Below are 51,902 nucleotides of genomic sequence, written 5' to 3' on the forward strand. Positions count from 1 at the left end.
GGATACCTAAGCCCGGAAGACGAACAACGCATCGAAGAAGAGTTCAACCGGACGGTTGATCCCACCTGGAAACGCGGTGACCCGCCGATCACCTAAGAATAGCGGCGTCTTGGAGTTCACTCTTCGTTCTTGACTTCGGCATCGCCCCATGCGGTGGTCAGGTCATGGCAAAGTATCTGGTCGACACCTCCTGTTTCCAACGCGGCGTGCCGCCGGACTACGACGATCCGGCGGAGGCGGGGGAGGAGGCGCGGTGGCTGCGAGAGCTGGCCGATCGCGCTGGGATACATCACCGCCTTCGAGTGGGCGCCGCCCGTCCGCGACATGCTGCTGGCGTTCGGCGTGGGCGAGGTGATCGGGCTGTTCCTGATAAGGTTCGAGCGGCCTGTTCCTGACGGCGAGGAGGATGAGGCAGAAGTCTGGATCGTGGTGGGAGACATCCCCACGATCTTCTTGGCGGCCGAGCCTCGCACCCCCGCAGACGCCCTGCGTCTCTATTGCGTGATCGCGGAGGATTGGGCCGACAAGGTCCTCGCGGAAGAGGACTTATCGGAGGCCTTCCCCATCAGCGCCGCGCCCACGCGGGAGCACGCCGAGATGCTGAAGAGCCGGCTCGAGTTTATTCGCGAGAAATTCATCCCGCTCGCCGGCGCGCCGGACCGAATCGCGGCCGATTCCATTTGATCATGGCCGGGACGAGCCCGGCCATGACGTGAAGGCCTAGGGCTACACCAGATCGCCGCCGGCCATACTGGCCGTGGTGCCGTGCTCCTTGAAGGCCTTGATGACGTTGCGGCCGACCGTCCAGCGGTGCACCTCGTCCGGCCCGTCGACCAGGCGCTGAGAGCGGATCTGCGTGTACCAGCGGGCGAGCGGGGTGTCCTGGCTGTATCCCAGCGAGCCGTGCAGCTGGATGGCGGTGTCGACCACGTGGTGGACCATGTTGGCCAGATAGACCTTGGCCATGTGGTTCTCCTGCCGGAGATCCAGGCCCTTCTCGGCCTTGTAGGCGATGTGCATCAGCATCAGCCGGCCGATGTAGAGCTGGGTCGCGCACTCGGCGAGCATGAACTGCACGACCTGGCGGTCGGCCAGCGGCCGCCCGAACGTCTCGCGCTTGGTGACCCGCTCGGTCGCCATGTCCAGCGCCCGCTGGGCCATGGCGATGTTGTGCATGCCGTGGCGCAGCCGCCCATAGGCCAGGCGGTGCTGGCCCATGTTGAAGCCGTTGCCTTCGCCGCCCAAGAGGTTCTCGGCCGGGACCACCAGGTCTTTGATCTCGATCTCGGCGTGGCCGCCGCCCAGGATGTGGCTGAGCGGGCCTTCGATGGCCATGGTCGGGATGTTGCGCTTGATGTTGTAGCCCTCGTTGGGCAGCTCGACGATGAAGGTCGAGTAGCGCTGGTGGCGGGGCGCGTCCGGATCGGTCATCGCCATGACCAGCGCCATGTCGGCGTTGGTGGCGGCCGAGGAGAACCACTTCTCGCCGTTCAGCACGTAGTTCTCGTTGCCCTGCTTGACGGCGCGGGTCTGCATGCCGGTGGCGTCGGACCCGGCGGCCTTCTCGGTCATCGAGTAGCAGACCCGCTTGTCGCCGTTCAGCAGCGGCTTGAGGAACTTCTCCTTCTGATAGTCCGTCCCGTGCGTCAGGATGGTCATCATGGTGGCGTCGTCGGGACCCTGCGTGTTCATCGACAGCGCGCCCAGGTAGCTCTCGCCGAGCTCCATCTGCACGAGCGCGTTGGCGAGCGGCCCCAGCCCCATGCCGCCGTACTCCTTGGGGATGAACGGACACCACAGGCCCTGCGCCCGCGCCTTGGTGCGCAGCTCCTTCAGGACCTTGTCGAAGGACTCGCGATCCTTGACCTTCTTCTCGGCCGGGATGCACTCGTCGTGCACCCACTTGCGGACCCGCTCGCGGATCTCCTTCGCCTCGTCCGGAATCTCGAAATCGACAGCCATGGGCGGCCTCCCTGATGCTTGTCATTCTGGCTGGCGACACCCTGGGACGGCGACGCCCCGTCAGGCAAGTCCCGGGTCGACGGATGCTCGCCTCGGGCCTAGCGTCACGCCATGGAGAACGATGGTCTGCGAACCGGGGTCGCGGGGTTGGCGGCGGCGCTGTTGGTCACCGGGAGCGCCGTCGCGGCCGGCTATCACGCCCCGCGCGACGCCTTCGGCCGGCCCGAGCTCGAAGGGCAGTGGACCAACGCCTGGCTGACTCGCCTGGAGCGGCCGGACCGGTACCGCACGCTGCAGCTCAGCGACGCGGAGGCCGCCGCCTATGAGGCCAGCCCGCCGCCGGTGATCGTCGACGACGTGGGCGGCAACGACAGCGAGATGTGGGAGATGGGCGGCCGGCTCGCTCGCATCGGCGGACGCGCGCGGATCGGGCTGATCGTCGATCCGGCCGACGGCAAGCTGCCCTATACGCCAGTCGGACGCGCCATGGCCGACGCGGCGAACCGGGCGGCCAAGGACTTCGACGGGCCGGAGCCGCGGACCACGTCGGAACAATGCCTGCTCGCCAACAGCATCGGGCCGCCGATGCTGATCGGCCTCTATGCCAACAACATCCAGATCGTGCAGACCCGCGACCGTGTGGTGTTCGTGCTCGAGTGGAACCACGAGACGCGCATCGTCCGCCTGGGCGACCGCCGTCATGCGCCACCCGCGATCCGGCCGTGGATGGGCGATTCCGTCGGCTGGTGGGACGGCGAAGCGCTGATCGTCGAGACCACCAACTTCAACCCCCGGCAGCAGCCGAGGCGCAGCGGGACAGAGAACTACTATCTCTCCCCCGCCGCCAGAGTGGTCGAACGCTTCACGCGCACCTCGCCCAGCGAAATCCTCTACCAGTTCAGCGTCGATGATCCGGCAATCTACCGCCAGACCTGGCGGGGCGAGCTGCCGATGGTGGCGAGCTCGGCGAAGACGTTTGAATTCGCCTGCCACGAGGGGAATTATTCATTGCCGAACATCCTGGCCGGCGCGCGGGCGGCCGAGCGCGACGCGACGGCCAAGACATCGGGGGAGGGGGCGCATGGGCGTTAGGATGGCAGGGGTGGCGCTGGCAGCCTGCATAGCGTTCGGCGGAGCGGCCTTCGCGGCCGATTACCATGCGCCGCGGACCGCCTTCGGGCAGCCCGACCTGCAAGGCGTCTGGACCAACGCCTCGCTCACCACGCTCGAGCGGCCGCCGATGTTCAAGACGCTGACCGTCAGCGAGGCCCAGGCGGCGGCGTTCGAGAAGGCGCGCGCGGCGCGGCGGGCGGCGGCGGACCGGCCCACCGATCCGAACGCGCCGGCCCCGCCGGTGGCCAACGATCCCGGCGGCTACAACGCCGGCTGGACCGATCCCGGCACCGCCATGGGCCGCATCGCCGGCGAGGTCAGGACGTCGTGGCTGATCGATCCGGCCGACGGCAAACTGCCCTACAGCGTGGCCGGCCGCAGAGCGTTCGACACGACGCTCCGGCGCGCGCGCACCGACTTCGACGGGCCGGAGGCGAGGCCGCTCGGCGAGCGCTGCATCCTGGGGTTCGGCTCCTCGGCCGGTCCGCCGATGCTGAACGTGCTCTACAACAACAACTACCAGATCGTGCAGTCGCCGGACGCCGTCGCGATCGTGGTCGAGATGAACCACGACGTGCGCACCATCCGGCTGAACGCCAAGGCCCACCTGCCGCCGAACATCCGCCCCTGGATGGGAGACTCTATCGGCCGCTGGGAGGGCGAGACGCTGGTGGTGGAGACCACCAACTTCAATCCCGGCGAGAGCCTCAGGCCCTACTTCGGCGCGACGCTCTATCTCTCGAAGGAGGCCAAGGTGACGGAGCGGTTCACCCGCGTCTCGCAGAGCCAGATCCTCTACGAGTTCCAGGTGGAGGACCCGAGCGTCTTCACCCAGGTCTGGAAGGCGCAGATGCCGCTGAACGCGACCAAGGGGCCGGTCTACGAATACGCGTGCCACGAGGGCAACTATGCGCTGCCGGACATCCTGTCGGGCGCGCGGGCCGCGGAGAAGGCGGGCAAGACGCCGGACGCTGCGAACCTGAGCGAATAGCCGTCCGGCGCTAGGCGGCGACCGCCGAGCCGCCGCGGACCTGGTCGAAGTCGGAAAGCAGGGCGCCCAGCGCCGAGGAACACCGCTCGGGGCGATCCAGGCGCGCGTCGAACAGCAGCGACTGGAGCTCGTCGCGGGCGCGGCGCACGCGGCTCTTCACGGTGCCCACCGGGCAGCCCATGATCTGGGCGACTTCCTCATAGGCGAGGCCGCCGGCGCCGACGAGGATCAGGGCCTCGCGCTGGAAGTCCGGCAGCATGGAAAGCGCCCGGCGGACATCCTCCAGCTCGACATTGGCCGAGGGGTCGTCCGGCGCGACCAGGGTGCGCTCGATGATCTCCTGGTCGTACTCGGCGCGCCATTTGCGGCGACGCTGGCTGGAGTAGAAGCGGTTGCGCAGGATGGTGGAGAGCCAGGCGCGCAGGTTGGTGCCGGGCCGGAACTGGTCGCGGCAGCGCCAGGCCTGCAGCAGGGTCTCCTGGGCGAGGTCCTCCGCCTGCTCGACGTCGCCGGTGAGCGTGCGGCCGAAGGCGCGCATGAACGGCACCGCGGCCAGGAGCTCGGACTCGAAGGAATCGGCAGACGACTGCTCGGACATGCTCGCCCCTCCAACGGGGCGATAACGGGCCACGGCGCAGCTTGGTTCCCTGCCGTAGGGACACGTCGTAGGACGATGAACCTGGGTTATGAATGTTCTCGTTTTGTGCTTGACAGCCGCGCGCGAATTTGCGACACTTAGGGCATCGTTGAGAACTGCGCCTCGATCTCAGCCGGCGCGGGGTACCGACCAGAACCCCTGTCATTTGGCGGAGCCGCGCTCGCGAGTTGCGGAGCCGCGCCCCCTAGTTCCCAGGGCCGAGGAGACGCCGAATTGCCATATTCTCGATTCCAGCCTTTCTCCACGACCGATATTCCGGACGAGGTCTGGGAAGATGCGGCGGCACGGTGGCGCGCCGCTCAGGGCCAATATGACAATGTCGCTCCGGCTCTAGGGGCCACTTCCGAATCCTCTGACGGGCAGCCAGAAGGCAGCAATGCGACCCAAGCGCTCCGGCAAGCGGAGATGCCGCACGCCGATTGGCAGGCACTGCGTGCGCGCCAATTGGCCGCCAACGACCAAGACGATGATGGCGCCTTGTCGGCCGGTGAGCATGGCGCGGCGCTGAGCGGCGGCTCCGGGCACGACACCTTGTCCTCGACTGCGCCCGCGCCTCCTACATCGGGGCAATCGATAGATCCGAGCCGCGTGGACGTGTTCCAGCCTGGCGCCGACGGGAAGCTGCATCCGATCCCGGGCTGGCGGACGACAGGTCCTTTCGGCTTCGGCACCTGGGCCCACTATTTCGATTGGGGCGGCGTCGCGCGCGACCTGGCGGAAATCGGCAGCGACGCCCTATTGGCACCCGAGGCAGTGGGCGTCGTGGATGCGTTTGCCAAGGACACCGCATGGAACACCGGAAAAATGACCGCGAATGCCGTATCAAAGCAGCTACGCCGCAGAGGCGTTGTCCCACCAGCGAGCGAGGTTCACCACGCAGCCGAGCTCAATGGAATCAACCGAAGCCAGGAAAACTGGCGCAATCATCCGGCCTTCCTGAAGATACTCCCGAAGGTTGACCATCGACGAATACATGGAAGCTGGGGAGACCTTCCGAGGTTTGGACCGCTCCAACGCTGGTGGGTGGGCACACCCAACTGGATGAAGACTGTTCCCGCGTGGGTCGGAGCCCACACAGCGGAATGGCTCGCTCAACCGCAGGCTTCTGATTCAGAGGAGGGAATAGAGGGCCCGGGGGTGCCGCCTACCTTGTAGCGAGCTCGCAAATAGGTTCCTGTTCCGTTCCCAAGAGGAAACACGTGACCCAACCGAGATTCCGTTATCCGCTGCTCGCGTTCACGACCGACCTCGACATGTGGGCTTTCGACAACGAGGAGGAGCTCACGACCTGCGGACCTTTGACCCTACGCGATCGTATGCAAGAGGGGATGGAGGTGGTCGATCGTGACGGGCGCTCCTGGCGCGTTCGATCCGTGCGACGTGTCGGCCCGGCGCGCTTTTCTCTCCGAACCCTCCTGAGGAAGCTATCGAAGATCGAGCACGAGTGGGAAGAACGGCCAAGTCTGACGCTCGCGGAGGCGAAGGACAGAGTGTGTGTTTCCGTCGCCGCCCATGCGGACGACCTGCTCCACTTTCCTGACGATGCCGAGGAGTTGGCCGCTCGGCAGGCGGAAGTCCGGGCGGCGGACAGCATCGCCGCGATCCACAAGCTGTTCGGATTCGACCACTTCATGGGCTACTAGGCCCTTAGCCTGGGCCCGAGGACAGTCGCCTGCGCCTCGGCTCAGCGCCTCTGGGCGGCCGAGAGCTGCTCGACCAGATCGAGGGTGGTCTGGTGGAAGTGGGGGCGCAGTCGAACGCCGTCGGCGCCGAACTCAAGGACGTTGTCGCCGGGCTCGGCCGGGAGCCAGGCCACACCGCCGGCGCTGTCCGGATCGGAGCGCTTGGCGAAGGCCACCCAGTAGGCGATCGCCGCCTCCGAGATCTTGTGGTCCTCGGGCGTGGCGGCGGGCAGGGTGCGGCCCGCGAAGCTGACGGCCTGATCGCGAAGATTGTTGAACACGTAGAGGATCTCGCCGCCGTGGTTCAGGCCCCGCACCGAGGCGCGCTGGGCGGCGGGGACGTAGGAGAAGTAGTAGTTCCACGCCTTCTGGCCGTTTCTTTCGTGCAGCCGTGCGAGATAGCGATCCGGCTCGATCACCGTTGTCTCGGTGGTGAGGTCCTGGGCGACGCCGGCGGGGTCAGCCCCATAGGCCGCGAGCACCTTTTCGCGGGCGGGACCCAGGCGGGCAAGCGTGCCCTCTGGCTGCCTGGCGGTCTGCGGAAAGAGCGAGGCCTCCCAGCTGTTGCCGCCGGCGATGTAGGGGACCTTGGCCTCCTTGCCTTCCGCGAAGGCCTGGGGCGGGGGTTCGGGGATGACGACGCCGTCGACCATCGGCGAGGGGATGCCCGGGTCGGCGAGGCCCGTGACCGGCGCCGAAAGCTCCTCGGCGGAGAGCGCGCGGAGCGCCTTGGCGGCTTCCGGGCCGGAGCCGGTGATGTTGTGGGCGGTCGCGAACGCGACGCCGATCTTCTCACCGGTGCGGGGCGCATCGCCGCGGATCGGTACGCCGGCCGAACGGCCGAAGCCGGACTCTGAGATCGCTTTCTGGAAGAGGCCCTTGGCTTCCGGCGCGGTCATCAGGAAATTAATCAGGATGCCGCCAGCGCTTTCGCCGAAGGCGGTGACGTTGTTCGGATCGCCCCCGAACGCGGCGATGTTGGCTCTCACCCACTTCAGCGCGGCGATGTTGTCCATGATGCCGTAGTTGCCGAGGGGCCCCGAGGGGGTCTCGGCGCTCAGCGCGGGGTGGGCGAAGAAGCCGAGCCGGCCCAGGCGATAGTTGACGGTGACGAAGACCACGCCGCGCTCGGCGAAGTGGCTCCCGTCGTAGAAGGTGCTGCCGCCCGTGCCCTGGATGAAGGCGCCGCCGTGGATCCAGACCATGACGGGGAGCTTCCCGCCCGGCTTGGCGGACGCGGGCGCCCAGACGTTCAGGTAGAGGCAGTCCTCCGACTGGTTCATCGTGCCGCCGGAGCGGGCCTGGCCCATCTGCATGCAGGCCGGCCCGTAGGCGGTCGCCTCGCGGACGCCCTGCCAGGGCTTCGGCGCAGCCGGCGGACGCCAGCGAAGATCGCCGACAGGAGGGGCGGCGAAGGGGATCCCCTTGAACGAGGTGACCGAGCCCGAGGTCGCGCCGTGCAGCGCGCCCTGGGTGACCTTGACCGTATCGGCGCCGCGGGCCGCCGAAGCGCCGGCCAGCGCGGCGGCGAGGCTTAGGCCGGTGATGATCGTCTTGAACGCCATGGCGCGTCTCTCCCAACCCGCCGGTCTGAGGCCGGCTCGCTCCTGCAAGGCTCCGATTGAGGCCGCGCGAAACGCGCCGGTCAAGCCAGCGCTGACCTCGGGTCACGCTGGCGCGGGGGCGCGGGGGCGCCTAGACTGGCGGGAACTCAAGGCATTCCGGAGGATCGGCGATGGCGGATTTCGGAGGCGGCGCCGAGCTGGAGGCGTTCCGGGCCGAGGCGGCCGAGTGGCTGAAGGCCAACTTCCCCCCCTCGCTCAAGGGCAAGGCGGCGATGGCCGGCGCCGAGGGCCGCCAGCCCAAAGACGGCGACTTCGCCAAGTGGCGGCAGGCGCTGGGCGGGAAGGGCTGGACCGCGCCCACTTGGCCCAAGGAATACGGCGGCGGCGGGCTCTCGGCGCCCGAGGCGCGCGCCCTGCAGCAGGAGATGGCCAAGATCGGCGCCTTCAGCCCGCTGCAGGGCTACGGCATGGGCATCACCATGATCGGCCCGACGATCCTGGACTACGGCACCGAGGAGCAGAAGCGGAAGCACATCCCGCCGATCGTGAAGGGCGAGGTGCGCTGGTGCGTCGGCTATTCGGAACCGAACGCGGGCTCGGACCTGGCCTCGCTGCAGACGCGCTGCGAGGACAAGGGCGACCACTGGCTTATCAATGGGAGCAAGATCTGGACGAGCGGCGCGCAGTGGTCGGATTGGTGCGGCTGCCTCGTGCGGACCGACCCCGCGGCCAAGAAGCATGAGGGGATCAGCTTCATCCTCCTGGACATGCATCAGCCGGGCGTGGAGACGCGGCCGATCCCGTTGATCGCCGGCGACAGCCCGTTCTGCGAGACCTTCTTCACGGATGCGACGGCCCCGAAAGAGGCGATGCTCGGCAAGCTCAACGAGGGCTGGACGGTCGGCAAGCGGCTGCTGCAGCACGAGCGCGCGAGCCAGACCGGCGCCCCGCAGGGCGGCGGCCGGCAGACGCCGCTGCAGGAGATCGCCAAGCGCTACGTGGGCGAGGACGCCAAGGGCCGGATCGCCGATCTGGATCTGCGCACACGGGTGGTGAAGAACGACATGGACGCGCGTGCGCATGCGCTGACCGTGGCGCGGGCGATGGCCGAGTCGCGCGGCTCGAACTCGCCGTCGAACGCGGTCTCGGTCTTGAAGAACTCGGCGACCCACGTGGCGCAGACGCGCTCAGAGCTGACGCTCGAGATCATGGGCCATCAGGGTCTGGGCTGGAACGGCGAGACGTTCAAGCCCGAGGAAATGGAGGCCGTGAGGGGCTGGCTGTTCGGCAAGGCGATGTCGATCTACGGCGGCTCGTTCGAGATCCAGAACAACATCATCTCCAAGCGCATCCTGGGGCTGCCGGACACCACGCAATCGACTTAGCGTCGAGGATCGCGCGCAAGCTTTAGGGCCGGCCCGGCGAAAGGGTCGGCCTTTTTCGTTTCAGACCGAAGGGAAGACCCATGCCGACCGTCGGCCGGGGCGCGGATGCCCGCGCCCGCAAGTCCACACCAGCAACGCGGCTGCGAAAGCGGGCGCAAGGCCTTGGACCCAAGGCGATAAAGACTCTTGCGGCGCTCATGCAGGACGAGAAGAGCCCGGCCGCGATCCGTCTCGCCGCGGCGCGCGAGGTGCTGGACCGCGGCCACGGCCGTCCCAAGCTCGGCGGTGGTGAGGAGGGAGACGGCGGCTTCACGGTGATCCTGAAACGCTACTCCGACGTGACGGAGGAGGAGCTCGCGCGCAGCGACGAGGGCGAGCCTTGAGCGACGACGGGATGGCGGTCTTGCCGTTTCGCTGGGACCCGCGCGAATACCAGCGGCCACTGTGGAGGTATCTCGAAGCAGGAGGGAAGCGGGCTGACGTCGTCGCGCATCGCAGGTGGGGCAAGGACGAGGTGGCGCTGCACTGGGCGGCGTATGCGATCAGCCGGAAGCCCGGCACCTATTGGCATCTGCTCCCGGAGGCCAGCCAGGGCCGCAAGGCGATCTGGGACGCGGTCAATCCGCACACCGGGCGAAAACGCATCAACGAGGCGTTTCCGTTGAAAACGCGCAAGAAGACCCGCGATTCCGAGATGATGGTCGAGTTCAAGAACGGCTCGACCTGGCAGGTCGCGGGGTCGGACAACTACAACTCGCTGGTGGGCTCGCCGCCGGTGGGGGTGGTGTTCTCGGAGTGGGCGCTCGCGAAGCCGGACGCCTGGAGCTACATCCGCCCGATCCTGGCGGAGAACGCCGGCTGGGCGCTGTTCCTGTGGACGCCGCGCGGGCGAGGTCATGCGACGCGCGCCTTCGAGGCGAGGAGCCGCGATCCGGAGTGGTTCACGCTGAAGTCGCCGGCTACGGCGACGGATGTGTTCTCGGCCGAGCAGCTGGCCCGCGAGCGCGCCGAGCTGATCGCCGAACTGGGCTCGCAGGCGGAGGGCGAGGCGAGGTTCGCCACCGAGTACCTGGTCGACTTCGAGGCCGCCGCGCCGGGAGCCTATTACGCCGCCCTGATCGGCGAGGCGGAGCGGGCCGGCCAGATCGGACGGGTCCCCTTCGATCCGGCGCTCAAGGTGGACACCGCCTGGGACCTCGGCATCGACGACTACACGGCGATCTGGTTCTTCCAGCAGGCGGGGCGCGAGGTCCGCGTCCTCGACTACTACGAGACGCGCGGCCAGGGGCTGGATGCGATCGTGCGCGAGGCGCTGGCGGGCCGGCCCTGGACCTTCGGCGCGCACCATCTGCCGCACGACGTCATGGTGCGCGAGCTCGGGGCAGCCGGTCGCTCGCGCTACGAGACGCTGCAGGGGCTGGGCCTTGCCGGAATCGAGGTCGGCGCGGCGATGGAGGCGGAGGAGCGGATCAACGCCGTGCGGCTGATGATCCCCTTGTGCTGGTTCGACGCCGAGCGTTGCGGGCTGGGCCTCGAGAGGCTGCGCGCCTATCGCAAGCGCTGGAGCCGGGCGACGCGAAGCTACGCCGGGCCGCTGCACGACGAGGCGAGCCATGCGGCCGACGCCTTCGGCGAGTTCGCCGCCAACCGGCGCGGCGGGTCCGGTCCGGCCCGGCCGGCGCGGCGGGTCACTCACGAGCCGCTGGGGTGGATGGGTTGAGCGAGATGTGGGTCCCGGAGGCGGCGCCTCCTCGGCCAGCTTCTGGCGGCGCCCGTCGCGCCACAGCAAGTCGGCGGCTGCGGCGAAACACAGGATCGCGAGCGCGGTAGCGGCGAGCAACGGCTCCAGGATCTTAATGGAGATCGTCGGGGTTCATCGACGCCGCAACGCACGAGGCCGAGCCTGAGACGAGCTCAGCGCCGCCCCTAGAGCAGACGCTCCACGGTGTCGTGCTCCTGGGCGGCGGCGCGGATCAGGATGCGTCGCACGCCCTCCATCGCGCGAGCGGCCTTGGCCGTATAGGACAGCGCATGATGCTGCCGGCAGATCAGTCCCTCCTGCACCAGGGCGCGGACCTTGCGGCGCACGGTCTCCTCGGGGATGCCGCTCCCCTCGGAGAGGGATTTCACGTTGGTGGCGAGACTCGGGAGCTCGGCCATTTCGTCGGCGAGGACCCGCTCGAGGTCGAGCCCTGAGGCGGCGTGGTGCTCGGCGGTCCGCAGGGCGACCAAGAGCATGATGTGGAGCTTTTCGATGTCGCCGGCGAAGAGGTGCTGGGCCTCGGTCAGGAGGTCGACGACCGGCGACACCAGATCCTTGACGATCCGCGTGTAGTTCTCGCGCAGCAGGGGTTCCAGGGGATGCGTCATCCCGCCGAACGAACGTGCGCCCGTCGGCCCCGTTCCGCAGGCAGGGGCCGCTCCGCGCTCAAGCCCGACTAGCGGCCCGAACCCGGGCGGCTTGGCGGGGCCGGCGTGCGGCCCCGCCGCAACGGTCACTTCGCAGGCGTTGCGTCCGACGTCTTGGCCATGTGGTGCTTGGCGTGGTGTTTCATGTGATGCGCCTTAGCGTGGCGCATCTTGTGATGGTGCTTGGCCGCCGCCGGCTTCTCCGGCGGATTGGGGATCGGCTGCATCGTACCTGCTTGGGCGAGCGCCGTCCCGGCGGACAGCGTCAGGGCGGCCACCAGGGCCACGCCGATCATCGTAGATTTCAAGAACACCTCCCTCTGCTGGATTGCTCCGACGAATCAGAATCGTGCGCTTCCTCACAATCGGCAGCAAGCGGGATTGTCGCGGCCGGCGGGCGTGCTATCGCGGAGCCGCCGACGGACCTCCGACGGCGGTCCCACCGAGGCGCCCATGGACCCGACCACCCACATCCTGGCGCTCGAAGCCCGGCTGGACGAGATGCAGGCGAGCCTGATGGCGCACGACCTGTTGGTGCGCGCGCTGCTGGCGCACCTGGCGCTCGCCGATCCCGAAGCCTTCAAGACCGTGGAGGCGAGCCTGGGCGGGCTGCGGTTCTTCCGCCAGGGCGGCGGCGGGGGCGAGTTGCCCAGGGAGGTCGCCGACGAGATCGCCCTGATCCTCAACGAGATCGACGCCCAGGTCGAAAAGCGCCGGTGAGGGCGCGGCTTCGGCTCCGTTAAGACACCGTTCTCCATACCTCGCTAGCGTCGGCGGTCCTGAGAGGAAATTGGGGCGGATGTTCGATTCCTGGTTCGACGAGCGGTTCGTCAGCGCCGGGGCGCAAAGCTTTCGTTTGTCGCCGGTGCGGCTGGCGTTCGCTGGCATCCTCTGGTGGCTGCTGGGCTACGTGTCCGGCTGGGTCACCGCGAGCGTCTGGACCGCCGTGGTGCTGGCGCTGGAAATCCCGATGCGGCTCACGGCGCGCCCGATGGCCCGGGGCCAGCCGATCAGCCGCGCGCATGCCTGGGCGACTTTCTGGACCTACGCCATCGCGATCTCGGCCTGGAGCAGCGTGGGCGTGATCCTCTGGGCCGCGCCGTCGCGCTCGTCGGACGTCGCGGCGGCGGCCTTTTTCGCGGGCCACCTGCTCTATGTGGAGGCCCATCACAGCCGTTCGCCCGGCGCCTTGATCCCCGCGACGCCGGCGCTGGCCGCGCCGCTGCTCACGCTCGGGCTCTCGCCGCACTTCTCCGGCATGGACCAGGTGGTGGTGATGATCACCATGCTGGCCGTGGTCGGCCACGCCATGATCGGCATCTACGTCGGTTCGGAGAACTTCAAGCAACTGGTGGGCGTGACCCGGCAACTGCGGCGGCAGAAGGAGCGCGCCGAGATGGCGAGCGCCGAGATGGCCGCCGCCCGCGACGAGGCGGAGGCGGCCAGCCGCGCCAAAAGCGCCTTCCTTGCCACGATGAGCCACGAGGTCCGCACGCCGCTGAACGGCGTGCTGGGCATGGCGCAGGCCATGTCGGCCGACCCCCAGCTCTCGGCGGGGCACCGGGCGCAGCTGCAGGTGATCCGCGACTCCGGCGAGGCCCTGCTGGCGGTGTTGAACGACATCCTCGACCTCTCGAAGGTGGAGGCGGGCAAGCTCGAGCTTGAGATCCTCGAATTCGACCTGGCCGAGGTCGCCCGCGGCGCGCACCAGGCGTTCGCAGCCGTCGCCGCCGAGAAGGGACTCGAGTTCGAGCTGATCTTCGCGCCAGCGGCCGGGGGCCGCTACCGCGGCGATCCCACGCGGATCCGGCAGATTCTCTACAACCTGATGTCCAACGCGATGAAGTTCACCGACCGGGGTGGGATCCGCGTGCTGATCGATCGCGCTGACGAGCGGCTGACCATCGCCGTGGAAGACACCGGCATCGGCATCCCCCCGGAACATCTGGAGCGGCTGTTCGGAAAATTCGAACAGGCCGACGCCTCGACGACCCGCCGCTACGGCGGCGCCGGGTTGGGGCTGTCCATCTGCCGCGAGCTGGCGAGCCTGATGGGCGGCACGATCGCGGCCGAGAGCCGGCCGGGCGAGGGCGCGCGATTCACCCTGACGCTGCCGCTGGAGCGCATCGGCGAGGCGGCCCGGCGGCGGCCCGCCTCGATGCGCCGCCCGAAGCCCGTGCGCCGGGCGCGGGCGCGGCCGCCCAAGCTGCTGGCGGCGGAGGACAACGCGGTCAACCAGCTGGTGCTGAAGCTGCTCCTGGCGGAGGTGGGCATAGAGCCGGTGCTGGTGGAGACCGGCGCCGAGGCGTTCGCCGCGTGGGAGGCCGAGCCTTTCGACCTGGTCCTGATGGACATCCAGATGCCGGTGATGGACGGCCCCACGGCGGCGCGCGCGATCCGCGCGGCGGAGGCGGCGAGCGGTCGGCCGCGCACCCCGATCGTGGCGCTGAGCGCCAACGCCATGGCCCATCAGGTCGCCGAGTACCTGGCGGCAGGCATGGACAACCATGTGGCGAAGCCGATCGACGCCCGCAGGCTCTACGAGGTGATCGACGCCGCCCTCGCCGAAGCGGCCGATGGGACGAGAGGCCGGCAGGCCGCACGGCGGCGGGCTTAGTTCTTGACGGCCGCGGGTGTTGTCTCAGTTTGAATTCCGAGGTCGTTGTCGAGCATCGCGCACGCCGGCGCCCCCCGCTATGGTAGCCGGATGGAAACCCCCGAAGAGATCAGGGTCCGCTGGCGCTATCTGCGCGACCTGCTGATTGAACAGCTTGGCCGTTTTGAGAGCGGCTCCATCCAGATGCGCCACGAGGACACAAACGTAAGCACGGACGCCATATGGGTGCTCAAGCAGAGCATCCAGGATTTCGACGCGCTGATTACCGAGAGCGAAGATAAGGATGCCGAAAGGCCCTCGCGGGGAGAAGCGCTCCGCTGACGCCATCGGCCGCTCGCGCGGCGAATATTCCGTGGGCCAGAGACGTCAACCAGGGCGACGCATCAGAATTTCGAACTGAAACACCACCCGGCCGCGCGCGAATTTGCGACATTTCGGGCAGGGTTGAGAGCTGCGCCTGGAGCGGAGCGCGCGGCAACGCTTGACGGAAGCTGACCGGCTTCGGCCGGCGCGAGATGATCCATGACAATCGAACATGATGAGCCCGCCGGCGGCGCGGCGCTCGCGCGCCTGCGCCAGATCCTGGCGGCGGAGGAGGGGCGCCGCACGCGCGTCTATCCCGACACGCTCGGACGCCTGACCGTGGGGATCGGCCACCTGGTCCGTCCCGAAGACGAGCTGAAGTCAGGGGACGTGATCTCCGAGGCGCGGGTGGATGCGCTGTTCGAGAAGGATGGCGCCCGCGCCTTGGCGGCGGCCGCGGCCCAGGCGGCCGAGGCGGGGATCACGAGCGCCGACTTCGTCGTGCGGCTCGCCGCGGTGAACTTCCAGCTCGGGACCGGCTGGACGGCGGTGTTCCCGAAGACCTGGGCCCTCGTCATGGCCGGCGACTACCGGGCGGCGGCGGGCGAGCTGGAAGACTCCCTCTGGGCGCGGCAGACGCCGCGACGGGTCGCGGCCTTCCAGGCTGCGCTCCGGCAGCTCTCACGAAAAACGAACGGGAATTGATGTTCGCAGTTTGTTCTTGACGTCCGCGCGCGAATTTGCGATAATTCGGGCACGGTTGAGAATTGCGCCTCGAGGCCCGCGAAGGATTGACGCGGGCGCGGCGTAGGGCCTTCCGATCCTGAAATCTGGGGCGGCTTCCTTGAGCCGCGCATGAACCCGACGGGCGCTTGCCCGGGCGGGCCAAACCTGTTGGGGAACTCCGCCTTGTCCGACGACGAGATCATCCGCGAGGCGCGTGAGGCCTTCGAACTGGCGGCCGACGCCGAGGCTGAGAACCGCCGCGAGGCGCTGGACGACCTGAGGTTCGCCAGGCTCGGCGAACAGTGGCCGGAGCAGGTTCGTCGGGAGCGGGAGCTGGACGGGCGGCCCTGCCTGACGATCAACCGGCTGCCGGCGTTCATCCGCCAGGTGGTCAACGACGCCCGCCAGAACAAGCCCGCCATGGTCGTCCACCCGGTGGACAACGCGGCCGATCCCGCAACGGCGGAGGTGCTGAACGGCCTCATCCGGCACATCGAACAGAGCTCGGACGCGGAGGTGGCGTACGACACCGCGCTCGACTTCGCGGTGACCGGCGGCTTCGGCTACTTCCGGATCAACACGCGCTACGCATCCGACGACACCTTCGACCAGGATCTCGCCATCGAGCGCGTCGCGAACCCCTTCTCGATCTACGGCGACCCGAACGGGACGGCGGCGGACTCGTCGGATTGGAACGTCGCCTTCGTGGTCGACACCTTGCCCAAGGCCGCGTTCGAGGCCCGCTGGAAGGGCGCCGAGGCGGCCGACTGGGACGCCGATTCCTATGCGGCGCTGAGCGGACCGTGGCTCGACGGCGAGCGGGTCATGGTCGCCGAATACTGGCGGCGCGAGCCGGTGCGGCGAACGATCCTGGCGCTGTCGGACGGTCAGGTGGCGGAGGCCAGCGTCTATCAGGCGCAGAAGCCGATGTTCGACGCGCTGGGCGTGTCGGTGGTCGGCCGCCCCCGTGAGGTGGCGAGCCACAGGGTGACGCAGCGGATCCTGACCGGCGCGGAGGTGCTGGAGACGGTCGACTGGGCGGGCAAGTTCATCCCGATCGTGCCGGTCTATGGCGAGGAGCTGCACGTCGACGGCCGGCGCCGGCTGCGCAGCCTGGTGCGCGACGCCAAGGATCCGCAGCGGATGTTCAACTACTGGCGCACGACCACCACCGAGCTCGTGGCGCTGGCCCCCAAGACGCCGTTCATCGGGCGCAAGGGGGCGTTCGAGACCGACAGCGCCAAGTGGGCCACGGCCAACACCCAGACCCATGCCTACATCGAGTACGACGGGCCCGAGCCGCCGCAGCGCCAGCCGTTCGCGGGACCGCCCGCCGGCGCCATGCAGGAAGCGCTGTCGGCCTCCGACGACATGAAGGCGATCATGGGCCTGCACGATGCGAGCCTGGGCGCGGCGTCCAACGAGACCTCCGGCCGGGCGATCCTGATGCGGCAGCGCGAAGGCGACGTCTCAACCTTCCACTACATCGACAATTTGAGCCGAGCGCTGCGTCACGCCGGCCGGATCCTGATCGACTTGATCCCGAAGGTCTATGGGACCGCGCGCGTGATCCGGGTGCTGGGCGCCGACGGAGCCGCGCAGAGCGTGACCGTGAACTCGGGGTCGCCCGGCCAGGGCGCCGCAGGCGAGCTCGGCAAGGTCGAGAAGATCTACAACCTGACCGTCGGCAAGTACGACCTCACCGTGGAAAGCGGACCTTCCTTCACGACACGGCGGGAAGAGACGGCCAACCAGATGATCGAACTGATCCGCGCCTATCCGCAGGCCGCGCCGCTGATCGGCGACCTGTTGGCCAAGAACCTCGATTGGCCGGGCGCCGACGAGATCGCGAACCGGCTGCAGGCGGCGCTGCCGGCGCAGCTCAAGGGCTTCTCGCCGGACGCGCAGGCGGCCCAGGCGGCGCAGGCGCAGCTCGCCAGGCTCGCCCAGATGTTGGCGGCGGCCCAGGCCGAGATCGCCAGCCTGAAGCAGGACCAGACCAACTCGGCGAGGCGCTTGCAGGTCGAAGCCTTCGAGGCGGAGACCAACCGTCTGAAGGCCCTGCAGCGCTGAAACAAGCGCTGCATTGAATTGGGCGCAAGACCCGAGGCCGCCCCTTCCGCTCACTGACATGACGAAGCGCGGTCGGCCGAAGGACCGCTGAGCAACCCGCGCCGGGTGCGGCGCATCACGCGAGGACAGCATGAAAGACGACGACGCCATCAAGGCGGGCGAGGGCGACCTCGCGCGCGCGGACGATCTCGAACGGGAGGCCCGGGCGGATGCGCGGGAGCCGGACCAGGACGACGGCTGCGAGACCTGCGAGGTGGAGCACGAGGGCCAGACTTACGAGGTGCCGACGGCGCTGAAGGGCGCGTTCCTCAGGCACGCCGATTACACGAAGAAGACCCAGGAGCTGGCCGAGCAGCGGCGGGCGCTGGAGGCGGAGCGGGCGGCCGTGGCTGAGCAGGGCCGCGCGGCGGCCGAGGCCACGCACGATCGGCTCCAGCTGGCGGCGATCGATCACGAACTGGCGAGCTTCCAGGGTGTCGACTGGCAGGCCTATGCGAGGACCGACCCGCAGGGCGCCCAGGCGCTGCACGGCCGGTTCCAGGCGCTGGTCGAGGCGCGCGGGCGGCTCGCCCAGGCTGTCGCCCAGCACGAGCATGGGCGCAGGCTGAGGGAGGCCCAAGAGGCCGCCCAGGCGATGGCCGAGACCGGCCGGACGCTGGCGCGCGAGATCCCCGGCTGGTCGCCGGAGCTCGCGGCCAAGCTCAGCGACTATGCGCTCAGCCAAGGCGTGACCCACGAAGAGCTGGCGGCCGCTTCGGACCCGCGGATCTGGAAGGTGCTGCACAAGGCCTATCGCGCGGAGGCGGGCGGCGGCGGCGGCGTCGAGACGGCGGCGAAGTCCCCCGCCGTGCGGCCGGCGGTGTCGGTCGCGGGCGCAGCGGTCTCGAGCGGCGGCGTGCGCGACGAGCTTTCGACCAAGGACTGGATGCGCCGCCGAAACGAGCAGCTGCGCAAGGGCCGGTGATACGCTTCAGCTACCCATCCACAACACCCGCCCGTCGGGAGCGGTCGGATTATCCTCGATCTCTCTCGTCGCGATCTTGGCGACCATGATGGCGCGGACGATGGCGTCGGCGGGACGCTTCTCTCCGCGAGGGCCTTTAGAGACTTGAGCCTCCGCCACGAAAACGAGCGAGTACGGTTTCGAGATAGGTAAGCTCGATCCGAAGCAGAGCCGCTTCGCGTTCAGTGACATCGACGCCGTTCTCTCGGACTTGCATTTCTCTAGCATCCAGCGCCGCAAGCATCTTGCGTAGGCGGGCAAGTTCAAGAGTGGCGGGCATGGCCGGATGATACGTCCGCCGTTGCGTCGGCGCCACGCTTGTCAACGCCGGCAAATTTCAAACTGAGACACCACCGGAGCCGGACGCGAACACCAAGAGCCGACCCTCTCGGGCCCGAGCGGCGTGGCCGCCAATGAGGCCGAGGACCAGGGGGGCTTCGACCGACCTGACCAGCCGCCGCCGGACGCAAGCGCCGGCGCGCCCGAACATGCGCGGGGCGCCCCTCGTGCCTCGGGAGAGCTCGCGCGGCTTCATCCCAACCTTTCGAAAGGACAGAGAATGGCCAACGCCATCCTGACGCCGACCGCGGTGACGCGCGAGGCGTTGCGCGTGCTGCACCAGAAGCTCAATTTCGTGGGCTCGATCACGCGCGACTACGACGACAGTTTCGCCCGGCAGGGCGCGAAGATCGGTGACACCCTGAAGGTGCGCCTGCCGAACCAATTCACGGTCCGCACCGGCCCGACGCTGGCGGCGCAGGACACCACTGAGACCTCGGTGGACCTCAAGGTGCAGACCCAGAAGGGCGTCGACCTGAACTTCACCTCCGTGGACCTGACCATGGCCCTCGACGATTTCTCCGACCGGATCCTGGATCCCGCCATGAGCGTGCTGGCCGCCAACATCGAGGCGGACGCCATGACCATGTACAAGGACGTCTGGAACCAGGTGAACAACCAGGCCCAGGCGGCGACCTTCAACAAGGTGCTGCAGGGCCGCAAGATCCTGGTCGACAATCTTGCGCCGCTGGCCGGCCGGACCTGCAACCTGAACACCCAGGACAACGTCGACCTGGTGGATGCGTTGAAGGGCCTGTTCAACGACCAGTCGACGATCTCCAAGCAGAACCGCGAAGGCTACATGGGCCGAACCGCGGGCTTCGACTTCATGGAGAACACGCTGTGGCCGGCGCATCCGCGGGGCGCGGCGGGCGCCGGCTACATCGTGGCGGGCGCCGGCCAGACGGGCGCCTCGCTTGCGGTCTCCACCGGGACGGGAGCCGCGGTCAAGGGCGACGTCTTCTCGATCCCCGGCGTTTTCCGGGTGCATCCGGAGACCAAGGCCGCGACCAGCGTCCTGCAGCAGTTCGTGCTGACCGCGGACTACGCGGGCGGCGCAGGCAACCTGGCGATCTCGCCGGCGATCGTCACCACCGGGCCGCTACAGAACGTCTCGGCCTCACCGGCCAACGGGGCGGCGGTGAACTTCGCCGGCGCGGCGAGCATTCCGTATGGGATCTCCATGGCCTACCAGAAGGGCGCCTTCGCGTTCGCCACGGCCGATATGGTGATGCCCCGCGGCGTCGACTTCGCCGCGCGTGAGGTGTTCGACGGCGTTTCGATGCGCATCGTGCGCCAGTACGACATCAACAACGACAAGTTCCCGTGCCGCCTGGACGTGCTCTACGGGTACAAGACGCTTCGGCCGCAGCTGGCGTGCCGCCTGGCCAACAACTAGCGCCGGCGCGGAATGCGCCCATAAGGCTCCCCGAGCATCGGAGCCGCGCTAGCCGCCCGGGCGGCTCATCCACTCCAGCTGGGCCGCCCGGGCCTCTCTTTGCAATTCAAGCGACGGACGCTCCATGGCGATCACGACCTACGCCGAGCTGCAGGCGGCTGCGGCCAACTGGCTGGTGCGCGCGGATCTGACCGCCCGCATCCCGGAATTCATCACGCTGGCCGAAGCGCGGCTGAACCGCGCGCTTCGCGCCCGGCGAGCCGAGGTGGAGCAGGCGCTCAGCGCAACCATCGGATCGCGGAGCATCGCCCTGCCGGCCGGCTTCGCCGAGCCGCTGGCGCTGTGGATCGTGCGCCCCGACGGCGCGCGTTGCGCGCTGCGTTTCGTGGAGCCCAGTCTTCTGGCCCTGGTCAGCCTGCGCGGCGAGCCGGCCGTCTGGAGCATCGATGCTGCGAACCTGGTCTTCGAGCGGGTCTGCGACCAGGCCTATGGCTTCACCCTGCGGATGCTTGCGAAGTTCCAGCTGTCTGACGCCACGCCCACGAACGCGCTGCTGGCCGACGCGCCGGACGCCTACCTGTTCGCCACGCTCTGCGAGGCCGCGCCGTTCCTGCGCGATGCGGAGCTGGCGCAGGCCTATGAGAGCAAGCTCGAGCAGGCGATCGCGGACCTGAACGCGAAGGATGCGCGAAGCCGTGCGCCCAAGGCGCTGCGGACCGAAACGCCGCATCCGCGGCTGACCTTCGACATCGTGCGAGGGGTCTGATGAGCCTGCCGCCCATCGGGCCGGGGACGCCCGAGGCGCTCAGGCCGCTGCTGAAGTCCATCTGCGACGCGATCATCGACCTGCGAGCTCCGGCCGAGCCGAAGCCGGTGTTCGCCGTCGCCCAAACCGGGCTGCCGCCGGCGGCCAGCTATCCCAACTGCGTCGTGCTGGTGAGCGACCTCGACATCCTCGCCCATTCCGACGGCGTCCATTGGATCCGCCAAGACACGGGAGCCGTGATCGTCTGATGCCTTCCTCCTGGTCCTCATCGCTGCGCTTCGAGCTGCAGTTCACGGGCGAGAACGTCAACCTTTGGGGCGACAAGCTGAACGCCGTGCTGCAGCACGCGGACTACGCCGCCGCCGGCTGGCTCACCAAGGTGCTGACGGCCGATACGGCGCTCTCCGTCGCCAACGCCGCCGACGACGAGGCGCGCGCGGCGATGGTGAAGTTCACCGGGGCGGGCGCGTTCACCGTGACCATCCCCTCGGTCAGCAAGCACTACGTCGTCTGGAACGCCTGCTCGGGCGCGCTCAACGTGACCACCGGGGCCGGAGCCGCCGCCACCATCCTGGCCGGCGAAAAGGTGGCCCTGATCTGCGACGGGGCGGGGGTGTGGCGCGTGCAGCCCACCGACTTCGCCGCCCAGCGTCTGACCAGTCTGGCCGATCCGGTCGCGCCGCAGGACGCCGCGACGAAGGCCTATGCGGACAACCTCGCCTTCACCGCCAACGCCGGCGTGCTCCCCGGCCAGACCGGCAACGCCGGCAAGTTCCTCACCACCGACGGCGTGAGCGCCGGCTGGTCGACCGTGAGTCCCGACCAGGCCGGCAATGCGGGCAAGTTCCTGAGCACGGACGGCGTCAACCAGAACTGGCGTGCGCCCTCCACCGCCGACCTTGCGGACATCGGCGCCTACACCGCCCAGCGCAACGCCTTTGCGATCGCCGCCGCGATCGCTCTTTAGGAGACCAAGACATGGCCGTGACGCCGAACAACATCATCACACCGCAGGCGGTGAAGACGGCCAACGCCGTCACCACGGCCGCCAAGACGACCTACGGCGACAGCACCAACGCGGTGAAGATCGTGACGCCCGGGCCGAACGGGGCGGCCCTCTATGGATTGAGGGCGGTCCCGCGCGCGACGGTGACCGCCACGCAGCTGCAGCTCTACCGCTCGCCGGACAACGGGACGACCATGTACCTGATCGGCTCGGCGCTGATGGCCGCCTACACCATGGCCCAGACCACGGCCGCGCCGGCGACGGACTTCGGCTATTCCGAGACCGCGCCGCTGCGCCTGGGGCCCACGGACACGCTGTGGGTCGGGGCCGGCGTGGCCCTGGCCGGCGGAATCTCCTTCGACGCGCAGTACGAGGACCTCTGATGGGCAAGTCCATAGCCGCGAAGGCGATCGCGAGCCGCGTCGGCCTTGCCCAGCGCCGCATCGCGACGCGAACCGGGCTCGTGCGGACAGGCTTTGCGGGGTTCTGGTTCCACGTTGCGGCCGGATCGGGATCCTTCCAGCCGGACATAACCGGGATCGCACATGTCTTCGCGACCGGGGCCGGAGCTGGCGGCGGGCCACCCGGTATCAAAGGCGGAGGCGGTGGTGCCGCCGGATATGTGGCAGTGCCAATCTCCAAACTCTCCACGATTACCTACTCGGTCAGCAGCGGCGGAGCGGCAGGTGCGGACGGCGGCGACACGACTGTGATCATCGACGGCTGTACCTACATAGCCAAAGGCGGCGCGGCTGCTGGCGCCGGTGGCCAGGCGCTCGGTTTCGACATCAATCACCCCGGTGGCGACTCCGCTTCGGCCGGAACGGATGGTGGCAGCGCCGGCTCGATCGCCGGCTCGCAACAGGGCGGCGGCGGGGCGGGCGGTTTTGTGGATTACTCGATGCCGGGATCAAATGGAGGCATCGGGAACCATTTCACGAGCGCCGCGGGCAACGGCGGAGCAGGCAATAACGCCGGCGCTGGCTCGAATGGCGGCAACGGCGCAGGCGGAGGTGCCGGCACCACGACCGGCGGAAACGGCGGAGTGGGATACCTAGCAATCTACTTCACACAGAATTTCTAGCGGCCGACCTTGAGTTTGAATCCGTGAATGAGGTCTCGCGAAATCCGTCTCAGCTCACCTTCACCGGGCATACCCAATTGGTGGGATCGAGCGGCTCGGCGCCGGCGACCCCGGAGTCGGTCCCCTTCGGGATGCAGAAGAGGTTCACTGAGACAACGCCCGGGAAGGCGTTCTCAGCGGCGGCCTTGGGATTCGCCGGGTCGAAGAGCGGCGGGGTGTGCCAGTACTGATGGTAGGCCAGTTCGTCGATCAGCGAGATCAGCTCCTGCTGGCGCGCCGCGCGGTCGTTCTCGACGTAGAGAAGGGGTCGGCAGCGGCCGATCGTATCGTGAGCGCCGCGGAGCACTTCGCTCTCGAAACCTTCGACGTCGACCTTGATCAGATGGCAGGTCGGAAGCCCCAGGCTGTCGAGCGTAACGACGCGGGTCTTGACGCCGCGCGCGTCCGACCCTTCCGGCAGCACGCTGACGCCTCCGAAATTTCCCGGGGCGCCATAGTCCATGGCAGGCACCAGGACGTGGCCCGGCTCGGCGCCGACGGCGTCGGGAAAGGCCAGGACGTTGCGCACGTCGTTAAGCGCCAAGTTGGCGCACAGGATCTGAAATACGCGCTGCTGCGGCTCGAAGGCGTAGAGCGGGCCGGGAGCGCACAGCCGCGCCATGGGCACCGTGTGCGCGCCGATGTTCGAGCCGACCTCGACGATGCACATGCCGGGTTTGATGATCTGCTCGAACAGGCGGCCTTCCTGGCCGCTGAACTCGCCGTAGAGATCCAACGAGCGTGTGATGTACCGGTCGCCGCGCAGCGCCAGCATCGGACCGTGGCGGGTTTCGTAGGTCTTGGCGTCGGGCTCGCTCACGCAGCCGAGTCCGCGTTCGAGGGCTGCAGGCGTGGGCCGGCGTACTCGACGTCGCCCACGTGGACGAGCGGGACCTGCAGGTCGGCCCAGACCTCGCCGCCGAGATCGCGCCAGCGACGGCAGAAGGCCTGGTGGTCGGCCAGGTAGAACCCGGTTTCCGGCTCGATGAAGGAGTCGAACACCATGGCCGCTTCGCGAACGGCGGCCCCGCGCAGGTCGCCAAGGCTCGCCTGGAGCCGGGGGTATGCGGCGCTCATGCGCTCGGCGGCCGCCCGGCTGACCAGTAAAAAACCACCGCCGACGAAGCTCACCGGCTGAAAGCCGTCCGGTGTCGCCGGCCCAAGCGGCGCGCCCACTTCGAAACCGGCTTCGCTGACCTTGCGCGGGTAGACCCCGCCCACGACGTCGCGCGCCGAACCGAGCAGCCGAAAGGCGGCCTGCGGCTCGAAGCCGACGTCGGCGTCGACGAACAGCAGGTGGCTGGCCTGGCCCGCCAGGAACTTCGCCATCATGGCCGCACGGGCGCGGCCGATCAGCGCCTCGCCTCCTGCAAGGTCGATCTCGAGCGGGATCTCTCCGGCCGCGCAAGCGGCGCGCAGGGCAAGCAGCGAACGCAGATAGAGCACGTGCGCCGAGCCGCCGTAGCACGGGGTCGCCAGGTGGAGGCGGGGCTTCGACACGCGGGGCTCCGGAGGGCGGGATCGTGGCTCTCGATCGCTCGTCTATCCGCCCGGGGGCCGGCCGCCAAGCGGACAACCCGCTCCTCAGCCAACACAACAATAATGGACGACCGATGAGAATTCCCCTCGATCTGCCGCCGGGGCTGAACGACGACGACACCAGCTTCGCCGGCTCCGGTCGCTGGGCGGACGCATCCAATGTGCGCTTCCGGCTCGGCCGGCCGCAGGTGATCGGCGGCTGGGAGGCGCTCACCGCCACGACGCTGACGGGCGTTTGCCGCGCCGCGTTTCCGTGGACCGACAACGCCGCGGTTCTGAACATCGCCTTCGGCACACATTCGAACCTTCAGCTGTGGCAGGGCGGTGCGCTGTTCGATCTGACGCCGGCCGCGGGCTTCGAGCCGGGCGCGATCGACGGCGCCGGCAGCGCGGGCTACGGCACCGGCGCGTTCGGCGTTGGGGGTTACGGACTCCCATCGACGGGGGATTACTTCCCCCTGACGTGGTCGTTCGGGGCGTGGGGGCAGAACCTCCTGGCCTGCCCACGCAACCAGACGATCTTCGCCTGGACGAACGACACCTCGGTCAAGGCCGCGGCGCTGGCGAACGCGCCCGCGAACGTGACCTACATGCTCGTTGCGCCGCTGAACGGCGGATATCAGGCGTTTGCGCTCGGCTGCAACGAGGAGATCTCGGGGGTCTTCAATCCGCTCTGCATCCGGCACTCGTCGATCCGGAACAACACGGAGTGGAGCACCAGCGCCTCCGGCTCGACCGCCCGCGAATACGTGCTGACCGGCGGCGGCCGCATCGTCGCGGGCCGCATGGCCGGACCCTACATGCTGGTGTGGACCAGCGACGCCCTGTTCCTCGGCTCGTTCGTCGGTTCGTTGAACGAGCCCTGGCGCTTCGATCGGGTGGGACGCAACTGCGGCCTGGTCGGACCCAATGCGGCTGTGGTTGTTGGGCAGACAGCCTATTGGGCGAGCCCGGACCGGCAGTTCTACAGCTACGCCGTGGGCGGCCAGCCGGAGCCCCTCGTCTGCCCCATCCGAGAGGCGTTCGCGGAAAATCTCGCCGCAAGCCAGGGCGACAAGGTCGTCGTCTCCTCCAACGCCGAGTTCGGCGAAGTGCGCTTCGACTATCCCGACAGCCGCGACGGCTATGAGAACAGCCGTTTCGTGGCCGTCGCGCTGAACGGTCCCGACGCCGGCGCCTGGCACCGCGGCATCATGGCCCGCACCGCCTTCGTGGATGCCGGACCCTCCGCCTATCCGGTGGGCGTGACCTACGACGGATCGGTCTATTTCCATGAGAAGGGCCACTCGGCGGATGGCGCGCCGTTCGCCTGGTTCATCGAAAGCGGCGACAGCTACCTTGATCCGGAACGCGGGCTGCTGGTGCGGGGGCTTTGGCCCGACTTCAAAGAGCAGGTGGGTCCGGTCAGCGTCACGATCACCTCGCGTTGGCAGCCGCAGGGGGAGGAACGGATCTTCACGGCGCCGCCGATGGCGGCGGGAGACCCCAAGATGGATCTGCTGCTGAGCGGCCGCCTCTTCCGGGTGAGGTTCGCCGGGACGAGCGCGCCCACGGCCGGACGCATCGGCGAACCGATGTTCGATGTCGCGCCGGCGGGGCTGCAATGAGCTTCGAGGAGACCTGGGCCGGCAGCGCGCCCAGATTGGACCATGCGCTGGCGCATGCCGGGCGCACGCACTCGCTCGAGGACGTCAAGGCCATGGTTGCGGCGGGTCGGGCCCAGCTCTGGGCCTCGCCAGCGAGCGCCGTCGTGACCGTGATCGAGGACGATCCGTGCGAGCGGCGCCTTCTGGTCTGGCTGGCCGGCGGCGATCTCGAGGAGCTCCTCGAGCGGATGCTGCCCCGCGTGGAAGCGTGGGGCCGGACGCGGGGTTGCCGGCGGCTCCTCGTGATCGGCCGCGCGGGATGGGAGCGGGCGATGAAACCCCACGGATTTGCGCCGTTGGCGCGTGTGATCGCAAAGGACCTGTAGATGAGCCTGAAGATCGGAGGGTCTGCCTCCAAGTCGAGTCAGACCTCGAACACCAACTCCACGAGCAGCTTCAACAACACCAGCATGCCGATCGTGCCGGATTGGGCGTCGTCCCTGACGCAGAACGTGGCCGGCAAGGTCGGGCAGCTGAGCCAGGCGAACCCATATGGCTTCATCGCCCCGAGCAACGATCTGCAGCAACTGGCCTCGTCCGAAGGCGGCTACCTGAACGGCTCGCCGTCCAACTTCAACGCAGCGGTCGGCGAAACCGGCTACATCATGAACGCCAACGCGCCGCGCACCGGCGCGGTGCAGGCCTCGCCTTACATCCAAGCGTACATGGACCCGTATCAGAGCGACGTTGTCGACGCCGCCGATGCGGACCTCGCGGCTAATGAAGGCCACGTGCGGGCGCAGCAGGCACTGGATCTGGCGGGCTCCGGCGCGTTCGGCGGCTCGGGCGCGGCGCTGACCCAGTCGATGACCGAAGGCGAGCTCGCTCGCGCCCGTGAATCCGCGCTGGCGGGATTGCGCGCGCAGGGCTTCACCCAGGCCCTAGGCGCGGCCCAGCAGGACGCACAGCGGGCGCAGGGCGCGAAGGACCTGAACGCGCAGCTCTACGGCCAGCAGATGGACCGCTCGCTCGCGGCCGCCCGGCAGCTGGGCGATCTCTCCGCAGCATATGACGCCAACCAGAGGGCCAACATCGGGACCCAGCTGCAGGCCGGCGACGACCTCAGGAATATCCAGCAGCAACAGCTGCAGGCGCCGGTGACCAGCACGCAGCAGATCGTGGCGATGCTGAGCGGACTGCCGATCCAGCTGTTCACGGGCCAGACCCAGTCGGGAACCCAAACGGGCTCGAGCACCACCAACGCCTCCGCACATGGAACCAATATCTCGCTGGGCGCTGAGGCCACATACAACAAGCCGTCTTAACGTGAGAACGAGGGTGACAGCTCGGATCCCAGCAGAACGCCTCGCGGCGGTCGAACAACGGCTGACCGATCATGAAGCGCGCTGCGAAGAGCGGCTGGCGGAGATTCGCGTCTCGGCGGCGCACACCCTGCGGGCGGTCGAGGGCCTGAAGAGCCGCTTCTGGGCCATCTGCCTGTCGCTGCTGGCGTGGGCGCTCGCCCAGCTCTGGTCGGGCGAGCAGGCGCGCGTCAGGCGTGTGGAAATCCCCGCCGCCGTTCTCGCCAAAGCGGGGATCACCCAGCCCGTCACGCCCCGAAGCCGCGGGGGTTTCTAGATGTCCGAGCAAACCTACAAGCTGATCTCCGACAAGGTGTTCCCGCTGCTGCTCGTGTTGCTGGCGGGCACCGGCTACCTGCTTCGCCTGCCATCGGAGTTCTGCGCCGGGATCGGCGCGGCGGGCCTCGTCGCCTACCGCAACGGCGACGCCAAATCCCCCCAGTCCTGAGCCTTAGGGAAACTGCCATGTCCGACCTCTCGCAAGCCGTCCACGTGCTGGAAGACCTGCTCTCCGGCAAGACCGACTTCAACGGCTTCAAGGCCGGCGAGCTGGCGATCATCGACCATCGCATCGCCACGGCCGCGCCCGCCGTGCAGCCGTTCCTTTATGTCGCCCGCGACAGCCTGGCGGCCGGCGCCTCGACGCTGGTCGGAGCCGGCGAGAGCGCGCTCGGACCGATCATCAACGCCAGCTCGGATACGCAGGCGACCATGCTGGCCAACGTCATGTCGGCCGCCGGCATCCCGACCGCAGGCCCGCTCTCGGTCGCCGAGCACGCCGCGCTGGTGAGCCTGATCAACGGCTTCAAGGCGTTCCTCGACAAGCGGCACATCGAGATCGTGGCGCCGCCCGCCGTGCAGCGGGCTGCGCCGCAGGCTGCCTGATGGGCGGCTTCATCGCACGCATCCTCACCTGGCTGATCGGGCGGCTGTTCAATCGGACGCCGCCCCAGTCGGCCGAGGCCGCCGAAGCCCAGACGGTCGGCCAAGCGACCGTCTCGCTCAACGTGGAGAAACAGACCAATGCCGAGGTCGAGAAAGCCGTCCAGGCGGCTCGCGCCAGCGATGATCGCGCCGCTCGTGATCCTTGCAGCCTGCGCGCACCGGACCCCGACAGCCGCGACTGAACCTGCGAGCGCACCGGCGCCCAGGGCGTCGGCCTGCTCAGCGTTCGCCCGGATCTCGTTCTCGCGGCTACACGACACCGCCGAGACGATCCGCCAGGTGAAAGCCTACGACGCGGCCCGCGACGCACTGTGCGGCGTCGGGAAGTGACAGCCGGCGCCGCGGCCAGCCGGCGGCTCGAGGCGCGCATCGCCGAGCTCGAGGCCGAACTCGGAATGGCTGATCGAGCGAGCGACCGCCGAGGCGATCTCCAAGCTGCTCCCCGAGCGGCCGCAGGCGGCGCTGTGACCCGCGCCGTCGGCACGCGGCGCTTCCTGAGCCCAGGGAAAGGGAATGGTGCCGCCGGACAGGATCGAACTGTCGACCTCAGCCTTACCAAGGATGCGCTCTACCACTGAGCTACGGCGGCCAAAGGCGAGGGGCGGGCTATAGCCAACGCGCACGTCCGCGTGAAGCCCGAATCCGCGCGGCGGGGTTGACGCACCCCACGCCGAGCCGCACCCCCTAGCTCATGACTTCGCCGCGAAAGACCAGGCCCCAGCCTCCGCAGGACAGAGAGGCGAAGCTCGCCGCTGCGCTTCGCGCCAACCTGCGGCTCAGAAAGATCGGCGAGGCGAAATCGGAGCGACCGCGACCGCGGGCCGCGGAACCCGATGAAGAGCCGCGATGAACCGCACTTTGCGGCGCTAGGGGTCGCAGGCTAGAAAACGACCTGGGCTGACTGGCCGCACCTCGCCGCGGCGCTTCGAAAGACGACAGATTGGATCGCATCGCCATCACCGGCGGGGCTCGCCTGGAGGGCGAGATCCCGATCAGCGGCGCCAAGAATTCGGCCATCAAACTGATGGCGGCGAGCCTGCTCACCGACGAGACATTGCGGCTCACCAACATGCCGCGCCTGGCGGACACCCGCTTTCTCGGCAAACTGCTGGAGCGGCTCGGGACCGAGGTGGCCGAGGCAGAAGGGGCGGGGGGTCCCGAAACACTGCTGCGCACACGCGAGATCGTAAGCGCGATTGCGCCTTACGACCTGGTGCGCCAGATGCGGGCCTCGTTCAACGTCCTTGGACCGCTGCTTGCGCGCACGGGACAGGCCAAGGTGTCTCTGCCTGGGGGGTGCACGATCGGCGCGCGGCCGGTGGACCTTCACCTGCAGGCGCTGGAAGTGCTTGGCGGACGAATTGACCTGCACGAGGGCTATGTCTACGCCCAGGCCCCGCGCGGGCTGAAGGGCGGGCGCATCGAGTTCCCGTTCATCTCGGTGGGGGCCACCGAGCACGCGATGCTCGCCGCCGTGCTGGCCGAAGGCGAGACCGTTATCGCCAATGCCGCTCACGAGCCGGAGATGGTCGACCTCGCGGAGTGCCTGAACAAGATGGGCGCGAAGATCTCCGGCGCGGGCACCTCGACGATCCACATCCAGGGCGTCGCGCGGCTCTCCGGGACGACGCACGCGGTGATGCCGGACCGCATCGAGACCGGGACCTATGCCCTGGCCGCGGCGATGGCCGGAGGCGAAGTGCGACTCACACGCACCCGCGGCGACTTCATTCAGAGCCTTCTAGACAAGATGGAGGAGGCCGGCGTCGAGGTCACCGCGCACAATGATGGCCTGACCGTGAGGCGCAACGGAGCGCGGTTGAACGCGGTCGAGATCGATACGGCGCCCTATCCCGGGTTCGCCACGGATCTTCAGGCGCAGTTCATGGCGCTGATGACGCTCGCGGAGGGGGAGAGCGTCATCCGGGAGACGATCTTCGAAAACAGATTCATGCATGCGCCGGAGTTGGGACGGCTCGGGGCGGACATCTCGGTCTCCGGCGGCGAGGCCCGGGTTCGCGGGGTGCGCTCCCTCGAGGGAGCGCAGGTCATGGCGACTGATCTACGGGCTTCGGTGAGCCTGGTGATCGCCGGGCTGGCGGCTCGCGGCGAAACGATGGTGAACCGCGTTTATCACCTGGATCGGGGGTTCGAGCGGCTTGAGGAGAAGCTCGGCGGCTGTGGCGCTCAGATCCGGCGGATCAAGGGCGACGGCGAGGAGGACGACTAGTGGCTGATCCCAAGCCGCTTCGACTGCTGGCCCAAGATGTCGATGACCTCGCGGTCATCTCCGCCGCAGTGCAGGATGCCGTCCTGCGGATCGGCGACATCGCCTTCGAGCCGGCGTCCCGACGGCTGACGCTCGCCCTGAACCGCTATCGATGGGAAGCCGGAAGCGGAGAGCGCGTGCGGGCCGGCTTGCAGGTCGCAGGTGTCCTGAACGTGCAGGCCCGCAAAGTGAAGCGCGGCGCGCCCGATGCCATCCTGGAGCTGCTGGCGGTCAGTTTCGAGCCCGCCGAGCCGCCTGGCGGCGCAATCACGTTCAGCTTCGCCGGAGGCGCAGACCTGCGCGTCACCGTCGAATGCATTGACGCGGTCATGGCGGACGTCTCAAAGCCCTGGTCCGCCAAGCACGCGCCCACCCACGATGTCTAGGCGCAGCATGGCGCGCGCCCCGGGCTACGGCTAAACAGGCGCGCCATGCGCCGCTTCCGCTTCTCCGAGCCGAATTTCAAAGTCTCTTTCGCCTCCTTCGTCGAGGAGCGACGCGAAACGCCGGCTGACGTGGACGCCGTCGCGCGGCGCGTCATCGAAGCCGTGCGCGCGGAAGGCCTTCCCGCCGTGCTGCGGTTCACCTCCGAGTTCGACAAGGTCGAACTGGAGGAGGCCGGCCTGAAGGTCTCGGAGGCGGAGATCGAGGCAGGATTCGAGGCGTGTCCGCAGAGCGTGCGCGACGCCATCACTTTCGCGGCCAGCCGGATCCGACATTATCACGAGCGCCAACGACCGGCGGACGACCGATTCACGGATGAGCTTGGCGTAGAGCTTGGCTGGCGTTGGACGTCGTTGGACTCCGTCGGGATCTATGTGCCTGGCGGACGCGCCGCCTATCCCTCCACGGTGCTGATGAACGCCGTGCCGGCCGCGACGGCGGGCGTGCCGCGGATCGCCATGGTCACCCCGCCAGGGCGCCTGCAGGTTGCGGTGCTCGCCGCCGCGCGAATCGCCGGAGTGACTGAAATCTGGCGGGTGGGCGGCGCGCAGTCGATCGCCGCTCTTGCGTACGGCGCCGGTCCGATCGAGCGCGTGGACAAGATCGTGGGCCCGGGAAACGCGTACGTCACCGCCGCCAAGCAGCGCGTCTACGGCGCCGTCGGCATCGACGCTCTGGCGGGGCCCTCCGAAATCGTTGTCGTGGCGGACGGCAGGAACGATCCGCAGTGGATTGCAGCCGACCTGCTGTCGCAGGCGGAGCACGACCCGGCTGCCCAGGCGATCCTGATCACCGACGACGAAGCATTCGCAGGGCGCGTCGAAGCGGCCGTCGCTAAGCAGCTGTCGAGCTTGCTCACTCGCGAAGTCGCGGCGCAATCGTGGCGCGCACACGGGGCAATCGTGATCGCCCCGCTCGAGGAAGCGCCGGCGCTGATAGACCTCATCGCCCCCGAGCACGCGGAGTTCGCGATCGACCATCCGGAGCAGTTGGCCGATCGGGTGCGACACGCCGGAGCCATCTTCCTCGGCCGGCATGCGCCTGAGGCGATCGGCGACTACGTCGCGGGATCGAACCATGTGTTGCCGACCAGCCGGGCGGCGCGGTTCTCGTCAGGTCTCTCCCTCCATGACTTCCTGAAGCGCACGTCCATCGTGAAGTGCGGTGCTGCGGCCTTCGAAGCCCTTGCGCCCGCGACTATCGCGCTGGCCGACGCCGAGGGGTTGCCCGCGCACGCGCGCTCGGCGGCCATTCGTCTCGGACAGAGCTGACGCCTCGCCGGCACAGGCGCCGGCAGGATGACGCGGAGGGTCAGAATGCCATAAAGCTCGCCGGGACCTTCCGACCAGGCGCCATGGCCGACGACGACCGCAAGCAGCATCGCCTCGAGAAAGTCGAGCTCGACGAGGAGTCGCTCGCGGCGGTCTCGCGCGACCAGGAACAGGAGCGGCAGATCGCAATCTTCGACCTGCTGGAGGAGAACTATTTCAAACCGGAAGGCGGCGAACGGGGTCCTTACGAGCTAAAGATGGGATTGGTGGAGAACCGGCTGCTTCTGGATATCCGCGGACCTGGCTACGAACGCCGGCACATCCTCTCACTCTCGCCGTTTCGCGGAATCATCAAAGACTACTTCATGGTGTGCGAAAGTTATTACGAGGCGATCCGAAATTCGACGCCGGCGCAGATCGAAGCCTTGGACATGGGCCGGCGCGCCCTTCACAACGAAGCTTCGGAGCTGCTTCGCACCCGGCTCACCGGCAAAATCGACACCGATCTGGACACCTCGCGACGCCTGTTCACACTGATCTGCGCGCTGCATTGGCGAGGCTGATTTCGGATGCCCGCCGACATCGAATCGAGGCTTCCGGGCACCGTCCTTTTCGCCTGCAACCACAATCGCGTGCGATCGCCCATGGCCGAGGCGCTGCTCAAGCGGTTGGCCGGCGATCGCATCTACGTGGATAGCTGTGGCCTTCGACGTGAGGTGAGCCGCGGCGAAAACGCAGAGCGCACGAGCGACGCCCTCGATCCGTTTGCGGCTGCGGTGATGACCGAGGTCGGCTTTGATCTTTCAGGTCACCGAGCGAAGACATTCGACGAACTGGAGGACGAGTCCTTTGACCTGGTGATCTCTCTGACTCCCGAGGCGCAGCACCGGGCGGTGGAGCTCTCGCGCGGTCGCGCAACCCACATCGAATATTGGCCGACTCTCGACCCTACGCTGATCGAAGGCGCCCGAGAGGCCCGCCTCGCCGCGTACAGACAGGTGCGGGACGCACTCGCGAGGCGGATCGGAGCTCGCTTCGGACAGGCGCTCCGCGGGCCCGTCGACCTCAAGCAGCAGGGTGAGATATGATTTCAAGCTGTTCACGGCTCGCGGCCTGACGTAAAGGCGCGAACCGTCGTTTTCGCTCGGCCGGGAGTCTGCATGGCGAAAGAAGAACTGCTGGAATTTCCAGGTACGGTCACCGAGGTCCTGCCGAACGCAACATTTCGCGTGAAGCTGGAGAACGATCACGAGATCATCGCCCACACCGCCGGGAAGATGCGCAAGAACCGGATTCGCGTGTCAGCCGGCGACAAGGTGCTTGTTGAGATGACACCCTATGATCTCACCAAGGGCCGGATCACCTTCCGAGTCCGATAGAGCGACGGATCGTGTCGCCGATCGCTCAGCGCCTGGTGCTTGCCTCCGCGAGCCCGCGGCGCATCGAGCTCCTGCGCCAGATCGGCATTGAACCCGACGCGGTCGACGCCGCCGATCTCGAAGAACTCCCCCTGGAACACGAACCGCCGCCAGAGTTGGCGCTTCGCCTCGCGACGGCCAAAGCCGAGCAAGTCGCGCAGCGCCACGCCGACGCCTTCGTGCTCGGCGCGGATACTGTGGTGGCGCTCGGCCGCCGCGTGCTGCCCAAGGCGGAGACGCTCGGCCAGGGACGTCGCTGTCTCGAACTGCTATCCGGCCGCGCGCATCAGGTCTTGACGGGGATATGCGTCGCCGCGCCCGACGGTCGTTGCGCCCGACGCCTGGTCAGGACTCGGGTCTGGTTCAAGCGGCTCTCCGACGAAGAGGTCGAGAGCTACCTGGGAACCGGTGAGTGGCTCGGCAAGGCGGGCGGTTACGCCATCCAGGGACGGGCCGGCGTGTTCGTGAGCTATCTTCGGGGGTCCTATTCGGGCGTTGTGGGCCTGGCGCTCCATGAGACGCAGAACCTCCTGACTGGCCTGGGATATCGCGGGCCGTGATCCAAAGGTCGCTCTATGTGGACCGCAGCCCCGGCGAGCTCCGGGCGGTGCTCACGGCCGACGGACAGCCGGAACGGCTGCTTATCCGCCGCGACGACGACGACCTGCGCCTGGCGCTGGGCGCCCGATTGGTCGCAAGGGTCGCGTCCGTCGAGCCGGCGATCTCGACGGCGTTCCTGGATCTCGGGAGCGGGGCCGAAGCGGTGCTGCCGTTCAAACCAGACGCGCGGCCACGTGTCGGTCAATTCCTGGACATCGAAGTGCGGACCGAACCGCGGCGGGGAAAACTCGCCGTTGCGCGAATGCGTGCGGTCGCGGCGGGGCCGGCGCGCCTCTTGACTGCGCCGCCTGATCCGGTCGGTCAGCTCGAGTCCCTGATTCCCGATGGCGCGTTGATCGAGGGTCGCGCGGCGCGCGAGATGGCCGACGAGGCTGAGGCCCTGGTGCTCGCCGTGACGCATCCGCTGCCCGGGGGCGGCATGGTCTCCATTGAGCCGACGCGCGCCCTCGTGGCGGTCGACATCGATGTGGGCGCGCGCAAGGGCGCCGAGACCAAACGGGTGACGCGCCAGACAAATCTCGGGGCTTTGCCACGGCTCGCCCGATTGCTGCGATTGAAGGCGCTTGGGGGCCTAGTGGTGATCGATCTGGTGGGGCGGGGGCACGACGCCGGCGCGATCATCACTGCGGCCCGTGCGGCCTTCGCTCCAGACAATCCAGGGGTCGTTGTCGGGCCGGTCGGGCGGTTCGGGACCATAGAGCTGATTGTCCCACGGCGGGTCCGGCCGCTCGCTGAGCTGCTTAGCGACGAAGCTGGAGCGCTGAGCTGCAAGACGCTGGCGCATCGATTGATCCGTCGTCTCGAGGACGAAGCCCGCGCCCAACCCGGCGCGCGGCTCATTGCGCGGTGCGCTCCGGAGATCGCCTCGGCGGCCAAGCCCCTGGCCAACGCGCTGGTCGGGAAAATCGGGGCGCGATTTGCAATCCTGGGCGATCCTGCTCGGCCTCGCGATCAGCCGGAGATCGGCGCGACATGAGCGCGCCGAGCTGCCCGATCTGCGGCAAGCCCATGCAGGAAGCCTACAGGCCATTCTGCTCGAAGCGCTGCGCGGATGTGGATCTGCAACGGTGGCTCAGCGGAGGTTACGCCATACCCTCAGTCGAGGACCAGGAGGGCCCCGACGAAGTCGAGGATGAGGGATGATCGCCGCGTTCTGGACTTCGAGGGAGGCCTCTTTTATAGACGCGGCTCCCGCGTCGGCGGCCCCCGCCTGGGTAGCTCAGTTGGTAGAGCAGCGGACTGAAAATCCGCGTGTCGGTGGTTCGAATCCGCCCCCAGGCACCATCTCCCGAGCCCGGAAAAAGGCCCTGCGAGCTGCGCCGTAACTATTGACGCTCGGACGCGCCGCTCAGGGCGGGTGTATGCGGCGAGGAGGCTGCCGGCCACCCGCCCGCGGCTTCAGCACGTCAGCAAGGACCGCCTGGCCACCCCTTCATAGGGCGGCCCGATATCGAATCCCAGGTTCCGCGAAATGCTGCGCCGCAGCATCGTCAATACTCGCAACGGTGGAAAAATGGCGCCGCGCCCTGGGCTTTCGATGCTGCGTTGCAACAATGGCGGGCCATCCAAGTGTTTTGCTCTGGATGAAGCGTGTTGTGCCCCCTTGACGCCTTAGTAAGGGGTTGCCAAAGGACCCGGGCCGCACGTCTAACAATGCGGTAAGACTTCAAATTCCCATTCGGGAAGGCGAAGTCGCCCGCACCTTCGAAACGCCAACCTTCCATCTCGTTGGGAGTACGCGTTACGGGTCGGGCGCAGCGACAGCGGTTCTGCTGTTCGGGCTCGGAGGAAATCGGGTCCGGCCGGCAGGCATGTTTCAACTAGGGTGGAGACGCTCTCGCGCGACGACCCTCCGGCCAATCGTGCTAGACCAACCAGGAACTGGCGACAGATGCTCGACAACAAACTCAAGACTCCCTTCATCGCTCTCATCGGCGCGATCGCGCTGGCGGTGAGCGCGCCGGCGTTCGCCCAGAACGCCCCACCGGCCGCTCCCGCGGCCGCCAACTCGACCGCTGCAGCGCCCGCCGGAGCCCCGGCTGACGCCAACGCAACCGCGCCCGCCCCAGGCGGGACGGCGCCCGACGCCGGGCTGCCGCCGCAGATGAAGCACGGCGGCAAGATCAACGTCGGCACGATGTTCATCGACGCCACGCTGCTGGTGAAGGTGGTGATGGTGGGCCTTGCGCTCGCCTCGATCGGCTCTTGGACGCTGATGATCACCAAGGCGATCGAATTCCGCTCGCTGAACCGTACGTCGGACAACTTCCTCGAGGCGTTCCGCGGCGCCAAATCGATCCCCGACATGGGCCGCATCGCTCAATCGGAGGAGTTCGAGGGCAACCCGATGGCCGACATGGCCGCCGCGGCCGCCGCGGAAGTCGAGTTGTCTCGTCAGGCCGGATTGAAAGTGGCCGGCGAACACCGCGAAACCACGATCGGCCGTGCCCAGGCCGCCGTGGGCGCGGTTCAGGCGTCCCTGACCCGCAGGCTTTCCAGCGGCATGCAGTTCCTGGCGACGGTCGGCTCCAACGGCCCGTTCATCGGCCTGTTCGGCACCGTCTACGGGATCATGGACTCGTTCATCGGCATCGCGAACACCAACACGACCAACCTGGCCGTCGTGGCGCCCGGCATCGCCGAGGCCCTGCTGGCCACCGGCCTCGGCCTCTTCGCCGCCGTGCCGTCGGTTATCTTCTACAACATCTTCCAGACCCGGATCTCCGCCTACGGCGCGCGGACGGAAGGTTTTGTGGCTGAGCTGATGAACGCCATCTCGCGGCAGCTCGACAGAGGAGCCTAGGCCAGATGGCAGCCAAACTCTCAGGCTCTGGGGGTGGGCGTTACCAGGAGGACATGAACAGCGACATCAACGTCACGCCATTCGTGGACGTGATGCTGGTCCTGCTGATCATCTTCATGGTGGCTGCGCCGCTGGCGGCCGTGACGGTGAAGGTGGATCTTCCGCCGGCCGTCGCCAAGCCGTCCACCAATCCTCCGAAGCCGGTCTACATTTCCATCCAGGCCAATGGGCGGCTGTTCATCATGGACAAGCCCACCGACCTGGCGTCACTCGGGGACGACCTGCGTGCGCACCTTGGAGACCGGCGCAATCCCACGAAGGAGCGGATCTTCATCCGCGCCGACAAGGATGTGCTCTACGGTGACTTCATGGGTGTCATGAACATGCTGCAGGACAATCAGTTCTACAGCGTGGCGCTCGTCGGCGAAGACAAGCGCAAGTAGGCGACGACGCATGACTGATACACCCCGCGACATCGCCCATCCCGGGCACAACCCGTTCGACGCCCCGCGGCCGAAGCGCAGCAAGGGGCTGATGATCGCCCTGGTCGTCGCCGTCGTGGTCCATGGGGCCCTGGCGATCTACCTGTGGAAGAGCAAGTTCCAACCCAACTTCAAGGACTACTCGGAAGACGTCACGGACGTGTCGATTGTGAAGCCGGCGCCGCCGCCTCCGCCGCCGCCTCCGCCGCCGCCGCCGCCGAACACGCCGCCGCCGCCGCCGCCGAAGATTCAGCCGCGTCCGCCGGTCGCCGTGCCGAACACGCCAACCATCCCGCCGCTGCCGGTGCCCCCGGTCGAGCACCACATCGAGGAGCCCAAGCCGCCGGCCCCGCCGCCGCCTGAGCCGCCGCGTCCGTCGGTGATCACGCAACCGGACTGGCTGCGGAAGCCTTCTGGCGAGGACATGGCCAGGTATTATCCGGAGCGCGCCCAGCGGCTGAGCATCGAGGGCCGCGCGTCTTTGAGCTGCAGCGTCACGGCGCAAGGCACGCTCACCGGCTGCTCCGTCAGCAACGAGGAACCCTCCGATGCGGGCTTCGGCGACGCCGCCATGCGGATGAGCCGGCTGTTCAAAATGAGGCCGATGACCAGGGATGGTCAGCCCGTCTCGGGCGGCTCGATCACCATCCCGATCATCTTCCGTCTTCCGAAGGGCTGACGCCTGTCGACGGATCAAAGTGCGCCCCGGAGGTTCGCCTCCGGGGCTTTTTTTGTGCCTGCAGGGGTCGCGGCGGCGCGCTTGATCGCACGGCGGCCCGCGACTAGAACCGGGCGCTCGCGAGTGCGCCGCCTTAGCTCAGTTGGTTAGAGCGCCAGATTGTGGCTCTGGAGGTCCCCCGTTCGATCCGGGGAGGCGGTACCATCGCAAGGCGCGGCTCAGGCGAGTTCGGCCTCGATCCTCTCCAGGACGGCGTTCCAGTCGCCCTCAGTCTGCCGCCACAACCGAGCGCTCGGATACCAGGGCGTGTCGCGACGCCCTTGGAGCCAGCGCCAGTCGACACCGTAGCCCGGCAGCAGAATCCAGACCGGCTTTCCCATCGCTCCGGCCAGGTGCGCCACTGCTGTGTCGACTGAGATCACCAGGTCCAACCCGGCGACGATCTCGGCGGTGTCCAGGAAGTCCCTGGCGCCGGTCGCTTCGGGCGAGAGATCCAGGACATCGCGGCGAGCCAGCAACCGCGCTGTCTGCGCAGGTGGCAGCGAACGGCGGGCGTCGTTCCAGTGCCGCGGGTTGCCGTGGGTCACGACGCCGATTTTCCGTCCAAGCGGGCGGGCCGAGGCATTCAGGTAGGCGGCGTACGGCAGGCCCGCGAGGCCCACGCCGAGGCGCGCCGGCAATGAGGAGGTGAGCGTCCAGCAGTCCGGATCCGGCAGCTCCACCCGCCCGGCCATGGCCGCGACGTCGACGCCGAGCGAGCGGGCGAACAGCCGCGCCAGGCTTGGCAGGCAGAGCAGCGTCACCGCCGCGCCCTGCGCCTGGACAATGGGCGCGAACCGGGCGTACATGATCTGATCGCCCGCCCCCTGCTCCCCGATGATCAACAGGCGCTTGCCGGCGAGCGGCTCGCCCCGCCACTCCGGCTCAGCGAGCGGTGGCCGCGGCGAGCCGAGTTCCGGCGCGTCCAGGCGCGCCTCCATGAGCGGCCAGGCGTCCTCGTAGCGACCCTGGCCCAGCAGCGCCTCGCCGAGCAGAACCTGGATGCGGGGATTGGCCGGATCGAGCCGAAGCGCCTCACGCAGCATCGCCTCGGCCTCGGTGAGCCGCCCCTGGCGTATTCGCTCGGCGGCGGAGGCGCGTAGGTCGTCGCCCGGGGCCGCGCCGCTCACATCAGGCCGCGGCAGCTGCGGGCTCCGCGCCGCTCTTCACGAACGGCTGCGGCCGCCAGCGAACCAGCGAACGCCAGGCCCACTCGAACGGGCCATAGTGGAAGCGGGCCAGCCAGGGCAGGCTCCAGACCACGATGAATCCCCAGACACCGGCGACCACATACAGCAGCTCGAACCGGCTCAGCTTCCCGTACAGGCCAAAGCCGAAGCCGCAGAACACCACGGTCGTGATGATCGAGGTCATCAGGTAGTTCGAGAACGCCATGCGCCCAGCCGCTGCCAGACGGTTGACCATGGCCTGGGCCGCGCCCGCGCGGACGATCAGCAGAAGCACGCTGGCGTGGGCGAGGCCGATCAGCGGACGCCCGATCTGCTGCCAGACCTCCCAGCGATGCAGGGCGAGCGGCTCGAACCCGGCCTTCCAGATCATCCACGCCATCCAGGCCATCGCGGGGGCCGCCAGCAGGTAGCCGACGGCGATCATCATGCCATAGGCCCGGTTCGACCACCGGAGCGTGAAGAACCCGGTCCTGAACAGCGCCATGCCGATGAACATCTGGCCGATCGCCTCGGGGATCTCGTCGGTCGGCATCAGCCCGAGCTGCATGATCAGCGACATCTGCGTCCGGGCGCGCAGCGCGTCCAGGAAGCCGCCGCCGAACTGGCTTATCTGCTGCAGGCCGAGCGACCTGGGCGGAGCGACGGTGAGCGAGGCCTCCTGCCAGGTCTTGATCACCGCCGCCGTGGCCCCGGGCGCCGTCGCCGCAGCGTGCAGCGCCTCCAGTTGCGCCGCACCATAGAGATTGTAGGCGAGATAACCCGCCAGGATGACGATACCCACCCCGAACTGCACCCGGACGTCGATCTTGCGGAACGGGAAGATGAACAGCCCGGCGATCGCGTAACAGGTGAGGATGTCGCCCCACCACAGAAAGTAGGCGTGCAGCATGCCGAAGACGAACAGCCAGGCCATGCGGCGGTAGTGGGTCTGGATCGGACCGAACTGCGCGCCCTCGGCGCGCTCGGCGATCAGCACGGTCGAGGCGCCGAACAGCATGGTGAACAGCGCCCGCATCTTGCCGTCGGTCAGGACGTTGTTGACCGCCCACGTCCAGATATCCGCCGGGCCGGACAGGCCGGCATAGGTGGGATCGATGTAAGCGAACGCCGGGAGTCCCATCCCCACGATGTTCATCAGCAGGATGCCCAGCACCGCGAACCCGCGCACCGCGTCAATCGACAGATAGCGTTCCTCAGCCGAGGTGGCGGCCGTCATGGTCGAGCCCTCCCGTTCTCATCCCGCCGCCGACGATGGTCTGACCTGGCCCGGTGTCAATCGCCGGCTGGTCCGAACAGTGGTCTACGATGTCGTTCGGCCGCTCCGCGGGCCCGCGTCAAATCAGCGCCTTGCGCCCTCGTCTCTGCCGCAGCTTCATATCTGTTAGAAAAATCTTCCTCGCGTTCAGCATTCCGCCCATCGACAAGGGCTGATCTTGCCGGGTAAATGCCCGCTCGCGCGCTGCGGCCTCCGCTCGGGCTTCCGAGGCCGTCTGTTCGCGCGCCTGGAGTGGTAAGAGGAAGCGATGGGGTTCCCCGTCAGGCAAGGACTGTACGATCCGGCGAACGAGCATGACTCGTGCGGCGTGGGCTTTGTGGCCAACATCAAGGGACGCAAGTCCCATGAGGTGATCGAAGCCGGCCTGCAGATCCTCGTCAATCTCGATCATCGCGGCGCGGTCGGGGCCGACCCGCTGGTCGGCGACGGCGCGGGCTGCCTGATCCAGATTCCCGACAGGCTGTTCCGCGACTGGGCCGACAAGGCCGATATCGCGCTCCCGCCGCTCGGGGAGTACGCGGTCGCCATGTGCTTCCTGCCGCAGGACGCTGATGCGCGGCAGGTGGCGGTCAGCCAGTTCGAGCACTTCCTCAACGTCGAGAAGCAGCCCCTCATCGGCTGGCGCGACGTGCCGGTCGACACCACGGGACTGGGCGAGGCGGTGCTGGCCCAGATGCCGGTGATCCGGCAGGCGTTCATCGGCCGCGGCCCCAACGTCCGTGACCAGGACGCCCACGAGCGCAAGCTGCTCGCGGTCCGCAAGCAAACCCAGAACCCGCTGCGGGAACTCGCGGCCAAGCACAACCTGCCCGGCGTCGCACAGCTCTACATGCCGTCGCTGTCGACGCGAACGGTGGTCTACAAGGGCCTGCTGCTCGCCCATCAAGTGGGCTCGTTCTACTGCGACCTGCGCAACGAGAAGGCCGAGTCCGCTCTCGCGCTCGTGCATCAGCGGTTCTCGACCAACACCTTCCCGTCGTGGAAGCTTGCCCACCCCTACCGGTTCATCGCCCACAACGGCGAGATCAACACCAAGCGGGGCAACGTGAACTGGATGAACGCCCGCCGGCGCTCCATGGAGAGCGAGCTGCTGGGCGCCGACTTGAACAAAATGTGGCCGCTGATCCCGCACGGCCAATCGGACACCGCCGACCTCGACAACGCCCTCGAGCTGCTGCTCGCCGGGGGCTATCCGCTGGCGCATGCGATGATGATGCTCATCCCGGAGGCCTGGACCGGCAATCCGCTGATGGGCCCCGAGCGGAAAGCGTTCTACGAGTATCACGCCGCCTTGATGGAGCCTTGGGATGGGCCCGCGGCGGTGGCCTTCACCGATGGCCGTCAGATCGGCGCGACCCTCGACCGCAACGGCCTCAGGCCCGCGCGCTTCGTCATCACGGACCAGGACCATGTGATCATGGCCTCCGAAGTCGGCGTGCTCGACATCCCCGAAGAGCGGATCGTCCGCAAGTGGCGTCTCCAGCCCGGCAAGATGCTGCTCATCGACCTCGAGGAAGGCCGCATCGTCGAGGACGAGGAGATCAAGCGCACGCTCGCCGAAGCCGAGCCCTATCAGGAGTGGCTGGCGGAGACCCAGTTCAAGCTCGAGGAGCTGTCGCTCAAGGCCGAGCCCGAGGGCCCGCCGCCGAACGATCCCGACGCGCTCCTCGATCGCCAGCAGGCCTTCGGCTACACTCAGGAGGACCTTGCCTTCTTCCTGGAGCCCATGGCCCAGGCCGGCGACGATCCTGTGGGCTCGATGGGCACGGACACGCCGCTCGCCGTGCTCTCGGCCCGGCCCAAGCTGCTCTACGAGTACTTCAAGCAGAACTTCGCCCAGGTCACCAATCCACCCATCGACCCGATCCGCGAAGAGCTGGTGATGAGCCTGGTCTCGATGATCGGGCCGCGGCCGAACCTGCTCGGGCGCAACGCTGGCAGCCACAAGCGCCTGGAGGTCGCCCAGCCGATCCTCACCGACGCGGACCTAGCGAAGATTCGCGCAATCAACGAGCTCCTCGACGGGGCCTTCCGGACCGCCACCCTGGATGCAACCTGGCCGGCGGAGGACGGGCCCGAGGGCCTGGAGCGGGCGCTCGACAGCCTGTGCCGCGACGCCACGGACGCCGTGCTCGCCGATATGAACATCCTGATCCTGTCGGATCGGGCGACCTCGGCCGAGCGCATTCCGATCCCGGCCGCGCTCGCGACAGCGGCGGTGCACCATCACCTGATCCGCCAGGGCTTGCGGATGCAGACCGGCCTGGTGATCGAGACCGGCGAGGCCCGCGAAGTGCACCACTTCTGCGTGCTGGCCGGCTACGGGGCGGAAGCCGTCAACCCCTATCTCGCCTTCCGGACGCTGGAGCAGCTCCGCGTCCAGAACGGCTTCTCGCAATCGGCCTACGAGGTCCGCAAGAACTACATCAAGGCGATCGGCAAGGGCGTGCTCAAGGTGATGTCCAAGATGGGCATCTCCACCTACCAGTCCTATTGCGGCGCCCAGATCTTCGATGCTGTGGGGCTGTCCTCGGAGCTGATCGAGAAGTACTTCACCGGCACGGCAAGCACGATCGAGGGCGTCGGCCTGGGCGAAATCGCCGAGGAATGCGTGCGGCGCCACCGCGACGCCTACGGCGACAATCCGATCTACAAGACCATGCTCGACGTGGGCGGCCAGTACGGTTGGCGCCTGCGCGGCGAGGCGCATGCCTGGACGCCCGAAAGCGTCTCGCGTCTGCAGCACGCGGTGCGGGGCAATCTGCCGGAGGAATTCCGGCAATTCGCGCGTTCGATCAACGAGCAGTCGGAGCGGCTCCTCACCATTCGCGGCCTGATGCAGCTCCGGCCCGCCGAGCAGCCGGTCCCGCTCGACGAAGTCGAGCCCGCCGCGGAGATCGTGAAGCGCTTCTCCACCGGCGCGATGAGCTTCGGCTCGATCAGCCGGGAGGCGCACACGACGTTGGCGATCGCCATGAACCGCATCGGCGGCCGCTCGAACACCGGCGAAGGCGGCGAGGAAAGCGATCGGTTCAAGCCGCTGGCCAACGGCGATTCCATGCGCTCGGCGATCAAGCAGGTCGCCTCCGGCCGCGTCGGCGTCACGGCCGAGGACGTGGTCAACGCCGACGACATCCAGATCAAGATGGCTCAGGGCGCCAAGCCCGGCGAGGGCGGTCAGCTGCCCGGCTACAAGGTCGACAAGAACATCGCCCGCGTGCGTCATTCCACGCCGGGCGTCGGCCTGATTTCGCCGCCGCCGCACCACGATATCTACTCGATCGAGGACCTGGCGCAGCTCATCCACGACCTGAAGAACGTCAACCCCCGCGCCCGCATCTCGGTGAAGCTCGTCTCGGAGGTGGGCGTCGGCACGGTGGCCGCCGGCGTCGCCAAGGCGCGCGCCGACCATGTGACGATCTCCGGCTTCGAGGGCGGCACCGGCGCCTCGCCGCTGACCTCGCTCACCCACGCCGGCTCGCCCTGGGAGATCGGCCTCGCCGAGACCCAGCAGACCCTGCTGCTCAACGGGCTCCGCACGCGCATCGCCGTGCAGGTGGACGGCGGCCTGCGGACCGGCCGGGACGTGGCGATCGGTGCGCTGCTTGGGGCCGACGAGTTCGGCTTCGCGACCGCGCCCTTGATCGCGGCCGGCTGCATCATGATGCGCAAGTGCCACCTCAACACCTGCCCGGTCGGCGTGGCGACGCAGGATCCGGTGCTGCGCGCGCGCTTCACCGGTCAGCCCGAGCACGTCATCAACTACTTCTTCTTCGTGGCCGAAGAGCTGCGGGAAATCATGGCCGCGATGGGCTTCCGCACGCTCAATGAGATGATCGGTCGCGTCGACCGGCTCGATGTGCGTCCGGCTGTCGACCACTGGAAGGCGCACGGCGTCGATCTTTCCAGGCTGCTCTACGCGGCGCCGGCTGGGGCCCCGAGGGGCCTCTGGAACATGGATCGGCAGGACCATGGGCTCGACCGGGCGCTGGACCACGCCCTGATCGCCGCCGCCCAGCCGGCCCTCAAGGACAAGAAGCCCGTCCGTGGCGAGTTCGCCGTGCGCAACATCAACCGCACCATCGGAGCCATGCTGTCGGGCGAGGTCGCGAGGGCCTATGGCCACGCCGGCCTGCCGGAGGGCGCGATCGCCTTCAGCTTCCGCGGCACGGCCGGCCAGAGCTTCGGCGCCTTCGTGGCGCGCGGGGTCTCGCTGGAGCTGATCGGCGACGCCAACGACTACGTCGGCAAGGGGCTTTCCGGCGGCCGCATCGTGGTGCGCCAGCCTCCCGAGGCGCGGCGCGACCCGACCCGGAACATCGTGGTCGGCAATACCGTGCTCTATGGCGCGATCGCCGGCGAAGCCTACTTCGAAGGCGTCGCGGGTGAGCGGTTCGCCGTGCGCAACTCCGGCGCGGTGGCCGTCGTCGAGGGCGTTGGCGACCACGGCTGCGAGTACATGACTGGCGGCGTGGTGGTGGTGCTGGGCGACACCGGGCGCAACTTCGCGGCCGGCATGTCCGGCGGGGTGGCCTACGTCTACGACCCGCGGAACCGGTTCCGCGAGCTTTGCAACACCGCGATGGTGTCGTTGGAGTCCGTGCAGCCGGCTCAGTCCGGTCCGTACAACAGCGCGGACGAGCCGTTCCGGCCCAGCCGTCGCTCGCCGTCTGTCGAGAACAGCGGCATGGGCGACATGCTGCGGTTCGATGCGGAGCGTCTGCGCATCCTTGTCGAACGGCACCATCTGCACACCGGCAGCGCGCGCGCCGCCGAGATCCTGGAGAACTGGGATCAGGCGCTGGGTTCGTTCGTCAAGGTGACGCCCCACGACTATCGCCGAGCGCTGCTCGAGTTCGCAGCCGAGCGCGATACGGCCCAGGCCGTCGCCGCCGAGTAATCCGTTATCTGTCTGGAGACCTGACCCGATGGGCAAGCCCACCGGCTTCTTGGAGATCGAGCGGCGCGATCGCGGTTATGACAAGCCGTCCGCGCGCCTGAAGACCTGGAAGGAATTCGTTCACCCGCTGTCCGCGCCTGAGCTGCGCCAGCAGGCGGCACGCTGCATGAGCTGCGGCGTCCCGTTCTGTCACCAGGGCTGCCCGGTCAACAATCAGATCCCGGATTTCAACGAGCTGATCTACCGCGACCAATGGCAGGCGGCGCTCGAGAACCTGCAGTCCACCAACAACTTTCCGGAGTTCACCGGCCGCATCTGCCCGGCGCCCTGCGAGGCCTCCTGCACCCTCAACATCGACGACAACCCGGTCACCATCAAGACGATCGAGTGCCAGATCGTGGACCGCGGATGGGAGGAAGGCTGGATCACGCCCCAGCCCTCGCCGCGCGGCACCGGCAAGCGCGTGGCGGTGGTGGGCTCCGGGCCGGCCGGCCTCGCCTGCGCCCAGCAGCTGGCGCGCGCCGGCCATGCGCCGACCGTGTTCGAAAAGTCCGATCGCATCGGCGGTCTGCTTCGCTATGGCATCCCCGACTTCAAGATGGAGAAGCACCTGATCGATCGGCGCATCCGCCAGATGGAGGCCGAGGGGGTGATCTTCCGGGCCAACTTCGAAGTGGGTGCGAACGTCACCGTCCAGCGGCTGCTGGATGACTACGACGTGCTGGTGATGGCGGGCGGCGCGGAAGCCCCGCGCGACCTGGAGGCGCCGGGCCGGGAGCTCGCGGGCATCCATTTCGCCATGGACTTTCTGGCCCAGCAGAACAAGCGCAACGCCGGCGATCCCGAGGATGTCGCTGCGTCGGGCGGCACGATCTCCGCGAAAGACAAGCATGTCGTGGTGATCGGCGGCGGCGACACGGGCTCGGACTGCATCGGCACGTCCAACCGCCAGGGCGCCGCCTCGGTCGTGCAGCTGGAGATCATGCCGCAGCCGCCCGAGCACGAGAACAAGGCGCTCACCTGGCCGGACTGGCCGCTGAAGCTGCGCACCTCGTCCAGCCAGGAGGAAGGCTGCGAGCGCGACTTCGCCGTCGCCACCCGGCGCGCGATCGGCAAGGACGGCCGCGTCACGGCGCTGGAGTGCGTGCGCCTCGAATGGGTTCCGGGCCCGGACGGCCGCATGCAGACGCGCGAGGTCCAAGGCTCGGAGTTCGAGCTGAAGGCCGACCTCGTGCTGCTCGCCATGGGCTTCCTCGGGCCGCGCAAGACCGGTCTCGTCGAACAGTCGGAGGCGGCGCTCGATCCGCGCGGCAATGTCGCCGCCAATGTGGCCGACTACCGCACGAGCGCGCCCAATATCTTCGCCTGCGGCGACATGCGCCGCGGCCAGTCGCTGGTGGTCTGGGCGATCCGCGAAGGCCGCCAGTGCGCCCGTGCGGTGGACGAGTACCTGATGGGCTCGACCAAGCTGCCGCGCTAACGCACCCGCGAGGCGTAACGCGCCACCTGGGCCTGATCGCCCGCCAGCCTCCAGAGGCCCTGCCTGGAAGGCCGGATAGGCGACATGGAAGAAGGCGGCGGCGCCTGCTGGCCATATGTGGCGCAGACTTCAGTCCGCGATCGCCCGGGCCTCCGCCTCCACCTGATCGAGCCGGTCCTTGCCGAAAAACATCTCCCCGCCGACGAAGAAGGTCGGGATGCCGAAGACGCCGCGGGCCACCGCGGCCTCGGTGTTGGCGATCAGCTCGGCCTTGACGTCGGGGTCCTGGGTGGCGGCGAGGATGGCCGGCGCGTCGAGGCCGGCGGACGAGAGAACGCCGGCCACCACCTCGGGATCGTCCATCTTCTGGCCGTCCTCCCACATGGCCGCCTCGACGGCCGCGAGATAGCGCTCGCCCACGCCCATGCCGCGCGCGGCGATCAGGCCGCGCATGATGAGCAGGGTGTTGACCGGGAAGTGCGGATTGGACCGGAAGCGGTCGAGGCCGTGCTTGGCCGCGAAGCGGCGGGTCTCCAGCGCCTCGTAGGCGAGCTTTCCCTTGATCCCCGCGTACGCCTCGCCGGGCGACCGGTTCCCCGTCGCTTTGAAGATGCCGCCCAGCAGGCAGGGGACCAGATCGATCGCCGCGCCCGTGCGCGCCGCGATGCCCGGCAGCACCTTCCAGGCCAGGTAGGCGTTAGGGCTGCCGAAGTCGAAAATGAACTCGATGGTGGCGGGCTTGGCCATGGGCGACTCACCAACTCTCGCGCCAGGGCCGAAGATCGAGCTCGTGGGTCCAGGCCGAGCGCGGCTGACGGGCAAGTGCGACGTAGGCCTTGGCGATGTCGTCGGGCTTCAGGATCGCATCCTCTTGCAAGAGCGCATCGACGTCGTCGCGGTTCGAGCGGATGAAGACGCCCTCGATGGCGCCATCGATCACCACGTGGGCGACGTGGATCCCCTGCGGGCCGAGCTCGCGCGCCATGCTCTGCGCGACCGCTCGAAGCCCGTGCTTGGCGGCGGCGAAGGCGGCGAAGCCCTCCCGGCCGCGGACGCTGGCGGTCGCGCCGGTGAACAGGATCGTCCCACGGCCGCGGGGAACCATGGCCCTGGCCGCCTCGCGGCCGGCCAGGAAGCCCCCGAAGCAGGCCATCTCCCAGACCTTGGTGAAGACCCGCGCCGTGGTCTCGCGGATGCCAAAGCGGACGTTCGCCCCGATGTTGTAGATCACCACGTCGAGGGGGCCGACCTCGCGCTCGATGCGGCCGAACAGCTCGACCGTCTCCTCCTCCGAACGGGCGTCGACGCCGAAGGCATGGGCCCGCCCGCCGGCGGCGCGCAGGCTCTCGGCGAACGCCTCCAGCTCTTCCAGGTGGCGCGCCCGGCGGGTCATGCAGACCACATAGCCCTCAGCCGAGAAGGCGCGCGCCAGGGCCGAGCCCAGGCCGTCGCCGACACCCACGATCAGGCAAACACCAAACGCCTCAGCCATCACCGCCTCCGTCCAAGCCACGCTTTACACTGTAAGTGGGTATGGCGACGCCAAGATTGAAGCGGTCGGAACCTTCGCCGGATGCCGGCGTTCGAACCGATCGGGGTCATTCGATCTTGGGGGAGGCCGTGTCCGAAGTCCTTGTTCTGCACGAGGCGCCGCAGCCGCCTCTGCTCCGGTCGCTGCTCGATCTCGACCAGGCCCTGCTCGACGCCCTGCCGATGGGCGTCTGCGTCTGCGACGCCGCGGGACTGATCATCCGCGCGAACCGCAAGGCGGCCGAGCTGTGGGGCCGCGCCCCGCGGCTGTTCGATCCGACGCAGCGCTACTGCGGCGCCCATCGCATCGAGAAGCTCTCCGGCGAATCAATCGAGCGCGAGACCATGCCGATCGCCCGCTCGCTGAGGACCGGCGAGAGCTTCCAGGGGTTGGAGGCCTGGGTCGAGAACCCGGACGGGCGGCGTTGGGTCTCGCGGGCCTGGATCGAACCGCTGCTCGGCGACAGCGGCGAGATCGTTGGCGCGGTGAACTTCTTCCAGGACGTGACTCGCGTGCACGAGACCCGCGAGATGCTGGCCCGCCAGCAGCGCACCTTCGACTTGGCGATGGTCGCTTCCAAGATGGGCACCTGGCGCTACACCCTGGCCGACAACATCTGCATCTACGACGAGAACGCCCAGCGGCTCTATGGCCTGAAGGAAGCTCGTTTCCTGCACGACGAGGCAGGCGTGAAGGAGAAGTTCCACCCGGACGACATGGAGGTGATGTGGTCGCAGGTCGCCAAGGCGCTCAAGCCTGACGGCGACGGCCGCTACGAGGTCGAGTATCGGGTGAAGCAGGCTGACGGGAGCTGGCGCTGGCTCTCCGCCTGGGGCCTGGTGGAGTTCGAGGGCGAGGGGCCGCACCGTCGCCCGATCGCCATCGCCGGCGCGAGCCGCGACCTCACCGAACGCAAAGGCGCGCAGGACCTGGAGCGGCTGCTGGTCAACGAGCTGAACCACCGGGTGAAGAACACCCTGGCCACGGTGCAGTCGATCACCAGCCAGACGCTGCGCGGCGCCACGGACCTGGACGCGGCGCGCCGAGCGATCGAGGGCCGCATCCAGTCGCTCGCGCGGGCGCACGATCTGCTGACCCGGCAGAACTGGTCGGGCGCAGATCTGGGCGAGGTGGCCGCCCGCGCCACCGCGCCCTTCGCCGGCGGGCGGTTCGAGCTGTCCGGCCCCGCCCTGCAGGTTTCGCCGCGGCACGCGCTCGTGCTCTCCATGGCGCTGCACGAACTCGCCACCAACGCGGCCAAATACGGTGCGCTCAGCGCGCCCGGCGGGCGGGTCGAGGTGACCTGGGCGCTGGACGGCGCAAGCCTCGTGCTGCGCTGGCGCGAGCGCGACGGGCCGCCGGTCGCCCCGCCCAAGCGCCGCGGGTTCGGAACCCGCCTGCTCGAACAGGGCCTGGCGCGCGAACTCGGCGGCGGCGCGGCGCTCACCTATGCGCGCGACGGCGTGGTTTGCGAGATCACGGCGGAGATGTAGCGGTCAGACCTCAATCAGGGCGAACTCGACGCCCAGGTCGCGATTCACGGAGCCGAGGACCGGGAAGATCTCCGGCGGCTCGCCGGCGACCGTGTGCTCGACCGGCGCGCAATGCAGCACCACCACCGTCCGCCCGGTCTTCAGCATGCGCAGCGAGCTCTCGAGCTTCAGGTTCTCGTCGATCGAGGCCTGCACGAAGCTCTTGATCTCCGGCTCGCCAAAGGCCGACAGCATGTGCTTGGGACATCGGGTGCGGACTCTCCAGGCGGCCCCCAGCCGAAACGGCGGCCTGCGGTCGCGGTTCCTCTCGACGCGGGCCGCGCTTGCCGCGCCGTCGCCGCCGCTCGGCGAATTCAAGCTTAGCCTTTGTTTCAATTTGCGTTTTTGCATCGCTTCTGGGAGAACCCGCCGGCGCTCCGAGCGGAGCCCGCGCGCGGGCGTCGCCGAAGGCAATACAAGAAACCTGTGTCCGACGGGAACCGCTGGAGCCCATCGGTCGTTCGATCCGTAGGCGGGGGTGCGCCTTTCGTTCGGCCTGAGGCACTCGATGTGTTCAGGACGCCGAGCGGAATGCATCTCCCCGCGATGCTCTGTTCCTCGGGGGAACCATGCCTGCAGCCGCCAAATCCGCCCAAGCTTCCGCCAAGCGCCGCGCGCCCGCCCGGATGTCCGTCAACTCCGGCGTCGGACCCAATGAGCTGCTGGCGGCGTTGCGCGCCTTCCGGCGCGGCGATTTCTCGGTGCGGCTGCCGAAGGGGCTGACCGGCGTCGACGGCGAGATCGCCGAGGCGTTCAACGACGTGGTCGAGATGAACGACCGCATGACCCGCGAGTTCGAGCGGCTCGGCGATACGGTGGGCCGGCAAGGCAAGATCAACCACCGGGCGCGCCTGCCGGCGGCGCAGGGCTCGTGGGCCGCGAGCGTCGATGCGGTGAACACGCTGATCGCCGACATGGTGCACCCGACAGCGGAAATGGCTCGGGTCATCGGCGCGGTGGCCAAGGGCGACCTCTCGCAGACCATGGATCTGGAGAACGAGGAGCGGCCGCTGCGCGGCGAGTTCCTCCGCCACGGGAAGGTCGTGAACACGATGGTGGGCCAGCTCGGCTCCTTCGCCTCGGAAGTGACCCGGGTGGCGCGCGAAGTCGGCACCGAGGGCAAGCTGGGCGGCCAGGCGCAGGTGAAGGGCGTCGCCGGCACCTGGAAGGACCTCACCGACAACGTGAACTTCATGGCCGCCAACCTGACCGGCCAGGTGCGCAACATCGCCGAGGTGACGACGGCGGTCGCCAACGGCGACCTCTCCAAGAAGATCACCGTCGACGTGAAGGGCGAGATCCTGGAGCTGAAGAACACCATCAACACCATGGTGGATCAGCTCAGCTCCTTCGCCTCCGAGGTGACCCGCGTGGCCCGCGAGGTGGGCACCGAGGGCAAGCTCGGCGGGCAGGCCA

55 protein-coding genes and 3 tRNA genes are annotated in these 51,902 nt (G+C 68.3%); 45 read left to right on the forward strand and 13 right to left on the reverse strand.

The genetic code is table 11. The features are described 5' to 3' along the window. Positions 1–324 precede the first annotated feature (324 nt). Positions 325–684, forward strand: coding sequence for a hypothetical protein (locus Q0W60_RS06780; protein ID WP_297693875.1), 360 nt, complete (start codon positions 325–327; stop codon positions 682–684). A 42-nt stretch (positions 685–726) separates the two neighbouring features. On the opposite strand, the gene Q0W60_RS06785 is transcribed toward Q0W60_RS06780, so the two are convergent. Continuing rightward, complete coding sequence (locus tag Q0W60_RS06785) at positions 727–1,962, reverse strand: acyl-CoA dehydrogenase family protein (RefSeq protein WP_297693877.1); 1,236 nt, start codon at positions 1,960–1,962, stop codon at positions 727–729. 111 nt (positions 1,963–2,073) lie between these two features. On the opposite strand from Q0W60_RS06785, the gene Q0W60_RS06790 reads away from it, so the two are divergent. Both Q0W60_RS06790 and Q0W60_RS06795 read left to right on the forward strand, forming a co-directional pair. After that, on the forward strand, positions 2,074–3,054 hold the full coding sequence (locus Q0W60_RS06790) for a hypothetical protein (RefSeq protein ID WP_297693879.1): 981 nt from the start codon (positions 2,074–2,076) through the stop codon (positions 3,052–3,054). 10 nt (positions 3,055–3,064) lie between these two features. Further along, the gene (locus Q0W60_RS06795; RefSeq protein ID WP_297693881.1) at positions 3,065–4,066 is read left to right on the forward strand and encodes a hypothetical protein; all 1,002 of its coding nucleotides are present in this window, start codon (positions 3,065–3,067) and stop codon (positions 4,064–4,066) included. 10 nt (positions 4,067–4,076) lie between these two features. On the opposite strand, the gene Q0W60_RS06800 is transcribed toward Q0W60_RS06795, so the two are convergent. Continuing rightward, the gene (locus Q0W60_RS06800) at positions 4,077–4,664 is read right to left on the reverse strand and encodes a sigma-70 family RNA polymerase sigma factor (RefSeq protein WP_297693883.1); all 588 of its coding nucleotides are present in this window, start codon (positions 4,662–4,664) and stop codon (positions 4,077–4,079) included. A 273-nt stretch (positions 4,665–4,937) separates the two neighbouring features. On the opposite strand from Q0W60_RS06800, the gene Q0W60_RS06805 reads away from it, so the two are divergent. Together Q0W60_RS06805 and Q0W60_RS06810 are read left to right on the forward strand one after the other, a co-directional pair. Further along, positions 4,938–5,879 (forward strand): hypothetical protein, encoded by a 942-nt coding sequence (locus Q0W60_RS06805; protein ID WP_297693885.1) that lies wholly within the window; start codon positions 4,938–4,940, stop codon positions 5,877–5,879. Positions 5,880–5,923: 44 nt separating this feature from the next. After that, positions 5,924–6,367, forward strand: coding sequence for a hypothetical protein (locus Q0W60_RS06810; protein WP_297693887.1), 444 nt, complete (start codon positions 5,924–5,926; stop codon positions 6,365–6,367). Positions 6,368–6,408: 41 nt separating this feature from the next. On the opposite strand, the gene Q0W60_RS06815 is transcribed toward Q0W60_RS06810, so the two are convergent. Next, positions 6,409–7,971 carry a carboxylesterase family protein gene (locus tag Q0W60_RS06815; RefSeq protein ID WP_297693889.1) on the reverse strand — a complete coding sequence of 521 codons (1,563 nt, stop codon included), beginning with the start codon at positions 7,969–7,971 and terminating at the stop codon, positions 6,409–6,411. A 170-nt stretch (positions 7,972–8,141) separates the two neighbouring features. Here Q0W60_RS06815 and Q0W60_RS06820 point away from each other — a divergent pair, with 170 nt between their 5' ends. The 3 genes from Q0W60_RS06820 (at position 8,142) to Q0W60_RS06830 (ending at position 11,076) form a co-directional block, all read left to right on the forward strand. After that, on the forward strand, positions 8,142–9,356 hold the full coding sequence (locus Q0W60_RS06820; RefSeq protein ID WP_297693891.1) for an acyl-CoA dehydrogenase family protein: 1,215 nt from the start codon (positions 8,142–8,144) through the stop codon (positions 9,354–9,356). Between the two features lie 197 nt (positions 9,357–9,553). Next, a complete protein-coding gene (locus Q0W60_RS06825) occupies positions 9,554–9,739 on the forward strand; it encodes a hypothetical protein (RefSeq protein ID WP_297693893.1) in 186 nt (61 codons plus the stop codon). After that, positions 9,736–11,076: a hypothetical protein gene (locus tag Q0W60_RS06830; protein WP_297693895.1), complete on the forward strand. Its 1,341-nt coding sequence runs from the start codon at positions 9,736–9,738 to the stop codon at positions 11,074–11,076. Before Q0W60_RS06825 ends, Q0W60_RS06830 begins: the two co-directional genes overlap by 4 nt. Before the next feature lie 206 nt (positions 11,077–11,282). Here Q0W60_RS06830 and Q0W60_RS06835 read toward each other — a convergent pair whose 3' ends face one another. After that, positions 11,283–11,726 carry a hypothetical protein gene (locus Q0W60_RS06835; protein WP_297693897.1) on the reverse strand — a complete coding sequence of 148 codons (444 nt, stop codon included), beginning with the start codon at positions 11,724–11,726 and terminating at the stop codon, positions 11,283–11,285. A gap of 125 nt (positions 11,727–11,851) precedes the next feature. Further along, the gene (locus Q0W60_RS06840) at positions 11,852–12,073 is read right to left on the reverse strand and encodes a hypothetical protein (protein WP_297693899.1); all 222 of its coding nucleotides are present in this window, start codon (positions 12,071–12,073) and stop codon (positions 11,852–11,854) included. Positions 12,074–12,218: 145 nt separating this feature from the next. On the opposite strand from Q0W60_RS06840, the gene Q0W60_RS06845 reads away from it, so the two are divergent. From Q0W60_RS06845 to Q0W60_RS06900, 12 genes are all read left to right on the forward strand, one after another. Then, positions 12,219–12,485 (forward strand): hypothetical protein, encoded by a 267-nt coding sequence (locus Q0W60_RS06845; RefSeq protein WP_297693901.1) that lies wholly within the window; start codon positions 12,219–12,221, stop codon positions 12,483–12,485. 79 nt (positions 12,486–12,564) lie between these two features. Beyond that, a complete protein-coding gene (locus tag Q0W60_RS06850) occupies positions 12,565–14,382 on the forward strand; it encodes an ATP-binding protein (protein ID WP_297693903.1) in 1,818 nt (605 codons plus the stop codon). A gap of 90 nt (positions 14,383–14,472) precedes the next feature. Next, positions 14,473–14,703: a hypothetical protein gene (locus Q0W60_RS06855; protein ID WP_297693904.1), complete on the forward strand. Its 231-nt coding sequence runs from the start codon at positions 14,473–14,475 to the stop codon at positions 14,701–14,703. Positions 14,704–14,904: 201 nt separating this feature from the next. Then, a complete protein-coding gene (locus tag Q0W60_RS06860; RefSeq protein WP_297693905.1) occupies positions 14,905–15,390 on the forward strand; it encodes a hypothetical protein in 486 nt (161 codons plus the stop codon). Between the two features lie 204 nt (positions 15,391–15,594). After that, positions 15,595–17,484, forward strand: a complete 1,890-nt coding sequence (locus Q0W60_RS06865) for a portal protein (protein WP_297693907.1) — start codon at positions 15,595–15,597, stop codon at positions 17,482–17,484. A 130-nt stretch (positions 17,485–17,614) separates the two neighbouring features. After that, entirely contained in the window at positions 17,615–18,448 is an 834-nt protein-coding gene (locus Q0W60_RS06870; protein WP_297693909.1) for a hypothetical protein, read from the forward strand. 598 nt (positions 18,449–19,046) lie between these two features. Continuing rightward, positions 19,047–20,225, forward strand: coding sequence for a P22 phage major capsid protein family protein (locus tag Q0W60_RS06875; protein ID WP_297693911.1), 1,179 nt, complete (start codon positions 19,047–19,049; stop codon positions 20,223–20,225). Positions 20,226–20,349: 124 nt separating this feature from the next. Further along, positions 20,350–20,991, forward strand: coding sequence for a hypothetical protein (locus tag Q0W60_RS06880; protein ID WP_297693913.1), 642 nt, complete (start codon positions 20,350–20,352; stop codon positions 20,989–20,991). Then, the gene (locus tag Q0W60_RS06885) at positions 20,991–21,239 is read left to right on the forward strand and encodes a hypothetical protein (protein WP_297693915.1); all 249 of its coding nucleotides are present in this window, start codon (positions 20,991–20,993) and stop codon (positions 21,237–21,239) included. Before Q0W60_RS06880 ends, Q0W60_RS06885 begins: the two co-directional genes overlap by 1 nt. Beyond that, the gene (locus tag Q0W60_RS06890) at positions 21,239–21,958 is read left to right on the forward strand and encodes a hypothetical protein (protein ID WP_297693916.1); all 720 of its coding nucleotides are present in this window, start codon (positions 21,239–21,241) and stop codon (positions 21,956–21,958) included. The genes Q0W60_RS06885 and Q0W60_RS06890 overlap by 1 nt, the downstream gene beginning before the upstream one ends. Positions 21,959–21,969: 11 nt before the next feature. Beyond that, complete coding sequence (locus Q0W60_RS06895; RefSeq protein ID WP_297693918.1) at positions 21,970–22,380, forward strand: hypothetical protein; 411 nt, start codon at positions 21,970–21,972, stop codon at positions 22,378–22,380. Then, positions 22,380–23,081, forward strand: a complete 702-nt coding sequence (locus tag Q0W60_RS06900; protein ID WP_297693920.1) for a hypothetical protein — start codon at positions 22,380–22,382, stop codon at positions 23,079–23,081. The genes Q0W60_RS06895 and Q0W60_RS06900 overlap by 1 nt, the downstream gene beginning before the upstream one ends. Positions 23,082–23,130: 49 nt before the next feature. Here Q0W60_RS06900 and Q0W60_RS06905 read toward each other — a convergent pair whose 3' ends face one another. Both Q0W60_RS06905 and Q0W60_RS06910 read right to left on the reverse strand, forming a co-directional pair. Then, positions 23,131–23,940, reverse strand: a complete 810-nt coding sequence (locus Q0W60_RS06905) for an FkbM family methyltransferase (RefSeq protein WP_297693922.1) — start codon at positions 23,938–23,940, stop codon at positions 23,131–23,133. Then, positions 23,937–24,620, reverse strand: a complete 684-nt coding sequence (locus Q0W60_RS06910; protein WP_297693924.1) for a hypothetical protein — start codon at positions 24,618–24,620, stop codon at positions 23,937–23,939. Before Q0W60_RS06910 ends, Q0W60_RS06905 begins: the two co-directional genes overlap by 4 nt. A 113-nt stretch (positions 24,621–24,733) precedes the next feature. Here Q0W60_RS06910 and Q0W60_RS06915 point away from each other — a divergent pair, with 113 nt between their 5' ends. Genes Q0W60_RS06915 through Q0W60_RS06945 form a run of 7 tightly spaced genes read left to right on the forward strand, consistent with a single transcriptional unit; the run spans position 24,734 to position 28,733 of the window. Further along, the gene (locus tag Q0W60_RS06915) at positions 24,734–26,266 is read left to right on the forward strand and encodes a hypothetical protein (protein ID WP_297693925.1); all 1,533 of its coding nucleotides are present in this window, start codon (positions 24,734–24,736) and stop codon (positions 26,264–26,266) included. After that, a complete protein-coding gene (locus tag Q0W60_RS06920) occupies positions 26,263–26,631 on the forward strand; it encodes a hypothetical protein (protein WP_297693927.1) in 369 nt (122 codons plus the stop codon). The genes Q0W60_RS06915 and Q0W60_RS06920 overlap by 4 nt, the downstream gene beginning before the upstream one ends. Then, positions 26,632–27,570, forward strand: a complete 939-nt coding sequence (locus tag Q0W60_RS06925; RefSeq protein ID WP_297693929.1) for a hypothetical protein — start codon at positions 26,632–26,634, stop codon at positions 27,568–27,570. It begins immediately after the preceding gene. Between the two features lie 13 nt (positions 27,571–27,583). Further along, the gene (locus Q0W60_RS06930; protein WP_297693931.1) at positions 27,584–27,883 is read left to right on the forward strand and encodes a hypothetical protein; all 300 of its coding nucleotides are present in this window, start codon (positions 27,584–27,586) and stop codon (positions 27,881–27,883) included. After that, entirely contained in the window at positions 27,884–28,054 is a 171-nt protein-coding gene (locus tag Q0W60_RS06935; RefSeq protein WP_297693933.1) for a hypothetical protein, read from the forward strand. A gap of 17 nt (positions 28,055–28,071) precedes the next feature. Next, the gene (locus tag Q0W60_RS06940) at positions 28,072–28,491 is read left to right on the forward strand and encodes a hypothetical protein (RefSeq protein ID WP_297693935.1); all 420 of its coding nucleotides are present in this window, start codon (positions 28,072–28,074) and stop codon (positions 28,489–28,491) included. Next, positions 28,491–28,733, forward strand: a complete 243-nt coding sequence (locus Q0W60_RS06945; protein WP_297693936.1) for a hypothetical protein — start codon at positions 28,491–28,493, stop codon at positions 28,731–28,733. The genes Q0W60_RS06940 and Q0W60_RS06945 overlap by 1 nt, the downstream gene beginning before the upstream one ends. A gap of 332 nt (positions 28,734–29,065) precedes the next feature. Here Q0W60_RS06945 and Q0W60_RS06950 read toward each other — a convergent pair. Then, a tRNA-Thr gene (locus tag Q0W60_RS06950) sits at positions 29,066–29,140 on the reverse strand. 351 nt (positions 29,141–29,491) lie between these two features. On the opposite strand from Q0W60_RS06950, the gene murA reads away from it, so the two are divergent. The 14 genes from murA (at position 29,492) to Q0W60_RS07020 (ending at position 38,742) form a co-directional block, all read left to right on the forward strand. Next, positions 29,492–30,781 carry a UDP-N-acetylglucosamine 1-carboxyvinyltransferase gene (murA, locus tag Q0W60_RS06955; RefSeq protein WP_297693938.1) on the forward strand — a complete coding sequence of 430 codons (1,290 nt, stop codon included), beginning with the start codon at positions 29,492–29,494 and terminating at the stop codon, positions 30,779–30,781. Next, positions 30,781–31,206, forward strand: coding sequence for a DUF2948 family protein (locus Q0W60_RS06960; protein WP_297693940.1), 426 nt, complete (start codon positions 30,781–30,783; stop codon positions 31,204–31,206). The genes murA and Q0W60_RS06960 overlap by 1 nt, the downstream gene beginning before the upstream one ends. A gap of 45 nt (positions 31,207–31,251) precedes the next feature. Continuing rightward, a complete protein-coding gene (gene hisD / locus Q0W60_RS06965; RefSeq protein WP_297693942.1) occupies positions 31,252–32,535 on the forward strand; it encodes a histidinol dehydrogenase in 1,284 nt (427 codons plus the stop codon). Between the two features lie 83 nt (positions 32,536–32,618). Next, a complete protein-coding gene (locus tag Q0W60_RS06970) occupies positions 32,619–33,098 on the forward strand; it encodes a UPF0262 family protein (RefSeq protein WP_297693943.1) in 480 nt (159 codons plus the stop codon). Positions 33,099–33,104: 6 nt separating this feature from the next. After that, entirely contained in the window at positions 33,105–33,623 is a 519-nt protein-coding gene (locus tag Q0W60_RS06975) for a low molecular weight phosphatase family protein (RefSeq protein ID WP_297693945.1), read from the forward strand. A 72-nt stretch (positions 33,624–33,695) separates the two neighbouring features. Further along, complete coding sequence (gene infA, locus Q0W60_RS06980; RefSeq protein ID WP_297693947.1) at positions 33,696–33,914, forward strand: translation initiation factor IF-1; 219 nt, start codon at positions 33,696–33,698, stop codon at positions 33,912–33,914. A gap of 11 nt (positions 33,915–33,925) precedes the next feature. Continuing rightward, positions 33,926–34,513: a nucleoside triphosphate pyrophosphatase gene (locus tag Q0W60_RS06985; protein WP_297693949.1), complete on the forward strand. Its 588-nt coding sequence runs from the start codon at positions 33,926–33,928 to the stop codon at positions 34,511–34,513. Next, on the forward strand, positions 34,510–35,550 hold the full coding sequence (locus Q0W60_RS06990) for a ribonuclease E/G (protein WP_297693951.1): 1,041 nt from the start codon (positions 34,510–34,512) through the stop codon (positions 35,548–35,550). Before Q0W60_RS06985 ends, Q0W60_RS06990 begins: the two co-directional genes overlap by 4 nt. Continuing rightward, a complete protein-coding gene (gene yacG, locus Q0W60_RS06995) occupies positions 35,547–35,717 on the forward strand; it encodes a DNA gyrase inhibitor YacG (protein WP_297693953.1) in 171 nt (56 codons plus the stop codon). Before Q0W60_RS06990 ends, yacG begins: the two co-directional genes overlap by 4 nt. A 65-nt stretch (positions 35,718–35,782) precedes the next feature. Beyond that, a tRNA-Phe gene (locus Q0W60_RS07000) sits at positions 35,783–35,858 on the forward strand. A gap of 607 nt (positions 35,859–36,465) precedes the next feature. Continuing rightward, positions 36,466–37,377 (forward strand): MotA/TolQ/ExbB proton channel family protein, encoded by a 912-nt coding sequence (locus tag Q0W60_RS07005; protein ID WP_297693955.1) that lies wholly within the window; start codon positions 36,466–36,468, stop codon positions 37,375–37,377. 5 nt (positions 37,378–37,382) lie between these two features. Next, positions 37,383–37,820 carry a biopolymer transporter ExbD gene (locus tag Q0W60_RS07010; protein WP_297693957.1) on the forward strand — a complete coding sequence of 146 codons (438 nt, stop codon included), beginning with the start codon at positions 37,383–37,385 and terminating at the stop codon, positions 37,818–37,820. A 10-nt stretch (positions 37,821–37,830) separates the two neighbouring features. Next, a complete protein-coding gene (locus Q0W60_RS07015) occupies positions 37,831–38,538 on the forward strand; it encodes an energy transducer TonB (RefSeq protein WP_297693959.1) in 708 nt (235 codons plus the stop codon). 127 nt (positions 38,539–38,665) lie between these two features. Beyond that, positions 38,666–38,742, forward strand: a tRNA-His gene (locus tag Q0W60_RS07020). A gap of 14 nt (positions 38,743–38,756) precedes the next feature. Here the strand turns inward: Q0W60_RS07020 and Q0W60_RS07025 are convergent. Next, on the reverse strand, positions 38,757–39,707 hold the full coding sequence (locus Q0W60_RS07025; protein WP_297693961.1) for a tetratricopeptide repeat protein: 951 nt from the start codon (positions 39,705–39,707) through the stop codon (positions 38,757–38,759). A gap of 1 nt (position 39,708) precedes the next feature. Continuing rightward, positions 39,709–40,983 carry a DUF418 domain-containing protein gene (locus Q0W60_RS07030; protein WP_297693963.1) on the reverse strand — a complete coding sequence of 425 codons (1,275 nt, stop codon included), beginning with the start codon at positions 40,981–40,983 and terminating at the stop codon, positions 39,709–39,711. A gap of 307 nt (positions 40,984–41,290) precedes the next feature. Here Q0W60_RS07030 and gltB point away from each other — a divergent pair, with 307 nt between their 5' ends. Next, positions 41,291–45,943, forward strand: coding sequence for a glutamate synthase large subunit (gltB, locus tag Q0W60_RS07035; RefSeq protein WP_297693965.1), 4,653 nt, complete (start codon positions 41,291–41,293; stop codon positions 45,941–45,943). 28 nt (positions 45,944–45,971) lie between these two features. Further along, the gene (locus Q0W60_RS07040) at positions 45,972–47,423 is read left to right on the forward strand and encodes a glutamate synthase subunit beta (protein WP_297693967.1); all 1,452 of its coding nucleotides are present in this window, start codon (positions 45,972–45,974) and stop codon (positions 47,421–47,423) included. A gap of 129 nt (positions 47,424–47,552) precedes the next feature. Here Q0W60_RS07040 and Q0W60_RS07045 read toward each other — a convergent pair whose 3' ends face one another. Together Q0W60_RS07045 and Q0W60_RS07050 are read right to left on the reverse strand one after the other, a co-directional pair. After that, on the reverse strand, positions 47,553–48,170 hold the full coding sequence (locus tag Q0W60_RS07045) for a 2-hydroxychromene-2-carboxylate isomerase (protein WP_297693969.1): 618 nt from the start codon (positions 48,168–48,170) through the stop codon (positions 47,553–47,555). Between the two features lie 7 nt (positions 48,171–48,177). After that, positions 48,178–48,915 carry an SDR family oxidoreductase gene (locus Q0W60_RS07050; protein WP_297693971.1) on the reverse strand — a complete coding sequence of 246 codons (738 nt, stop codon included), beginning with the start codon at positions 48,913–48,915 and terminating at the stop codon, positions 48,178–48,180. Positions 48,916–49,043: 128 nt separating this feature from the next. Between Q0W60_RS07050 and Q0W60_RS07055 the strand changes: the two genes are divergently transcribed. Further along, complete coding sequence (locus Q0W60_RS07055; protein WP_297693973.1) at positions 49,044–50,447, forward strand: HWE histidine kinase domain-containing protein; 1,404 nt, start codon at positions 49,044–49,046, stop codon at positions 50,445–50,447. Between the two features lie 3 nt (positions 50,448–50,450). Here the strand turns inward: Q0W60_RS07055 and Q0W60_RS07060 are convergent, their stop codons facing one another. Continuing rightward, complete coding sequence (locus tag Q0W60_RS07060; protein ID WP_297693975.1) at positions 50,451–50,681, reverse strand: hypothetical protein; 231 nt, start codon at positions 50,679–50,681, stop codon at positions 50,451–50,453. A gap of 374 nt (positions 50,682–51,055) precedes the next feature. Between Q0W60_RS07060 and Q0W60_RS07065 the strand changes: the two genes are divergently transcribed. Beyond that, positions 51,056–51,902, forward strand: an 847-nt coding sequence (locus Q0W60_RS07065) for a HAMP domain-containing protein (RefSeq protein WP_297693977.1), incomplete at its 3' end; no start/stop codon positions are given.

Source organism: Phenylobacterium sp., assembly GCF_025934275.1.
Taxonomy (GTDB): domain Bacteria; phylum Pseudomonadota; class Alphaproteobacteria; order Caulobacterales; family Caulobacteraceae; genus Phenylobacterium.

Coding starts and splice junctions, on each gene's coding strand:
- Q0W60_RS06780 (WP_297693875.1), top strand. CDS start 325: ATGCTGCTGGCGTTCGGCGTGGGCGAGGTGATCGGGCTGTTCCTGATA.
- Q0W60_RS06785 (WP_297693877.1), bottom strand. CDS start 1,962: ATGGCTGTCGATTTCGAGATTCCGGACGAGGCGAAGGAGATCCGCGAG.
- Q0W60_RS06790 (WP_297693879.1), top strand. CDS start 2,074: ATGGAGAACGATGGTCTGCGAACCGGGGTCGCGGGGTTGGCGGCGGCG.
- Q0W60_RS06800 (WP_297693883.1), bottom strand. CDS start 4,664: ATGTCCGAGCAGTCGTCTGCCGATTCCTTCGAGTCCGAGCTCCTGGCC.
- Q0W60_RS06815 (WP_297693889.1), bottom strand. CDS start 7,971: ATGGCGTTCAAGACGATCATCACCGGCCTAAGCCTCGCCGCCGCGCTG.
- Q0W60_RS06820 (WP_297693891.1), top strand. CDS start 8,142: ATGGCGGATTTCGGAGGCGGCGCCGAGCTGGAGGCGTTCCGGGCCGAG.
- Q0W60_RS06825 (WP_297693893.1), top strand. CDS start 9,554: ATGCAGGACGAGAAGAGCCCGGCCGCGATCCGTCTCGCCGCGGCGCGC.
- Q0W60_RS06835 (WP_297693897.1), bottom strand. CDS start 11,726: ATGACGCATCCCCTGGAACCCCTGCTGCGCGAGAACTACACGCGGATC.
- Q0W60_RS06845 (WP_297693901.1), top strand. CDS start 12,219: ATGGACCCGACCACCCACATCCTGGCGCTCGAAGCCCGGCTGGACGAG.
- Q0W60_RS06850 (WP_297693903.1), top strand. CDS start 12,565: ATGTTCGATTCCTGGTTCGACGAGCGGTTCGTCAGCGCCGGGGCGCAA.
- Q0W60_RS06855 (WP_297693904.1), top strand. CDS start 14,473: ATGGAAACCCCCGAAGAGATCAGGGTCCGCTGGCGCTATCTGCGCGAC.
- Q0W60_RS06860 (WP_297693905.1), top strand. CDS start 14,905: ATGACAATCGAACATGATGAGCCCGCCGGCGGCGCGGCGCTCGCGCGC.
- Q0W60_RS06870 (WP_297693909.1), top strand. CDS start 17,615: ATGAAAGACGACGACGCCATCAAGGCGGGCGAGGGCGACCTCGCGCGC.
- Q0W60_RS06875 (WP_297693911.1), top strand. CDS start 19,047: ATGGCCAACGCCATCCTGACGCCGACCGCGGTGACGCGCGAGGCGTTG.
- Q0W60_RS06880 (WP_297693913.1), top strand. CDS start 20,350: ATGGCGATCACGACCTACGCCGAGCTGCAGGCGGCTGCGGCCAACTGG.
- Q0W60_RS06885 (WP_297693915.1), top strand. CDS start 20,991: ATGAGCCTGCCGCCCATCGGGCCGGGGACGCCCGAGGCGCTCAGGCCG.
- Q0W60_RS06890 (WP_297693916.1), top strand. CDS start 21,239: ATGCCTTCCTCCTGGTCCTCATCGCTGCGCTTCGAGCTGCAGTTCACG.
- Q0W60_RS06895 (WP_297693918.1), top strand. CDS start 21,970: ATGGCCGTGACGCCGAACAACATCATCACACCGCAGGCGGTGAAGACG.
- Q0W60_RS06900 (WP_297693920.1), top strand. CDS start 22,380: ATGGGCAAGTCCATAGCCGCGAAGGCGATCGCGAGCCGCGTCGGCCTT.
- Q0W60_RS06915 (WP_297693925.1), top strand. CDS start 24,734: ATGAGAATTCCCCTCGATCTGCCGCCGGGGCTGAACGACGACGACACC.
- Q0W60_RS06920 (WP_297693927.1), top strand. CDS start 26,263: ATGAGCTTCGAGGAGACCTGGGCCGGCAGCGCGCCCAGATTGGACCAT.
- Q0W60_RS06925 (WP_297693929.1), top strand. CDS start 26,632: ATGAGCCTGAAGATCGGAGGGTCTGCCTCCAAGTCGAGTCAGACCTCG.
- Q0W60_RS06935 (WP_297693933.1), top strand. CDS start 27,884: ATGTCCGAGCAAACCTACAAGCTGATCTCCGACAAGGTGTTCCCGCTG.
- Q0W60_RS06940 (WP_297693935.1), top strand. CDS start 28,072: ATGTCCGACCTCTCGCAAGCCGTCCACGTGCTGGAAGACCTGCTCTCC.
- Q0W60_RS06945 (WP_297693936.1), top strand. CDS start 28,491: ATGGGCGGCTTCATCGCACGCATCCTCACCTGGCTGATCGGGCGGCTG.
- hisD (WP_297693942.1), top strand. CDS start 31,252: ATGCGCCGCTTCCGCTTCTCCGAGCCGAATTTCAAAGTCTCTTTCGCC.
- Q0W60_RS06970 (WP_297693943.1), top strand. CDS start 32,619: ATGGCCGACGACGACCGCAAGCAGCATCGCCTCGAGAAAGTCGAGCTC.
- Q0W60_RS06975 (WP_297693945.1), top strand. CDS start 33,105: ATGCCCGCCGACATCGAATCGAGGCTTCCGGGCACCGTCCTTTTCGCC.
- infA (WP_297693947.1), top strand. CDS start 33,696: ATGGCGAAAGAAGAACTGCTGGAATTTCCAGGTACGGTCACCGAGGTC.
- yacG (WP_297693953.1), top strand. CDS start 35,547: ATGAGCGCGCCGAGCTGCCCGATCTGCGGCAAGCCCATGCAGGAAGCC.
- Q0W60_RS07005 (WP_297693955.1), top strand. CDS start 36,466: ATGCTCGACAACAAACTCAAGACTCCCTTCATCGCTCTCATCGGCGCG.
- Q0W60_RS07010 (WP_297693957.1), top strand. CDS start 37,383: ATGGCAGCCAAACTCTCAGGCTCTGGGGGTGGGCGTTACCAGGAGGAC.
- Q0W60_RS07015 (WP_297693959.1), top strand. CDS start 37,831: ATGACTGATACACCCCGCGACATCGCCCATCCCGGGCACAACCCGTTC.
- Q0W60_RS07030 (WP_297693963.1), bottom strand. CDS start 40,983: ATGACGGCCGCCACCTCGGCTGAGGAACGCTATCTGTCGATTGACGCG.
- gltB (WP_297693965.1), top strand. CDS start 41,291: ATGGGGTTCCCCGTCAGGCAAGGACTGTACGATCCGGCGAACGAGCAT.
- Q0W60_RS07040 (WP_297693967.1), top strand. CDS start 45,972: ATGGGCAAGCCCACCGGCTTCTTGGAGATCGAGCGGCGCGATCGCGGT.
- Q0W60_RS07045 (WP_297693969.1), bottom strand. CDS start 48,170: ATGGCCAAGCCCGCCACCATCGAGTTCATTTTCGACTTCGGCAGCCCT.
- Q0W60_RS07050 (WP_297693971.1), bottom strand. CDS start 48,915: ATGGCTGAGGCGTTTGGTGTTTGCCTGATCGTGGGTGTCGGCGACGGC.
- Q0W60_RS07060 (WP_297693975.1), bottom strand. CDS start 50,681: ATGCTGTCGGCCTTTGGCGAGCCGGAGATCAAGAGCTTCGTGCAGGCC.